55 protein-coding genes (2 of these 55 only partly in view) are annotated in these 55,639 nt (G+C 61.5%); 27 read left to right on the forward strand and 28 right to left on the reverse strand.

The features are described from left to right. Nucleotides 1–744, reverse strand: the 5' portion of a protein-coding gene (locus ACZ5C7_RS12050) for an N-acyl homoserine lactonase family protein (RefSeq protein WP_464376550.1). The gene continues 51 nt to the left of window position 1, outside the view; only the first 744 of its 795 coding nucleotides appear in the window; it begins with the start codon at nt 742–744; its stop codon lies beyond the left edge, outside the window. Between the two features lie 122 nt (nt 745–866). On the opposite strand from ACZ5C7_RS12050, the gene ACZ5C7_RS12055 reads away from it, so the two are divergent. The 3 genes from ACZ5C7_RS12055 (at nt 867) to ACZ5C7_RS12065 (ending at nt 2,661) form a co-directional block, all read left to right on the forward strand. Beyond that, nucleotides 867–1,010 carry a transporter gene (locus tag ACZ5C7_RS12055; RefSeq protein WP_464376551.1) on the forward strand — a complete coding sequence of 48 codons (144 nt, stop codon included), beginning with the start codon at nt 867–869 and terminating at the stop codon, nt 1,008–1,010. A 251-nt stretch (nt 1,011–1,261) separates the two neighbouring features. After that, nucleotides 1,262–1,987, forward strand: a complete 726-nt coding sequence (locus tag ACZ5C7_RS12060) for a hypothetical protein (RefSeq protein WP_464376552.1) — start codon at nt 1,262–1,264, stop codon at nt 1,985–1,987. Between the two features lie 131 nt (nt 1,988–2,118). Further along, a complete protein-coding gene (locus ACZ5C7_RS12065) occupies nt 2,119–2,661 on the forward strand; it encodes a halocyanin domain-containing protein (protein WP_464376553.1) in 543 nt (180 codons plus the stop codon). Nucleotides 2,662–2,758: 97 nt separating this feature from the next. Here ACZ5C7_RS12065 and ACZ5C7_RS12070 read toward each other — a convergent pair whose 3' ends face one another. Then, a complete protein-coding gene (locus tag ACZ5C7_RS12070; protein ID WP_464376554.1) occupies nt 2,759–3,460 on the reverse strand; it encodes a metallophosphoesterase in 702 nt (233 codons plus the stop codon). Then, a complete protein-coding gene (gene artA / locus ACZ5C7_RS12075) occupies nt 3,447–4,490 on the reverse strand; it encodes an archaeosortase A (protein ID WP_464376555.1) in 1,044 nt (347 codons plus the stop codon). Before artA ends, ACZ5C7_RS12070 begins: the two co-directional genes overlap by 14 nt. Before the next feature lie 197 nt (nt 4,491–4,687). Between artA and ACZ5C7_RS12080 the strand changes: the two genes are divergently transcribed. Next, entirely contained in the window at nt 4,688–5,470 is a 783-nt protein-coding gene (locus ACZ5C7_RS12080) for an SDR family NAD(P)-dependent oxidoreductase (RefSeq protein ID WP_464376556.1), read from the forward strand. 161 nt (nt 5,471–5,631) lie between these two features. On the opposite strand, the gene ACZ5C7_RS12085 is transcribed toward ACZ5C7_RS12080, so the two are convergent. The 5 genes from ACZ5C7_RS12085 to ACZ5C7_RS12105 form a co-directional block, all read right to left on the reverse strand. Then, nucleotides 5,632–6,132 carry a gamma carbonic anhydrase family protein gene (locus tag ACZ5C7_RS12085; RefSeq protein WP_464376557.1) on the reverse strand — a complete coding sequence of 167 codons (501 nt, stop codon included), beginning with the start codon at nt 6,130–6,132 and terminating at the stop codon, nt 5,632–5,634. A gap of 88 nt (nt 6,133–6,220) precedes the next feature. Continuing rightward, nucleotides 6,221–6,493 (reverse strand): DUF3006 family protein, encoded by a 273-nt coding sequence (locus ACZ5C7_RS12090; protein ID WP_464376558.1) that lies wholly within the window; start codon nt 6,491–6,493, stop codon nt 6,221–6,223. Nucleotides 6,494–6,587: 94 nt separating this feature from the next. Beyond that, nucleotides 6,588–7,550 carry a ComEC/Rec2 family competence protein gene (locus ACZ5C7_RS12095; protein WP_464376559.1) on the reverse strand — a complete coding sequence of 321 codons (963 nt, stop codon included), beginning with the start codon at nt 7,548–7,550 and terminating at the stop codon, nt 6,588–6,590. 160 nt (nt 7,551–7,710) lie between these two features. Further along, the gene (locus ACZ5C7_RS12100; RefSeq protein WP_464376560.1) at nt 7,711–8,106 is read right to left on the reverse strand and encodes an OsmC family protein; all 396 of its coding nucleotides are present in this window, start codon (nt 8,104–8,106) and stop codon (nt 7,711–7,713) included. Between the two features lie 237 nt (nt 8,107–8,343). Continuing rightward, nucleotides 8,344–9,114: a metal-dependent hydrolase gene (locus ACZ5C7_RS12105; RefSeq protein ID WP_464376561.1), complete on the reverse strand. Its 771-nt coding sequence runs from the start codon at nt 9,112–9,114 to the stop codon at nt 8,344–8,346. 164 nt (nt 9,115–9,278) lie between these two features. On the opposite strand from ACZ5C7_RS12105, the gene ACZ5C7_RS12110 reads away from it, so the two are divergent. The 3 genes from ACZ5C7_RS12110 to ACZ5C7_RS12120 all read left to right on the forward strand — a co-directional run bounded on the left by ACZ5C7_RS12110 (nt 9,279) and on the right by ACZ5C7_RS12120 (nt 12,624). After that, on the forward strand, nt 9,279–9,542 hold the full coding sequence (locus ACZ5C7_RS12110; RefSeq protein WP_464376562.1) for a hypothetical protein: 264 nt from the start codon (nt 9,279–9,281) through the stop codon (nt 9,540–9,542). 270 nt (nt 9,543–9,812) lie between these two features. Next, nucleotides 9,813–12,035 (forward strand): DHH family phosphoesterase, encoded by a 2,223-nt coding sequence (locus ACZ5C7_RS12115; RefSeq protein ID WP_464376563.1) that lies wholly within the window; start codon nt 9,813–9,815, stop codon nt 12,033–12,035. A gap of 76 nt (nt 12,036–12,111) precedes the next feature. After that, on the forward strand, nt 12,112–12,624 hold the full coding sequence (locus tag ACZ5C7_RS12120; protein WP_464376564.1) for an SHOCT domain-containing protein: 513 nt from the start codon (nt 12,112–12,114) through the stop codon (nt 12,622–12,624). A 162-nt stretch (nt 12,625–12,786) separates the two neighbouring features. Here the strand turns inward: ACZ5C7_RS12120 and mnhG are convergent, their stop codons facing one another. From mnhG to mbhE, 7 genes are read right to left on the reverse strand one after another with little or no spacing between them, the layout of a single operon-like run. Then, nucleotides 12,787–13,149 carry a monovalent cation/H(+) antiporter subunit G gene (gene mnhG, locus ACZ5C7_RS12125; RefSeq protein ID WP_464376565.1) on the reverse strand — a complete coding sequence of 121 codons (363 nt, stop codon included), beginning with the start codon at nt 13,147–13,149 and terminating at the stop codon, nt 12,787–12,789. Next, nucleotides 13,146–13,445, reverse strand: a complete 300-nt coding sequence (locus tag ACZ5C7_RS12130; protein ID WP_464376566.1) for an MrpF/PhaF family protein — start codon at nt 13,443–13,445, stop codon at nt 13,146–13,148. Before ACZ5C7_RS12130 ends, mnhG begins: the two co-directional genes overlap by 4 nt. After that, nucleotides 13,438–14,007, reverse strand: coding sequence for a Na+/H+ antiporter subunit E (locus ACZ5C7_RS12135; protein WP_464376567.1), 570 nt, complete (start codon nt 14,005–14,007; stop codon nt 13,438–13,440). The genes ACZ5C7_RS12130 and ACZ5C7_RS12135 overlap by 8 nt, the downstream gene beginning before the upstream one ends. Next, nucleotides 14,004–15,596, reverse strand: a complete 1,593-nt coding sequence (locus tag ACZ5C7_RS12140) for a complex I subunit 5 family protein (protein WP_464376568.1) — start codon at nt 15,594–15,596, stop codon at nt 14,004–14,006. The genes ACZ5C7_RS12135 and ACZ5C7_RS12140 overlap by 4 nt, the downstream gene beginning before the upstream one ends. Continuing rightward, on the reverse strand, nt 15,596–15,955 hold the full coding sequence (locus tag ACZ5C7_RS12145) for a sodium:proton antiporter (RefSeq protein WP_464376569.1): 360 nt from the start codon (nt 15,953–15,955) through the stop codon (nt 15,596–15,598). Before ACZ5C7_RS12145 ends, ACZ5C7_RS12140 begins: the two co-directional genes overlap by 1 nt. After that, entirely contained in the window at nt 15,952–16,416 is a 465-nt protein-coding gene (locus tag ACZ5C7_RS12150) for an MnhB domain-containing protein (RefSeq protein ID WP_464376570.1), read from the reverse strand. Before ACZ5C7_RS12150 ends, ACZ5C7_RS12145 begins: the two co-directional genes overlap by 4 nt. Next, complete coding sequence (gene mbhE / locus ACZ5C7_RS12155; RefSeq protein WP_464376571.1) at nt 16,413–18,761, reverse strand: hydrogen gas-evolving membrane-bound hydrogenase subunit E; 2,349 nt, start codon at nt 18,759–18,761, stop codon at nt 16,413–16,415. The genes ACZ5C7_RS12150 and mbhE overlap by 4 nt, the downstream gene beginning before the upstream one ends. Nucleotides 18,762–19,013: 252 nt before the next feature. Between mbhE and ACZ5C7_RS12160 the strand changes: the two genes are divergently transcribed. Further along, nucleotides 19,014–20,675 carry a tRNA uridine(34) 5-carboxymethylaminomethyl modification radical SAM/GNAT enzyme Elp3 gene (locus ACZ5C7_RS12160; protein WP_464376572.1) on the forward strand — a complete coding sequence of 554 codons (1,662 nt, stop codon included), beginning with the start codon at nt 19,014–19,016 and terminating at the stop codon, nt 20,673–20,675. 572 nt (nt 20,676–21,247) lie between these two features. On the opposite strand, the gene ACZ5C7_RS12165 is transcribed toward ACZ5C7_RS12160, so the two are convergent. Continuing rightward, on the reverse strand, nt 21,248–21,898 hold the full coding sequence (locus ACZ5C7_RS12165; RefSeq protein WP_464376573.1) for a hypothetical protein: 651 nt from the start codon (nt 21,896–21,898) through the stop codon (nt 21,248–21,250). A 365-nt stretch (nt 21,899–22,263) separates the two neighbouring features. Here ACZ5C7_RS12165 and ACZ5C7_RS12170 point away from each other — a divergent pair, with 365 nt between their 5' ends. The 6 genes from ACZ5C7_RS12170 (at nt 22,264) to ACZ5C7_RS12195 (ending at nt 28,262) form a co-directional block, all read left to right on the forward strand. After that, nucleotides 22,264–22,749: a hypothetical protein gene (locus ACZ5C7_RS12170; protein ID WP_464376574.1), complete on the forward strand. Its 486-nt coding sequence runs from the start codon at nt 22,264–22,266 to the stop codon at nt 22,747–22,749. Nucleotides 22,750–22,848: 99 nt separating this feature from the next. Continuing rightward, complete coding sequence (gene rqcH / locus ACZ5C7_RS12175) at nt 22,849–25,017, forward strand: ribosome rescue protein RqcH (RefSeq protein ID WP_464376575.1); 2,169 nt, start codon at nt 22,849–22,851, stop codon at nt 25,015–25,017. A gap of 119 nt (nt 25,018–25,136) precedes the next feature. Next, on the forward strand, nt 25,137–25,622 hold the full coding sequence (locus ACZ5C7_RS12180; RefSeq protein ID WP_464376576.1) for an Lrp/AsnC family transcriptional regulator: 486 nt from the start codon (nt 25,137–25,139) through the stop codon (nt 25,620–25,622). A gap of 157 nt (nt 25,623–25,779) precedes the next feature. After that, nucleotides 25,780–26,358, forward strand: coding sequence for a HalOD1 output domain-containing protein (locus ACZ5C7_RS12185; RefSeq protein WP_464376577.1), 579 nt, complete (start codon nt 25,780–25,782; stop codon nt 26,356–26,358). Nucleotides 26,359–26,542: 184 nt separating this feature from the next. Next, the gene (locus ACZ5C7_RS12190) at nt 26,543–27,808 is read left to right on the forward strand and encodes a CobW family GTP-binding protein (RefSeq protein WP_464376578.1); all 1,266 of its coding nucleotides are present in this window, start codon (nt 26,543–26,545) and stop codon (nt 27,806–27,808) included. A 220-nt stretch (nt 27,809–28,028) separates the two neighbouring features. After that, nucleotides 28,029–28,262, forward strand: coding sequence for a hypothetical protein (locus ACZ5C7_RS12195; RefSeq protein ID WP_464376579.1), 234 nt, complete (start codon nt 28,029–28,031; stop codon nt 28,260–28,262). A gap of 37 nt (nt 28,263–28,299) precedes the next feature. Here ACZ5C7_RS12195 and ACZ5C7_RS12200 read toward each other — a convergent pair whose 3' ends face one another. After that, nucleotides 28,300–28,926: a phosphoribosyltransferase gene (locus ACZ5C7_RS12200; protein WP_464376580.1), complete on the reverse strand. Its 627-nt coding sequence runs from the start codon at nt 28,924–28,926 to the stop codon at nt 28,300–28,302. Between the two features lie 193 nt (nt 28,927–29,119). Between ACZ5C7_RS12200 and ACZ5C7_RS12205 the strand changes: the two genes are divergently transcribed. After that, on the forward strand, nt 29,120–29,896 hold the full coding sequence (locus ACZ5C7_RS12205) for an NAD(P)H-hydrate dehydratase (RefSeq protein ID WP_464376581.1): 777 nt from the start codon (nt 29,120–29,122) through the stop codon (nt 29,894–29,896). A gap of 118 nt (nt 29,897–30,014) precedes the next feature. Beyond that, the gene (locus ACZ5C7_RS12210; RefSeq protein WP_464376582.1) at nt 30,015–31,187 is read left to right on the forward strand and encodes an enolase C-terminal domain-like protein; all 1,173 of its coding nucleotides are present in this window, start codon (nt 30,015–30,017) and stop codon (nt 31,185–31,187) included. Here ACZ5C7_RS12210 and ACZ5C7_RS12215 read toward each other — a convergent pair. Then, on the reverse strand, nt 31,184–32,131 hold the full coding sequence (locus ACZ5C7_RS12215) for a nucleoside hydrolase (RefSeq protein ID WP_464376583.1): 948 nt from the start codon (nt 32,129–32,131) through the stop codon (nt 31,184–31,186). The two genes, ACZ5C7_RS12210 and ACZ5C7_RS12215, sit on opposite strands and share 4 nt — an antisense overlap. 126 nt (nt 32,132–32,257) lie before the next feature. On the opposite strand from ACZ5C7_RS12215, the gene ACZ5C7_RS12220 reads away from it, so the two are divergent. Then, the gene (locus ACZ5C7_RS12220) at nt 32,258–33,037 is read left to right on the forward strand and encodes a DUF7839 domain-containing protein (RefSeq protein WP_464376584.1); all 780 of its coding nucleotides are present in this window, start codon (nt 32,258–32,260) and stop codon (nt 33,035–33,037) included. A 6-nt stretch (nt 33,038–33,043) separates the two neighbouring features. Here the strand turns inward: ACZ5C7_RS12220 and ACZ5C7_RS12225 are convergent, their stop codons facing one another. After that, nucleotides 33,044–33,469 (reverse strand): DUF5791 family protein, encoded by a 426-nt coding sequence (locus ACZ5C7_RS12225; RefSeq protein ID WP_464376585.1) that lies wholly within the window; start codon nt 33,467–33,469, stop codon nt 33,044–33,046. Nucleotides 33,470–33,655: 186 nt separating this feature from the next. Continuing rightward, the gene (locus ACZ5C7_RS12230) at nt 33,656–34,417 is read right to left on the reverse strand and encodes a DUF7310 family coiled-coil domain-containing protein (protein ID WP_464376586.1); all 762 of its coding nucleotides are present in this window, start codon (nt 34,415–34,417) and stop codon (nt 33,656–33,658) included. A gap of 94 nt (nt 34,418–34,511) precedes the next feature. On the opposite strand from ACZ5C7_RS12230, the gene ACZ5C7_RS12235 reads away from it, so the two are divergent. Beyond that, nucleotides 34,512–35,594 carry a tubulin/FtsZ family protein gene (locus ACZ5C7_RS12235; protein WP_464376587.1) on the forward strand — a complete coding sequence of 361 codons (1,083 nt, stop codon included), beginning with the start codon at nt 34,512–34,514 and terminating at the stop codon, nt 35,592–35,594. A gap of 104 nt (nt 35,595–35,698) precedes the next feature. Here the strand turns inward: ACZ5C7_RS12235 and ACZ5C7_RS12240 are convergent, their stop codons facing one another. Continuing rightward, nucleotides 35,699–35,878, reverse strand: a complete 180-nt coding sequence (locus tag ACZ5C7_RS12240; RefSeq protein ID WP_464376588.1) for a hypothetical protein — start codon at nt 35,876–35,878, stop codon at nt 35,699–35,701. 441 nt (nt 35,879–36,319) lie between these two features. Here ACZ5C7_RS12240 and ACZ5C7_RS12245 point away from each other — a divergent pair, with 441 nt between their 5' ends. The 5 genes from ACZ5C7_RS12245 (at nt 36,320) to ACZ5C7_RS12265 (ending at nt 43,152) form a co-directional block, all read left to right on the forward strand. Then, complete coding sequence (locus ACZ5C7_RS12245; RefSeq protein ID WP_283834525.1) at nt 36,320–37,201, forward strand: coiled-coil protein; 882 nt, start codon at nt 36,320–36,322, stop codon at nt 37,199–37,201. 249 nt (nt 37,202–37,450) lie between these two features. Further along, a complete protein-coding gene (locus ACZ5C7_RS12250; RefSeq protein ID WP_464376589.1) occupies nt 37,451–37,936 on the forward strand; it encodes a DUF2243 domain-containing protein in 486 nt (161 codons plus the stop codon). 171 nt (nt 37,937–38,107) lie between these two features. Continuing rightward, nucleotides 38,108–38,446, forward strand: coding sequence for a DUF7518 family protein (locus tag ACZ5C7_RS12255; protein ID WP_464376590.1), 339 nt, complete (start codon nt 38,108–38,110; stop codon nt 38,444–38,446). Between the two features lie 103 nt (nt 38,447–38,549). Beyond that, nucleotides 38,550–42,122: a chromosome segregation protein SMC gene (gene smc / locus ACZ5C7_RS12260; protein ID WP_464376591.1), complete on the forward strand. Its 3,573-nt coding sequence runs from the start codon at nt 38,550–38,552 to the stop codon at nt 42,120–42,122. Further along, the gene (locus ACZ5C7_RS12265) at nt 42,115–43,152 is read left to right on the forward strand and encodes a segregation/condensation protein A (RefSeq protein WP_464376592.1); all 1,038 of its coding nucleotides are present in this window, start codon (nt 42,115–42,117) and stop codon (nt 43,150–43,152) included. Before smc ends, ACZ5C7_RS12265 begins: the two co-directional genes overlap by 8 nt. Before the next feature lie 217 nt (nt 43,153–43,369). On the opposite strand, the gene ACZ5C7_RS12270 is transcribed toward ACZ5C7_RS12265, so the two are convergent. The 3 genes from ACZ5C7_RS12270 to ACZ5C7_RS12280 all read right to left on the reverse strand — a co-directional run bounded on the left by ACZ5C7_RS12270 (nt 43,370) and on the right by ACZ5C7_RS12280 (nt 44,657). Then, nucleotides 43,370–43,579 (reverse strand): helix-turn-helix transcriptional regulator, encoded by a 210-nt coding sequence (locus tag ACZ5C7_RS12270; RefSeq protein WP_464376593.1) that lies wholly within the window; start codon nt 43,577–43,579, stop codon nt 43,370–43,372. Between the two features lie 13 nt (nt 43,580–43,592). Then, nucleotides 43,593–44,030 (reverse strand): DUF2178 domain-containing protein, encoded by a 438-nt coding sequence (locus tag ACZ5C7_RS12275; RefSeq protein ID WP_464376594.1) that lies wholly within the window; start codon nt 44,028–44,030, stop codon nt 43,593–43,595. Nucleotides 44,031–44,318: 288 nt separating this feature from the next. Beyond that, a complete protein-coding gene (locus ACZ5C7_RS12280; RefSeq protein WP_464376595.1) occupies nt 44,319–44,657 on the reverse strand; it encodes a hypothetical protein in 339 nt (112 codons plus the stop codon). 570 nt (nt 44,658–45,227) lie between these two features. On the opposite strand from ACZ5C7_RS12280, the gene ACZ5C7_RS12285 reads away from it, so the two are divergent. After that, the gene (locus tag ACZ5C7_RS12285; protein WP_464376596.1) at nt 45,228–45,797 is read left to right on the forward strand and encodes a cupin domain-containing protein; all 570 of its coding nucleotides are present in this window, start codon (nt 45,228–45,230) and stop codon (nt 45,795–45,797) included. Nucleotides 45,798–45,977: 180 nt separating this feature from the next. Here ACZ5C7_RS12285 and ACZ5C7_RS12290 read toward each other — a convergent pair whose 3' ends face one another. Next, complete coding sequence (locus tag ACZ5C7_RS12290) at nt 45,978–46,745, reverse strand: hypothetical protein (RefSeq protein ID WP_464376597.1); 768 nt, start codon at nt 46,743–46,745, stop codon at nt 45,978–45,980. Nucleotides 46,746–46,879: 134 nt separating this feature from the next. Between ACZ5C7_RS12290 and ACZ5C7_RS12295 the strand changes: the two genes are divergently transcribed. After that, nucleotides 46,880–48,160 (forward strand): glycosyltransferase family 61 protein, encoded by a 1,281-nt coding sequence (locus ACZ5C7_RS12295; protein ID WP_464376598.1) that lies wholly within the window; start codon nt 46,880–46,882, stop codon nt 48,158–48,160. Between the two features lies 1 nt (nt 48,161). Here the strand turns inward: ACZ5C7_RS12295 and ACZ5C7_RS12300 are convergent, their stop codons facing one another. Beyond that, on the reverse strand, nt 48,162–49,571 hold the full coding sequence (locus tag ACZ5C7_RS12300) for a sulfatase (protein ID WP_464376599.1): 1,410 nt from the start codon (nt 49,569–49,571) through the stop codon (nt 48,162–48,164). Nucleotides 49,572–49,688: 117 nt separating this feature from the next. Here ACZ5C7_RS12300 and ACZ5C7_RS12305 point away from each other — a divergent pair, with 117 nt between their 5' ends. After that, on the forward strand, nt 49,689–51,134 hold the full coding sequence (locus ACZ5C7_RS12305) for a lipopolysaccharide biosynthesis protein (protein WP_464376600.1): 1,446 nt from the start codon (nt 49,689–49,691) through the stop codon (nt 51,132–51,134). A 45-nt stretch (nt 51,135–51,179) separates the two neighbouring features. Here the strand turns inward: ACZ5C7_RS12305 and ACZ5C7_RS12310 are convergent, their stop codons facing one another. Together ACZ5C7_RS12310 and aglG are read right to left on the reverse strand one after the other, a co-directional pair. Further along, on the reverse strand, nt 51,180–52,127 hold the full coding sequence (locus ACZ5C7_RS12310) for a glycosyltransferase (RefSeq protein ID WP_464376601.1): 948 nt from the start codon (nt 52,125–52,127) through the stop codon (nt 51,180–51,182). 6 nt (nt 52,128–52,133) lie between these two features. Beyond that, complete coding sequence (aglG, locus tag ACZ5C7_RS12315) at nt 52,134–53,075, reverse strand: glucosyl-dolichyl phosphate glucuronosyltransferase (RefSeq protein WP_464376602.1); 942 nt, start codon at nt 53,073–53,075, stop codon at nt 52,134–52,136. Between the two features lie 230 nt (nt 53,076–53,305). On the opposite strand from aglG, the gene ACZ5C7_RS12320 reads away from it, so the two are divergent. Then, on the forward strand, nt 53,306–55,639 hold the 5' portion of the coding sequence (locus ACZ5C7_RS12320; protein ID WP_464376603.1) for an oligosaccharyl transferase, archaeosortase A system-associated. Its footprint extends 726 nt past the window's final position; only the first 2,334 of its 3,060 coding nucleotides appear in the window; its start codon is at nt 53,306–53,308; its stop codon lies beyond the right edge, outside the window.

Below are 55,639 nucleotides of genomic sequence, written 5' to 3' on the forward strand. Positions count from 1 at the left end.
CACGATGGCGTCGCTCCGGCGTTGTTCGTCCTCGAGGAAGCGTCGACTCTCGGTCCACGCTCGTTTGCTCCAGAGGAGGTCGCCGCCCATCGGGTGGCCCTCGTCGTAGTTCTCCCGGGTATAGGCCTGATCGCCCGCGAGGATCACGGTTCCGACACCGTCGAGATCGAGTCGAACGCCAAGTAATCCGGGCGTATGGCCGGGAAGGTGGAGGAACTCGAGGTCGACAAAGTGCTGTTCACGGTCACCGTGGACGACCCGCCAATCGAGTTCCCTGTCGAAGTCAGCGGCGACGTACGCGTCGCTTCCCGCGTCCGTTTTCGCGCTGTAGTAGGCGAACTTGAGTTCGCGTTCGTGGACGAAAATCGGCGTCTCCGTTCCTTCGAAGGCGTAGAGCCCGCCGGCGTGGTCGAGGTGCAGGTGCGTCTGGATTACGTAGTCAATGTCCCCGACGGCGAATCCCGCAGTCTCGAGGTCGTCCTCGAGCGGTCGAAGCCCGGTGTGTTCGAACGCCGCGTACAGTTCGTCGGGCCAGTGGCCGGTATCCGCCTCGGGATGGGAGCCCGTATCCCAGAGGATCGTCCCCTCCGGGTGTTCGATGACGAGGTTGTACACCGGTCCGTCGGCCATCACCGTCTCGGGGTTCGGGTTCGCTTTCGAACCCACCGTGTGTCCCTCGAGAATGTTGTTGGCGTCGGTCGTTATCGTTCCGCGCTCGAGCAGGTGAACGTTCGCTTCGACCATACGTCGACAACGGACATCGTTCTGAAATACCTGTGGAGACCGGTATTGTGCGAAATCGACAGTGACTCAGGAAATTTCGGGGTTGCATACGCCGGCTTCAACCCTTTGTATCGCTTTCCTGAATGTATGATGTGATCAAAATTTCCACGCTCGTGATCCTTCTCGGGGTCGTCTTTTTGCTCGTTCCGATTCCGCCGATCGCGACGATTGCGGGAATTGTCACTATTCTCCTCGGACTCGTTCTCAGGTTCGTCGGCGGAATCTGAACCGAAATCGCTTCGAGTACGGACCTGATCGAACGGCGACTCGAAGACGTTCTCGGCACGCAGTCCGGTCTGAGGGCGTGTGATAACTCGGAAACACCTTATCGTTTCGCGCGGCGTGGACGGAATCACTCGTGGCGGCGCTTCCGCTAACGCAATCGAACACATGACTATTAACCGTTCGAGCGGTAAGTAGCGATAAGAGGTATTTCCTTCAATATGTCACGTAATTCCGGTCTTCGGGGTGGTGAACAGTGAACCCGTCTCGAGTCGATTTCCTGGTCGACCTCGCATACGGTGTGATGATTTTCGTCTCGATCGCGCTCATCAACTTCGTCGGAACCGAGGTCGGTATCGCGTTCGGGCTCGGCGTCTTGATCTCCTACGTCATCCACGTCGTCTGGAAGATGGCTCGGTTCGATCCGGAGTGGATGACCGCAGAGGTCACCCAGAACGTCGAGGAGACGCTCACTCGAGAAGTCGACGAAGTCATCGACAAACTCGAGTCGGTGAACGAACGTGTCGATAGACGACCCCGAACGGAAGAGGTCGAGGAGACTGTCGATCAGAAGGTCGACGAGACGGTAGACGAGACGGTCGAAGAAACCGTCGATGAGAAAGTCGACGAGACGGTCGAAGAGACGGTCGTCGAAACGGTAGACGAGACGGTCGAGGAGAAAGTAGAGAAGACGGTCGACGAGAAGGTCGTCGAAACGGTAGACGAGACGGTCGAAGAGAAGGTCGAACAAACCGTCGACGAAAAGGTGGACGAAACGGTAGACGAGACGGTCGAAGAGAAGGTCGAACAAACCGTCGACGAAAAGGTGGACGAAACGGTAGACGAGACGGTCGAAGAGACGGTCGACGAAAAGGTGGACGAGACCGTCGAAGAAAAGGTCGAGGAGAAAGTCGAGAAGATAGCGACCGAGGACGAGCCGCTGGCTGGCGACGACGACTCGGAATCGGATTCGACGAACTGACTCGAGCAACCGATTCGAACGAATCGAGGGGTGATCTGACCACCGTTCGTTCGACTGACTGTTGCCAACTCGTGGACGAGTCGCAGTATGCAGGCCATGCTGGTTTTACCGTCGTCGGCAGAGAAGCGGGTATGTCAGAACTCGACCGGCGAACGATCGTCAAAGCGCTCGGAATGAGTATTCCGCTCAGCGGACTCGTCAGTCCGTCCGTCTTCGCTCAGGACGACGAAAACGGAAACGAGAGCGACGACAACGGCGACGACACCGATAACGGCGACGAGCCGGATTACGGCGAGTGGTTCGACGACGTCGACAACTACGAGGAGACCGAAGACGAACTCGACGAGGACGAGGTGACCGTCGAGGTCGGAGCGGGGGACGACGGGTTCGCGTTCGAACCACCCGCGATTCGAATTTCCGAAGGGACGACCGTCGTCTGGGAGTGGACGGGAGAGGGCGGCCAGCACGATGTCGTCCACGATCCCGAAGCAGAGAACGACGAGGACATCGAGGATGCAAGCGACGCCGACGAACCCGAGTTCGAAAGCGAGCTTACGGACGAAGAGGGCCACACCTTCGAACACGAATTCGACGAGGCGGGGACGTACCTGTACGTCTGTACCCCCCACCAGACAGTCGGTATGAGAGGTGCGGTCGTCGTCGAAGAAGAGTGAGGAAAAGCCATTTCTCGGAGACTGCGGCCGATGCGGTTACGGTTCCACATTTATAGGCGATTCCGGACACTCGAGTCGTATTCGCTCGTTCGAGGCGTCAGAGCAAGTGTCGACACTCCTTGAGCGGCGGGAACCAGAGCGTCTCTCCGCTCCCTTCGTCTCGAACTGCAGGGTGAAAGGTGTCCCAGTCACGGACTAGCGGCGACTGGAAATCCCGCCCGCGCATCCCGTTTACCGTCGCCCCGCGAGCGAGTCGGGTGAACGCGGGACAGACGAGCACGTCCGCCCCGTCGTACACGCCGGGACCGTAGAGGAAACACGGCAGTTTTCGTCCGTCGACCGAGAGCGCGGGGTGGTCGTGGCCGACGATGTAGCGCTCGGCCGTCGACTCCGGTTCCTCGTGGCCGTGACAGACCACCGTCTCGTCGTCCTCGAGTCGATACTCCCCGGGAGCGGTTCCGTCGTAGACTTCCTCGAGCATCGTGTCGTGATTACCCGGCGTGACGACGAGCGACGCGCCGAACGCGTCGATCAGCTCCCGCATCTCGCCTAGGTCGGTTTCGACGCCGCGTGGAATCCGATCGAACGAGTGCAGGAGGTCGCCCGCGACCACGACCGTCGAGGGATCGTGGGACTCGAGCAGTCGCTCGAGACGGGAAATGCTGTCGCCCGAATCCTCGAGCGGTACCTCGACTCGCGAAGCCGCTCCTTTTCCCAGATGCAGATCGGCGATGACGAGCGCGCCCGCGCCCGGAACGAAAACCGAGCGCGTGGCAAGCGAAAACTCAGTCTCCACCATCGGTCGTCTTGTCCACGTTGACTGCCTCCTCGAGGTCGTACTCGTTCCCCGAGAGGATAAAGAGTACCTCCTCGAGGGGCCCGAGGATTTCGGGTAGGATCTTGATGAGGAGGTAGGTAATGCCCAGTAGTGCGATGACCGAACCAACCTGGGAGAGGTAGTTGTGCGCGACGAGATATGAGACACGATTGGCCTCCGCACCCATGTAAGTCGTCATAATGTGGACGATCGTATCCTGCTGGAACCAGCCCCACGGCGAGGCGAGGCCGATGAAGACGTTCCGGACGAGGTTGAGGAACCAGATGACGCCGATAGCGATGGCGAACGCGATCGCTTTCCGTTTGAGCGGCGCTTTCACGGCGGCGATGAGGCCGCCGAAGATGGCCATACTCCCGAGTCCGGTACAGGCCATGACGATGTAGGTCGTCCGACCCGTGACGGTTTCCTCCGAGTCGAAGTCAAAGCGGCTCTCGTAGCCGTTGCTCCCTTCGACGATTCCCGGACTGTGACCGAGCAGTTCCATGCCGTAGTGGGTCTGGGCCGCGGTCGTCTCGATCAACCAGGCGCGAACGAACGGGATCGTCTCCGCGGGCAGGTAGATTAGCCCCATGATCGCGACGGCTTTCGAGAGCAACAACAACGACTCTCGACCGCCGACGAGCAGATACGCCGTATACGCACACAGCGGGAGCGCAACGAGCGCAAGTATCGTTTGTAGCGGGCTCTGGATCTCGTAGTAGTAGTGGGGTGCCATCAACAGCCAGAAGAACCCGAACAACACCCACGCCGTCGCGGCGACGTGGCGAGCGGGGTCGATCGCGCCGCGCCACTGGAGGACAAAGGCCAGGACGAAAATTCCGATCGCCGCCCACGCGAGCAGATCCACGAGCGTGATCGAGCCGGCGATCGTCACCTGCGTCAATTCCGTAATTGCCGGAGTCACCGTCGCCGGATTCGCGGCCTCGAGGCCGGCGCTCGAGTCGAACGTACCGGCCGTCGAAGAGCCAGTCGTCGCGGGGAGAGACGACATATTCACGTCGAAGTGACGGACTCTCGCGCTATCAACTTGACGAAAGGGGAGCCGCGCTGTCGCCCGGTTGCCGAATTTGGGTATGGCGGTCGCTTCTCGAGTCGAGGGTAGCGACGGTTCTCGAGGAGCGAACGACTCGTTTTCTGAGTGCGAGGTGCGACACGGTGATTTATGCCCGCTGTGTGTCACTGTCTGGTATGGTTCGTCCAACCTACGACTACGGCGACTCGACGGTCGTCATCACGGGAGCGAGTTCGGGGATCGGTCGCGAGATCGCGCGTCGGTTCGGTGCCTGCGGGGCGACCGTTCTCAACGGCGATATCGAGCGCGACTCGAAAGATGGCGAGACCCCCACGGACGAACTGCTCGAGAACGGTCCCGGAACCGGCGTCTACGTTGAGACCGACGTGACCGAACGCGAGTCGCTCGAGTCGCTGGTCGAGGCGGCTCGAGAGCACGGCGGCGTCGACGTGATGATCAACAACGCCGGGCTCCAGATTCCGAAGCCGATGGCCGAGGTCACGCCCGAGGAGTTCGACCGCATTCACGGCGTCAACTCGAAGGGAGCGTTTTTCGGAACGCAGGTCGCCGCGGCGGACATGCTCGACCGGAACGACCCCGGAACGATCATCAATACGGCCTCGATCAGTTCGAATCACGCCCAGTTCGAGCAGGTCCCGTACGATTCGTCCAAGGGCTCGGTTCAGATGATTACTCGAGGAGCCGCCCTCGAGTACGCCGAGCACGGAATCAGGGTCAACGGCGTCGCGCCGGGCCAGATCGCGACCGAGTTTACCGACGGCTGGGCCGAACAGGCTCGAGAAAAGGCCGAAAACGACGAGTTGCTCAAACCGGTCCCGCTGGGTCGGGCCGGAACGCCCGAGGACGTCGCGGGAGCCTACCTCTTCCTCGCGAGCGACGACGCCGCCTACGTCGCGGGCGAACTGCTCCACGTCGACGGTGGTTGGCAGATCTGCTGAGCCTCGAGCGAGACGTTTAGGGCCCGTCTCTCGAGTCGTTGATTCTCCCTCGAGTTGGTCTGTCTCGGTTCGATTAGTCTGCACTCGGTTCGATTAGTCTGCACTCGGTTCGATTAGTCTGCACTCGGTTCGATTAGTCTGTTCTCCGCTCGGGTCCCGAATCAGTCCAGTTGCTCGCTGGTTTCGGCGTGCTCTTTCGAGAGCGAGACGTACCGTTCGGCCGTCTCCGCGAGTCTCGAGCCCTCGATTTCGGTTTTCGGTTCGGCGGGCGTTCCCGCGACGAGCGTCGACGGCGAGACGTCGGTTCCTTCCGTCACGACGCTTCCCGCCGCCACGACGGCCTTCTCGCCGACGTGCGAGCCGTCTAGCACGACCGCGTTCATCCCGACGAGCGCGCGTTCGGCGACCGTCGCGTTGTGGACGATCGCGCTGTGTCCGATCGTCGAGTAGGGCTCGAGTTCGGCGTCTTCGTGAAGGACAGCGTTGTCCTGAACGTTCGCGCCCTCCCCAACGACGATCGTCCCGTGATCGCCGCGCAAGGTCGTGTTCGGCCAGACGCTGGCGTCCGCTTCGATCACGACGTCGCCGATGACGACCGCGGCGTCGTCGACGTAGGCCGAGTCCGCGATCCGGGGCTCCGTGCCGTCGAACGAGCGTATCATACGTAGGGCTGTCTCGAGAACGGGCTTGAAAGTGCCCATTCCTGTCGCGTCGGTTGCGGATTTCGGCAGGCGAACTCCGCCCGCCCTGCTACTCGTCCGAAAGTCGTTCGGAGAGGTCGTCGAATCGGTTCTGGGCTTGCTCGCGGCGCTCCCGTTCGTCTTCGGCTCGATAGGTCGTCTCGAGGATCGAATCCTCGTTCGCGCGGACTTCGAAGACGGCACCCTCGTGTCGGCCGTCGTCGGGAAGCTCCTCGATCGGGACGGTCCGCTCCTCGGTTACGGATTCGCCTTCCTCGAGCAGGAGTACCGCCGTTTCGCCGTCGACGATCCGGTCGAGGACGGCCGTGTAGCTCGGAGACATTACTCGAGTAAAGCACCTCCAGCGACATCAATCGGTGGTCGTCCGTTCGCGGAGGCGCTTCCATCACCGACATCGACCATCGGGGATTTCACCCTCATCCCTCGCCCTCCGATTTCTTCTCGAGCAGATCCTCGGGGTCGCTCGAGCCCTCGTGCTCGGTCGAAACGGCGCTCGATTCGCCGTCGGTCGTCACGACCACGTCGCCGTGGACGCCGGTCCAGTACGTTTCGATTTCTCGGTCGCCGAACTCCTCGAGCACCTCGTCGTGCGGGTGGCCGTACTGGGATTCCGCCGCGCTCGAAATGATCGCAATCTCGGGTGCGCTGGCGTCGAGTTTCGGCTCCGTCGAGGAGGTCGACGAACCGTGGTGGCCCGCCTGGTAGACATCGCTCTCGAGGTGGTCGCCCCACTCCTCGGCCATCCGCTCTTCGGCGTCTTCCTCGGCATCGCCCGTCGTGAGATACGAGAACTCGCCGAATTCGATCGAGAGGGCGACGCTGTTGTAGTGGAGGTCGGTCCCCGAGTCTCCCTCGGGCGGGTTCAGGAACGAGGCCTCGAGCCCGTCGTCATCGACCGGAAGCTCGTCCCCTTCCGCGACCTCGAACAGTTGCACGTCGTATTCCTCTATCGCGTCGAGGTAGTTGTCGTAGGTTTGGCTCGTGTGTGCGACGCCGGAATCGTAGGCGGCACCGACGCCGCCGCCGTCTTCTTCGAAGTGTTCGATGACCGCCGCGTGGCCCCCGATGTGATCGGCGTGGCCGTGGGTCGCCACCAGGTGGTCGATACGATCGACGTCGCGATCTTCGAGGTACTCGATAACCTCGGAACCGTCGCTTCGCCAGTCGCCGGTATCGATCAGGATCGTCTCCTCGTCGGGCGTAAGCAAGAGCGTGGCGTCGGCCTGACCCACGTCGATGTGATGCAGTTCGAGCGTTCCCTCGGCATCGACCGACGACGGCGAGATCTCGTCGTCCGTCCCCGGAATGCTGGTACAGCCGGCAAGAACGAGCATCGCCGCCACGGCGAGAACGAGTAGCACGCGTCTCAGAGAGGTCATAGCGGGAGAACGGTGCGGGAAAGTAAGGTCGTTGTGGGCCCGGCCGCGAGCGCCGGGGTCGCTATCGATCAGCGGATGGCACTCGATCAGTTCTTCGGATCTGCCGGTAATCGCGTGAACGACCACGGACGGGTGACCCGTGGAACTCTCGCTGTTTGCTTTAGAACGCGCCGCCCTCGAGGCTCTTGTCGGCGTGTAACTCGCTTTTCAGGGCGTCGTGGACCTTGCACAGTTCGTCCGCGCGCTCGAGGACATTCTCGGCCGTTTCGTCGTCGACGTCGGCCGCAACTCGGATGTCGAACGAGATGGACTCGAGTTTGTCGTCGTCGTTTTGCTCGCCGGTCAGGTCGATCTCGATCTGGCCCATGTCTTCGACCCCGCGTTGTTCTCCGCCGACGCGGAGCGCCGGGACGTAACACGAGCCGTACGCGGCCAACAGGGCCTCGAGCGTATCCGGGGCGTCCTCTCCGGTCGCGTCGATCGTCGTCTCGAAGTCGCGGATTTCGTTCGTCGCACTGAATCCTTCCTCGGAGGTCGTGGTAACTGTTTTCGACATCTCACTGGGACGGACAACAGCCGAAGGTGTAAACGTTGGCCTCAGTCAGCTACCGCTTCACAAACGAGGCCGGAAAATCCAACGGTCGTCTCTCCCCGTTTCGTGGCGTTGTTCCGGCACTCGCGGATTCGAATTCGTCGCTCGATGGGTAAAATAGCGGGCCCACGAGTGACCGTCCAGCGAACGGGGGACAATTCAGGGGCGAGCGAAAACTCGGTAGCAGTTACGCTCCGTCTGTTACCCGTTCAATTCGAACGGTTCGTCCGCCTCGAGCGCGTGGACCTCGGCGTCGCTTCCGGTCGCCGCTACTTCGCTCGCGAAGTCTTCGGGATCCTGTTCGATCGGCGGGAACGTGTCGTAGTGCTGTGGGAACGCGTAATCGACGTCGAGCCAGTCGACCGCGATGGCGGCCTGCCACGGCCCCATCGTGAAGTGATCGCCGATCGGAACGGCGACGGCATCGGGCTCTAAGTGCGGGCCGATCACGTCGCGCATCTCGGTCATGAGTCCGGTATCGCCGGTGTGATAGAACGTGGTCGAATCCTCTCGCGGGCTCTGCCCGCTCGAACTTTCCGCGGAACTTCGTTCCGCGTCCACCTGCGTCGGCTTCGTATCGGAGATGATGAAGCCACCGGGCATCCCCACGTCGTACTCGTAGTCGGTCATCACGCCGTTCGTATGATCCGCTCGGTGCATCGTCACGGAGGCGTCGCCGCACTCGACGGTTCCGCCGATGTTCATTCCCATGCCGCCGACGGCGTCTTCGAAGCCGAACTCCTCCTCGGCGTAAGACACCAGTTCCGGCGTCGCCACGAGCGTCGCATCGGAGAACGCTCCCGCGTGGGCGATGTGGTCTGCGTGCCCGTGTGTCAACAGGACGTAATCCGGCGTCTCGAGGTCCGACGGCTCGAGATCGGTCTTCGGATTGTCGAAAAACGGGTCGATTAGCAACTCCGTCTCCCCGACGGTGACGTGCCACGTCGAATGGCCGTGCCAGGTGACTTGCATAACGTTCGGGCTATTGTCTGACGATGACTTAAATTTGGAGGCGATCAGGGCCGTCGACCGGCAGAAAACAGCGGGAGGTCATCGGAGTCACGATCAGGGCCCGACCGCCCGCACTTCTCTCTCGGGATGCGTGTCGTTTTTTACCCGGCGCTCGTAGCACGACCATGCTCACGCTGAATCTCGAGGAGTTCATGGTGGAGTTGAACGACGGATCGATCAAAAACGTCGGCGCGGCCAACAAGTCGGCGACCGTCAAACTGTTCGAAGTCGAGTCCGCCGAGGCCCGAGAGTTCGGCGACAAACGCGTCAAGCTCGTCCTCGAGGACGACGACGGCAACGAGGTGCAGGTGTCGCTGTTTCCGGAGCAAATCCGAAAGATCGTCAGCGACGTCGAGGAACTCGAAGCGGACTCGCCGGTCTTCGAGTAAGACATCCGAATAGCTGTCCGCCGAACGACCGGTGTCGAAACGTGATCGTCCCCGTTCGTTCCGAAGTTGGTACTGTCGTTGATCGGCGACCGTCCGGTCCAGCCACTCGTTCGAAGCGCCACTATCGGCGGGATGGAGCTGAAACACCAATATCCGCCGAAGAGCGTCTGATATGGGGACATTCTGGATATGAGTGCGAAAAACGCCCCCGCGACGATCGCGGACGCATTTCGACAACAGTTTTAGGCCGAACCTGCTTGATGCGAGTAGATGGGTAACTGTATCATCTGCGACAAGCCCGTAGACGGCTTGGTCTGTGAGGCCCACGAGGAGGACGTCGCCTTCGAGTTCGAAGGTACCTCTGCCTCACAGCTCTCGCCCGGTCGGTTTTACCGGGGCACCGTCGACGGGTACGCTGACTTCGGCGTCTTCGTCGATGTCGGCGATCACGTCACCGGACTGTTGCACAGAAGCGAACTCGATCAGCGACTCGAGAGTCTCGATTGGGAACCCGGGGACAGCGTCTACGTTCAGGTTCTCGACGTCAGAGACAACGGAAACATCGACCTCGGCTGGTCGATCAGACAGCAAGACCGCGATTTCCGCGGGAAACTGATCGAAACCGCCGACGACGAACTCCTCCCCGAGGAGTTCGAGGACGAGAGCTCGGACGAGGCCGCAACGGACGAATCTTCGACCGACGAGTCAACGGAGACGTCTTCGGTCGACGAACCAACGGAGACAACGGCGTCGCCGTCCGAAACGAGTTCCGAACCCGTCACGAACGGGAACGGCTCGGCGGCAACCGAAACCGGATCATCCGAAACCGAATCGTCCGAGACGACCACGAGTCCGACCGAAACGGCCGCGACAACCGAAGGGGCCGGAGCGGTCGATTCGGTCGCGGAATCTGCCGACGAAGTCGAAGCGGATGAGGAGGAGGACGACTCCGATTCCGACTTCGAATTCGGAACCGAACCGTCGCTGAACCGAACGACGGTCGACGCCATCGAGTCACAGGTCGGCAGTATCGTCCGACTCGAGGGCGAAATCACCGGCATCCGCCAGACGTCCGGCCCGACCGTCTTCGAGCTTAGCGACGAGGCTGGAACCGTCGAATGCGCCGCGTTCGAGGAGGCAGGCGTCCGCGCCTACCCCGACGTCGAACTCGATGACGTCGTCGCCCTCGAGGGCGAAGTCGAACGCCACCACGGCGACCTACAGGTCGAGACCGAGGCGCTCGAGATCCTCACGGACGAGGAACGGGAGACCATTCTCGAGCGACTCGAAGAAGCGATCGAACAGGAAGCGCGTCCGTCGGTACTCGAACTGGTCGACGACCACGAGGCCGTCTCGGTCGTCGAAGACGACCTCTTCGAGGCCGCAACGGAGATCCGCCGCGCGGTAATGGAATCGCGCCCGATCGTCGTTCGCCACCAAGCGACCGCGGATGGTTACATCGCCGGCGCGGCGATCGAACGCGCCGTCTTGCCGTTGATCCGCGAGAAACACACCCGCGACGACGCGGTCTATCACTACTTCGAGCGACGGCCGCTCGAGGGGCGCGTCTACGACATGGACGCGGCGACCGACGACGTTACCTCGATGCTCGAGGCGCGCGAGCGACACGGCGAACAGCTCCCGCTCGTCGTCCTCGTCGACGCCGGTTCGACCGCCGAATCGGCCGACGGCTACGACCTCCTCTCGCTGTACGATACCGAGTCGATCGTCATCGACGACAGTCGCGCCGACGAGGAGATCACCGACGCCGTTTCGCTGGCGGTCGCGCCGTCGCTCGCCGATGCTGACGTCTCCGACCTCACGTCGACGGCGCTCAGCGTGAACGTCGCCGCCGCGGTCAACGACGACGTTCGAGGCGACCTCGAGCACCTTCCTGCGGTGAGCTACTGGGAGGACGTTCCCGACTCGTATCTCGAGCTCGCGACCAACGCGGGTTACGACGAGGAGACCCTCGCCGAACGCCGCGAAGCCATCGCGCTCGAGGCGTTCTACCAGTCGTACAAGGACAAACGCGAACTCGTAATCGACCTGCTGTTCGACGACGACGGCGACCTCGCAGCACACGTCTCCGAACAGTTCCGCGACAAACTCGAGACCGAACTCGAGGCCGCCTCGGAGAACCTCTCCGCTCGCGGCGTCAACGGCGTCACGGTCTCGATTCTGGACACCGGCTCGTTCACTCACCGGTACAACTTCCCGACGACGAAGTTGTTGTTGGATGCGCTTCACCGACGCGAGCGAACGCGGACCGATCCGCCGTTCGTCACGCTCGGCGTCGGCGACGACGAACTCCACGTCCGGTCGACAGAAGCGTTGGACGTTCGGGAACTCGGCGACGAAATCGCCGAACGCGTTCCCGACGCAGGCGTTTCGGTCGTCGGCGGTCGCGACGGCCACGTCGAGTACCTCTCCGGCGAACGCGACGCCGTCAAAGAGGCCGCACTCGAGACGCTCGGCGAGACGCTCGCCTAAACTCGGATCACTCGTCCTGCCGTTCGGCAATGAATCGGAAGAAACATCTTTCGTCGTCGCCCGAGAAGTCTCATCCATGAGTGACGATCCGGCGATGCGAGTCCGTGAGAACATCACGGAGATCACTTCGATGATCGTCACTGGCCTGTGGCTGGGGCTATTGCTTGGGCAGATTGGCGGACAACTCTGGCTCCCCGTGATGCTGGTCGGCTACATCGTCGTCGTTCCGCTGGTCGCGCTGTTGTTCGGCGACGAAGCGGACAAAGCGGAGTGGTGGGACGACTGGTGGGGAGACGAATCGTGGGAGGAATGGTGGAGCGGCGAGTCGAACTCGAGCGACGACGTACCCGAAAAAGCGGATCGGCGCTCCGCGCGCGAACCGACTCCGAAGCCGGACAACCGCGAGGCCCTCGAGACTCTCCGCGCCCGATACGCGGCAGGTGAACTGACCGACGAGCAGTTCGAACAAAAACTCGAGCGGCTGCTCGAGACGGAGACGCTCGAGGACGTCGAGCAGTGGCGCGGATCCGAAGACGACGGTCGAAATCGTGATCGAGATCGCGACCGCGACCTCGAGTACGAGACGTAGCGGTGGATCAGTAAAACGGGAGACGGACAAATCGGGTTCGTTCGGGGGCCCGAGTCGAAACGAGGCTTCGATCGTTCCTCGATCGTTCTTCGAGTGGGTCATCGAATTGCGCGCTCGTCAGTCGCCACAGCGCGTGTCCGCCAGTCCGTCGCACGCGACTCGCTACTCGTCGGTCTCTTCTCCCGTCTCGTCGGTCCGTCTCGCCTGCGAGGGTTCGGCGGGCCAGGTCACGCCCTCGAGGAACGGAACCCCGATTCGTTGTGCCGAGCGAGCGATCATGTGTGCGCCCGTCGGCACGGTTATGAAGAGAAAGACGATTCCGATGAGCGACGTGAGTCCCTCACTCCCCGGTCCGAAAGAAACGAAGCCCGCGAGGAAGATCGCGGCGGTCCCGAGCGTCGTGGGCTTGCTCGTAGCGTGCATTCGGTTGTACACGTTCGGCAGCCGAAGCAGGCCGATCGTTCCGACCGTCAGGAAAAACGAGCCGACGAGGACCAGCGCGATCACGATCGCTTCGCTGATCACTCGATCACCTCCCCTTCGGTGACGAACTTCGCCACCGAAACGGTCGCGATGAACCCGATGATGGCGAGGACGAGACTCACCGTCACGAACAGCCCGCGCCCGGTCAGGAGTGCGAACAGGACGGCGATGGCGACCACGTTGGTGGCGATCGTGTCGAGCGCGACCACGCGGTCCGGCACGGTAGGTCCTCGGATAACTCGATAGCTACAGAGCACGCACAGCCCGCTGACGAGGATCAGTGCGCCTGCTACCGTCGTTTCGAGGAGCGCCGGCGCGCCCATCGTCGGATCACTCATTTTCGGTCCCTCCGTCGACGACGATCTCCGGTGCCGGATCGTCCGGCGATCGTTTCTCGGTGAACATCTCGAGTGCGTACGTTTCCCAGGTCCGAATCGGCTCGACGACCGACTCGAGGTCGCGGCCGTCGATCACGTGGACGTAGAGCGCGTTGGTCTCCGGATCGTGATCCAGCGTCACCGTCCCCGGGGTGATCGTGATGCTGTTCGCGATGATCGTCACTGCGACGTCCGATCGAACGCGGAGCGGAATCAAGATCACTTCCGGTTCGATCCGGGGATCGGGAGCGAGGACGCGATAGGCGACGTCGAAGTTCGCTCGGATGAGTTCGGCGACGAACGTCGCGGCGTAGCGCCCGGCGTAGGGGGCCGCGTGGACTCCCTGCCGAAGGTCGATCCGTTTGACGTACAGCCGCCGAAAGACGAACGCGACGGGAAGTCCGACGACGAGTCCGAAGAGGAACTGGCCGACGAGCGCCGCCGGCGCGAGTTCGACGCCGCGGATGAACACCCACAGCGCGGCGAAGACGAGACCAGCGACGGGCCACGTTCGAACGTTCACGGCTGCTCACCCCCGTCGACTGTCTGGGGGTCGACGGCCTCGACGTAGGACTCGGTATCGAGCGCGGCCGTCGCGGCGGCGTCGGCGAACCGGTAGACGGGTTCGAATCCGACGCCGACCGCGACTATCGCCGCGGCGAGTCCGACGAGGATGGCTACCTGCACCGGATCCGCGGCGGCGTCCTCGACTGCCTGCGTCCGCGCCCCCCAGAATCCGCGATTCCACGCTCGGCTCGTGTAGGCGATGGTCAGTAGCGATCCCACGAGCAAGAGCGCGAGGACCGAGGCCGCGCCCGCTCGGATCGCGGTATCGAACACGAGGAATTTTCCGAAAAAGCCCGATAACGGCGGGATTCCGACGAGCGCGAGCGTCCCGACGAAAACGGTACTCGAGAGCGCGGGCGAACGACCGGCCAGCCCGCCCAGTTCGTCGAGGTCGGTCGTCCCGGTCGCGCTCTCGATCGCACCGGCCGCCAGAAAGAGCAGTCCCTTCGCGAGCGTGTGATTCAGCGCGTACACCAGCGCCGCGAGGATCCCGACCCGTCGCAACGTCGGGCTCGAGGTCGTCGCGGCGATCGCGACCGGGATCGCGATGAACCCGATCTGGCCGATGCTCGAGTACGCGAGGACGCCCTCGATGGAGTCGCGACTGACCGCGCCGAGACCGCCGACGAGGATGCTTCCGGCGGCCATGACGAACAGAACGGGGCCGACGAACGCGAGGGGAGAGGGACCCGAAATCCACGGAAGCGATACCGGGACTTGCGCGCCGGCGAACACCGTAAACGAGAGGCGGATGATCGCGTAGATGCCGACCTTCTTCGAGGCTCCGGCCAGGAGGGCCGTAATCGGCGGCGGTGCAGCGCGGTAGGCGGTCGGAATCCAGAACTGGAACGGAACGAGCCCCGCTTTGATCGCGAAGACGGAGAGCAACAGCGCGAGGAGTCCGACGACCGGCGCGGGATCGATCCCGGCGGCCGCCGGGTCCGCCAACCGCTGGGCGATGTCGGCCATGTTGAGCGTTCCGGTCGTCGCGTAGATGCCGCCCACCGCGAGCAAGAAGACGGCGCTGGCGACGAGATTCAACGCGACGTACCAGAACGCCGCGCGAGTATGTTGGGGGCCGCCGTAGTACGCGACGAAGACGTAACTGGCCATCAACATCACCTCGAACCAGACGAACAGATTGAACAGGTCGCCGGTGAGGAACGCGCCGGTGACGCCGAGCAACAGGAAGTGAGAGAGCGGATAGTAGAAGGTCCGTCGATCGTACTCGGGAAGGTATCTCGCGGAGAACACCAGCGACGCCGGTCCGATCGTCGCGACCATCGACAGCATGAACACCGACAGACCGTCGGCCACGAGCGTAATGCCGAACGGCGCCGGCCAGTCCCCGACCTGATACGTCGCGATGCCGGGCGCGGCGGGAGCGATAACGACGTACCAGGCGAGCGCGGCGACCGCGACCGCGTACCCGACGGCCCCGGAGAGACTCACGGCCAGTCGAACGCGGGGCTGACGGCGAAAGAGCAGCGTTCCGACCGCCGCGACGAGGACGACGAGCATCGGCGCGATGACGAGTCCGTCCATCAGTCCCGATCACCCAGTTCGGAGAGGTCCAGCGTGTCGTGTTCCTCGTACACCCGGTAACTCAGGACGAGCGCGAACGCGGTCATCCCGAACGAGATGACGATGGCGGTCAGGACGAGCGCCTGAATCAGCGGGTCGGCGGTCTGTGCGTGGGACGCCTCCTCGCCGTGACCGGCGAGAACCGGAACCGCCTCGAACGACGCCGGGGCGATTTCCCCCATCGCGAGTAGGTACACGTTCGCGGCCTGTCCGATAATGGCCAACCCCCAGACGACTCGGATCAGATCGCGTCGAAGGAGGAGAAACGTTCCTAGCGCGAACAGCGAACCAACCACGGCGGCGAGCACGACCGCCGTCATTCTGCACCCACCACCGAGAGGATCGTCAACAGCCCGCCGACGACCACGCAGTAGACGCCGAAGTCGAACGCGAGCGCGCTGGCGAGCTCGAGGTGGCCGTACAACGGGACGTTCTCGAACTCGATGTAGGTCTGGGAGAGAAACGGGAGATCGAACAGGAGCGGGACCAGCCCGCTCGCGACGGCGATCGCCAGACCGAAGCTGAACACCCGACGGTAGGCGATGACGACGCGATCTCTCGAGGGGGTTTTCCCCGGTTCGACGTCGCGACCGAGGACGCCGCGCTCGAGGAAGTCGAGTCCGAACGCGATGTAGAGGAGTGCGAACGCGGTCGTCGTGAGGACGCCCGCGATGAAGCCGCCGCCAGGGAGGTTGTGGCCCTCGACGAACAGCGAGAGCGCGACGACGAGGATGATCGGGACGACCGCGCGGGCCGTCGTCCGCATGATGACCGTCGTCATTCGGCGTCACCTCCGGAGCGCATGACGAGCAGCGTGACCACCGAAATTGCGGCGATAGCGACGACGACGAGTTCTCCCAACGTGTCGAAGCTTCGGAAGTCGACGAGAACGACGTTGACGATATTCGTTCCCCCGCCTTCCGGAACGGCTCGTTCGGTGTAGTAGCGCGCGATGTCGCTGGTGCCCTCGGAGCGAGCGGATGTGGTGACGATGACCGTCAGAAAGGCGGTCACCCCGATGCCGATCGAGAGGACGGCATCCCGGGCGACCTTCCCGAGGCCGACTTCGTAGTACTCGGGGATCTCCTCGAGGACGAGCAGGAAGACGAGGAGGACGAGCGTCTCGACGACGAGCTGGGTCAACGCGAGGTCGGGCGCGCTGGCAAGAATGTAGAAGATAGCGATCATGAATCCGAGGATCGAGAGCGTGAGGATGCCCGCGACGTGGGAAGGAGAGAGCACCACCGCGACGCCGGCGACGACCGCGACGAGCAAGACGAGCCCTATTTCGGGCGACGCCTCGATCCCGACGGTCGTGCCGACGACGGCTCGAGTCGCGACGAAGCCGGAGATCGTGAGCACGCAGGTGGTGGCGAGCGTCCACGTCGCGTACGTCCGGAGCAGACCGTTGTGAACGGTCGACGCGAGCCTCGATCCCGTTTCGGTGAGGCCGTCGACCGCAACGTCGTACCACCAGTTCGCACCGACCGGCGGAATGGCCGCCGGAATCGAACGGATTCTCCCGTGAATGCGTCCGAAAGAGAAGTAAGAGACGGCGCCCAGACCGATCGCGATCGCGCTCATTCCGACGGCCGGCGAGTACGCCCTCGGGAGGCCGACGTGCACCGAATGCGGATCCGTGACCGTCACATCGACCGCCGACTGGACGATCGCGCGCACGGCGAGATCCGGATAGACGCTCACGACGGCCGTAAGCGCCGCGAGGAGCGCGGGAGGAGCGAGCAACAGCATCGGCGGCCGGTGGACGCGGCCGAGCCCGTCGGGTCGTCGTCCGAAAAAGAGGGCGAGAAAGCGGAGCGAGTAGAGGACGGTGAACACGCTGCCGATCGTCGCGACGACGGGATAGATCCAGCCGAGCGTCCCCAGCCCGTGGGTCGCCTCGACTGTCGCTTCGAAGAGGAGTTCCTTCGAGTAAAAGCCGCTAAAGGGCGGAATACCGGCCATACTGAGCCCGGCGACCGCGGTGACGGCCGCAGTTAGTGGAAGATCGCGGCGAAGACCGCCGAGTTCGTCGAGCCGCCGGGTTCCGGCCTCGTGCGCGACGATCCCTGCGACGAGAAACAGCGCCGCCTTGAACAGGGCGTGATTGAAGAGGTGGAAGACGCCCGCCTCCGCGCCGACGACCGACGTAAACCCGAACCCGGCGACCATCAACCCGAGGTGACTCGCCGTCGAGTAGGCGAGCAACTCCTTGATATCCCTCGAGGCGACCGCGAGTGCGGCGCACACGGTCATCGTGGCGAGTCCGATCGTCGCGAACAGGAACAGCCACTCGGTACTCGTCAGCAACGGTCGAAGCCGTCCGATCAGGTAAACCCCCACCTTCACCATCGTCGCGGAGTGGAGGAACGCCGAGACCGGCGTCGGCGCGGCCATCGCGTTCGGCAGCCAGAAGTGAAGCGGAACCTGGGCCGACTTCGCCCCCGCGCCGACGGCGATCAGGGCCAACGTCGGAACGAAGAGGTCGCGCTCGCGCAGCCCCGCCCGGATCGCCTCGGGTTCGGCGATAATCGCCGCGAGATCGAACGCGGAGCCGCCGAGGATGTCCCCGGCGACGAACGCGAGCAACAGCAGCCCCACAAGCAGGAACAACCCACCGCCGACGGTGACGAACATCGCCATTCGGGCGGCGTACTGCGAGGAACGATCCGCGGTGTGAAAGCCGATCAGGACGAACGAGCAGACGCTCGTCAGCTCCCAGAACAGGAAGAGCGCGATCAGATCCGCCGCGAGCGCGACGCCGATGATCGAACCCATGAACGCGAGCAGCGCCGCGTAGTACCGCGCGAGCCCCGACTCGCCGTGCATGTAGGCAGGCGAGTACGCGAACACGAGAACGCCGATGCCGCTCGCGAGCAAGGCGAACAGAAGCGCCCAGGCGTCGACGGTGAACCGGAGCGCGATCTCGAGCGACGGAATCCACGAGAGCGCGACCGTTCCGTCGGAGCCGTACTGGGACGCGAGCAGTCCGAAACACGCGAACGCGGCCGCCGCTCCGACGTATCCCGTTCGTTCGCCGAAGAGACGAAACAGTAGCGGCGTGAGTCCTGCGGCGACGAATGGTAACGCGACCGCGGCGATTATCACCGTCAGGTCCGGTGACATTAGATAGGGTATTTTCCTCGGGTCGATCCTTAAACAGCCACCCTGCGGAACTCGATCGGATCGAGAACGTGCTACGAACGGGGTGCATCCCGGAGAGTTTGCTTGTCTGTCGAGTTTTAAACAATACGCGTAATCGGAGGGGTTCCGTGATATCGACGGTACAGAAGCTCCTGGCCCGCTCGAGTCTCACTGCTCTCGGACCGGTCGTCGAGTCCGACACGCTTATTCGCCGACAGCCCCGAAAACGGGATAGTGAGTACCGACACGCCCGACCCGACCGAAACCGAAGCGTTCGAGCGGGTCTGTGAAACGCTCGTCGAGCGGATCATCAACGGCGAGGTCGAGCGCGACGAGGTCGAGAAGGCCAAACTCGAGGCCTGTTCGGAGCACTCGGCACCGAAAGTGCCGAAGAACTCCGAGCTACTGGATCACGCGCCACAGGAGTACCGCGAGGACCTAGAGCCCGTGCTCCAGCGCAAGCCGGTTCGAACGGCCTCCGGCGTCTCGCCGGTCGCGATCATGACCTCGCCCGAGCGATGTCCCCACGGAAAGTGTCTCTACTGTCCCGGCGGCCCGGATTCGGAGTTCTCGAGTTCCCAGAGTTACACGGGCGAAGAGCCCGCGGCCGCACGCGGCGTGCAAAACGATTACGACCCGTACGGACAGGTTACGCTCCGCCTCGAGCAGTTACGCGAGATTGGCCACCCCATCGACAAAGTCGAGTTGATCCTGATGGGCGGGACGATGACTGCACGGAGCCACGACTACCAGGAGTGGTTCGTCAAGCGAGCGCTCGAGGCGATGAACGATTACGATGTCGACAAGGAGCCCGAACCGGCACAGGGCGTGAGCTTCGCGGAGGATCCCGAGGAGTACGAGTGGAAGTATCTCGAGGACGTCATCGCCGAGAACGAGACGGGTGACATCCGAAACATCGGAACGACCTTCGAGACGAAGCCGGACTGGTGTGACCCCGAGCAGATCGATCGGATGCTCGATCTCGGCGGGACGAAAGTCGAGGTCGGCGTCCAGACGACCTACGAGCGGATCAATCGCGAGATGCACCGCGGCCACGGCGTACAGGCGTCGATCCAAGCCAACCAGCGACTCCGGGACGCGGCCTTTAAGGTTGGCTTCCACATGATGCCCGGCCAGCCCGGGATGAGCCACGAAATGTGTCTTGAGGACTTCCGGCGCATCTTCGAAGCCGACGCGTGGAAACCGGACTACCTCAAGATCTATCCGACGTTGATCGTCCGCGGGACGGCGACCTACGACTGGTGGCACAAGGGCGAGTACGACCCGCTCGACAACGAGGAAGCCGCCGATCTGGTCGCCGAAATCAAGGACATGATCCCGCGGTACACGCGGCTCCAGCGGGTCCAACGCGATATCCCCGCCGACTTCATCGACGCCGGCGTCTGGAAATCGAACCTCCGACAGCTCGCGCGCAAACGGATGGACGAACACGGCTGGGAGTGTGAGTGTATCCGCTGTCGCGAGGCCGGCATGAACGACGAGAAACCCGAAAACGTCGAACTCGACGTCATGACCTACGAGGCCAGCGGCGGAACGGAACACTTCATCAGCTTCGAGGACTTCGAGAAAGACCTCCTGATCGGCTTTTGCCGGCTCCGGTTCCCGAACGAGCCGGTCAGAGGCGAACTCGAGAACGCGGCACTTCTCAGGGAACTTCACGTCTACGGCTCCGAAGTCATCGTCGGCGAGGAAAGTGAGACGGATCAACACCAGCACCAGGGCTACGGTCGCCGCCTGATGGAGCGAGCCGAGGCGCTGGCCGCCGACGCGGGCTACGACAAACTCAGCGTCATTTCGGGTATCGGCGCTCGAGAGTACTATCGGAACAAACTGGGGTATCATCAGGACGGCCCGTACGTGAGCAAGCGACTGTAGCGCCCGCCGTTCGGTCCGTTCTCAATCATCGTCGATGAGCACCTGCAGATCTATTACATGAATCGACACTCTCGAGCCTCGGGTTCGTTACTTTCGCATCTATGTGTTTTCGAGCCGCCGTAAAATTCAACCAACCGATTCCATAAAATATATACGACGGAGATTAGTATTGAAAATTGCCGACAACCGTCGGCTACCATTGCCGATTCCCCACACTGGCAATGTAACCGAACCACCCCGTTCCAACCGTGGAACCACCCCGTTCCATCGCGTTGTCATCGTGTATGCCACGTCCGATCGTGGTGACGCGTATTCACCTATCTCGCTCGGGTCTCCCCCGACCCGAGCGGACCACCCTTGGCTCAGCAGCTACTCGCACGACGGTCACCGTTACGTGGGGAACCGCGTGCTGTCTCCGTTTGCGTTCCCCGATCCCGGAGAAACAGCAGTAGCAGGTTCGTCGAAGAGAGAAACGATCGCTACCTGGTTCCAGCGGACCAAAGGGCTGTTCCGGAAACCGAGAACGGCTGGTTCAAAAGACCCGGTGGAGAAGTCGTCGCGGTCGGCCGAGACTAGTCGTCGATCGTTACCTCGAGTTCGAGCAACCCGAGGTAGCCCGGCGCACCGCCTCCGCTATCCCGAAACTCCTCGGGCGAGGAATCGACGTACCTGTAGAACTCCGATTGGGTTTTGGGGTAGTACGTGGACCCGTCGTCGTGGTGGAGATACGCCGGCGAGTCAGTTTGCTCGAGTTCCTCGACTAACGAGTTCCATTCTGCGCTCTCGTAGAGAAAGACGCCGAACGAAAAGCGGCCCGCGCCGAGTGACGTATCCTTAGAGGTGAACTGCTTGGACTCGTCGAAAGTGAACTCGTCGTCGCTTACCCACGCAACCGCGGCGACGTCGTCGGCGGTGAGCAGGTAGGCGTCCCACTCCTTCGACGCGTCGAACACGCCCCAGGCGCTGCGGGGGCCGACGGTGCCGACTTCGACGCTGAAGGCGGGAACGCCCCTTCGCTCCTCCGATTCCTGGATGAACATCGCATCGTAGCCGGGAACGCGAATACCACGGTCGTGATAGACGATCCCTTCGATATCCATCTCGAGGTCGATTTCCAGTTCGTCGACTGCTTCTTTGATCGAGACCGCTTGCTGGTTCTCGAGTCTGTCGAAAAACTGCGGAAGGCGATAGACGTCCGACCAGCCGTCACTGTCGTCCGTCATCGGCCGCGAGAACCTCCGTGATTGGTACTGGGATGGGTACTCGTGGTCGTATGGAACGCTCCGTTCATGTGAGCATAGCGGAGACTGTAACGGATTAGGCTTTCTGAATGCGAGGCGAGTCCCCCTCGAGTACGTGCACTTTATCGCGGCAACCGGTGTTGTCGGGTAGCTGAGCGACGAATAGCGCTAGTCCGAAAGTATAAGATACTGAACGATAGTCGCGTCCACTCGTTCGTAGCGTCACCCCAAAGACGGTGAAGTGAGAAACAAACGTTCGACTAGTCGAGAGTGTTCGAATTGACAATACTGGGGTTTTACTCCCGCGTTCGATGGGAATCAGGTGCTCCCTGCGAGCAGTGATACTAATGGACGAAGATACTATGGACGAAACGAAGAGCGGCCCAGTACAGTCCCGGTACGACCGACGATCCGTGTTGCAAGCGACGGGCGTCGCCGTGGTGAGTGGCGCGCTATTTACCGGATCCGCGACGGCACAGCTGCCCGACGAGGTCTCGAATTCGACAACGGAGAGCTACGAGGAATCACTCGAGCAGGCAGAGGCGGCGGAAAACGTCGCCGACGAGTACGATTTCGAGTTACCTGACGAACCGGATACTCCAGCGGACGACTTTTCGGACGACGGAGCGACGGAATACGATTCAACGGAGGTCTCACAAGAGGTTACGAACGAATCGGTGCAAACGTCGAACGAATCGGTAGAGATCTCGGACGTTACGTCGGACGACGAAACGGCAGTGACAGAAGACGTCACGACTGAGCCGGCCGAAACCTCGAGCGTCGTTTCCGACGAACTGGAAGCGCTCTCGGATTTGGCGTTCGGCGACTGGTAGGACCCGCTTATCAGTATCTCATCCGATAGCAACACGCCGCTTCGGAGACACCTCGAGCGGAACGACACGCCTTTTGGGCCACACCAAGCAATTGTGGGTATGGATCCGAAGCGGGAACTCACCAGCGTCGACCTCGCCGCCTTCGTTCGTGAAATGGGCGCATACGAGGGTGCGAAAGTCGACAAGGCCTATCTCTACGGCGACGACCTCTTGCGGTTGAAGATGCGGGATTTCGATCGGGGTCGAACGGAACTCATCTGTGAAGTCGGCGAGACCAAGCGCGCCCACACGGTCGACCCGACGCGCGTTCCGGACGCACCCGGACGACCGCCGCAGTTCGCGATGATGCTCCGGAACCGACTCTCCGGGGCGGACTTCGCGGGCGTCGAGCAGTTCGAGTTCGACCGCATCCTCGAGTTCGTCTTCGAACGCGAGGACGGAACCACGCGAATCATCGTCGAACTGTTCGGCCAGGGCAATATCGCAGTCACCGACGGCGAGTACGAAGTGATCGACTGTCTGGAAACCGTTCGGCTCAAATCTCGGACCGTCGTTCCCGGCTCGAGATACGAGTTCCCCGATTCGCGGACGAATCCGCTGACGGTTTCTCGCGAGGCGTTCGACCTCGAGATGGAGGATTCGGATACGGACGTCGTGCGAACGCTGGCGACGCAGTTGAACTTCGGCGGCCTCTACGCCGAAGAAGTCTGCACTCGCGCGGGCGTCGAGAAGGCCCTCGACATCGAGGACGCGACCGAAGACGAGTACGACGCGATTTACGAGGCCATCGAGCGACTCGCACTCGACATCCGGAACGGGAATTTCGATCCGCGTATCTACCTGGACGCCGAGGAATCGGCCGCTGAGTCCGACGGGAACGGCGACGGCGATGACGACGACCGCTCGTCGAACAGCGTCGTCGACGTCACCCCGTTCCCGCTCGAGGAGCACGCGGAACTCGCCGGCGAGGCCTACGACAGCTTCGCGACGGCGCTCGACGACTACTTCTTCCGAATGGAACTCGAGGACGAGGAGTCCGATCCGACCGATCAACGGCCGGATTTCGAGGAAGAGGTCGCGAAATACGAACGGATCATCGAACAGCAGGAGGGAGCAATCGAGGGCTTCGAACAACAGGCAGAGGCCCAGCGCGAGCAGGCGGAGTTGCTGTACGCGAACTACGACCTCGTCGACGACATCCTCTCGACGGTGCGGGGAGCGCGAGAGCAGGACCGCCCGTGGGACGAAATCGAGGAGCGATTCGAGGAGGGGAAAGACCGCGGCATCGAAGCCGCCGAGGCCGTCGTCGGCGTCGACGGCAGCGACGGGACGGTGACCGTCGATATCGACGGCGAACGGATCGAATTGCTCGCTCGAGAAGGCCTCGAGCAAAACGCTGACAGGCTCTACACCGAAGCCAAACAGATCGCCGAAAAGAAAGAGGGGGCGCTCGCGGCCATCGAAGACACCCGCGAGGACTTAGCGGACGCGAAGCGTCGCAGAGACGAGTGGGAGGCTGACGACGGCGAGGACGACGATGGCAATGGGGACGCGGACGACAAGCGGACCGATCGCGACTGGCTCTCGCAAGCGTCGATCCCGATCCGCGAAAACGAGCCGTGGTTCGACCGGTTCCGGTGGTTCCACACGAGCGACGACTTTCTCGTCATCGGCGGCAGAAATGCGGATCAGAACGAGGAGTTGGTCAAGAAGTACTTAGAGCGCGGCGACAAGGTGCTTCACACGCAGGCCCACGGCGGACCCGTCACCGTGCTCAAAGCGACCGATCCGAGCGAGGCCTCCTCGGGCGACATCGAGATTCCCGACTCGAGCATCGAAGAGGCAGCCCAGTTCGCCGTCTCCTATTCGTCGGTCTGGAAGGACGGGCGCTACGCGGGCGACGTCTACGTCGTCGACTCGGACCAGGTGACGAAAACGCCCGAAAGCGGCGAGTACCTCGAGAAGGGAGGATTCGCGGTCCGCGGGGATCGAACGTATCACGAAAGCACGCCGGTCGGCGTCACGGTTGGAGTCCAGTGTGAGCCGTACACGCGCGTCATCGGCGGTCCGCCGTCGGCGATCGAAGAGCGGGCGGTGACGACGATCGATATCGAACCGGGACGGTACGCCCAAGCCGACGCGGCCAAACGGATCTACCGCCAACTCCGCGAGCGGTTCGAAGACGAATCGTTCATCCGAAAGATCGCCAGCCCGGACAAAATTCAACACTTCATGCCGCCCGGTGGCAGCCGGATCGCCGAGGAGTAAGTATCGGTTCCTTCGGAGAGTTCTTGCGAAATTCGGTTACGGCACAATTTCCCTGAGAATCGACGGTCGCTGATTCAGGCCAACCGTTTATACGTCCACACGACGGTTTCTGCGATAGCATGTCTGAGGACCTCGATGATGTCGATCGAGAGATCCTGTTCGCCCTCCAACAGGACGCGCGGAACAACTCGAACGCCGATATCAGCGAGCAAGTCGGCGTGTCGCCGAGCACGGTTGGAAAACGCATTACGGCGCTCGAGGAACGAGGAGTTATCCAGGGATACAGTCCGGAGATCGACTACGAACTGGCCGGCCTCCCGTTCGAAGTACTGTTTATTTGTACGGCTCCAGTCTCCGAGCGAGAAGCATTCGTCGAGTCCGCCCACGAGATCGACGGCGTCGTCAACGTTCGCGAAATGATGACCGGAACGGGAAACGTCCAGATCCTCGGCGTTGGATCATCGAACGACGATATAACCCGTATCGCAGCGACGATCGATACGCGTGGATACGACATCATCGACGAAATATTACTTCGGAACGAACGGGACTCCCCTGCCTCGGTTTTTCTCGAGTCGGCTTCGAAGGGATCAGACCCTATCTAACATGAATGATTGTTCTGTTTTGGATCGCTCGTTGAACGGATCTTTTCGGTCGGTCGTGGCTGAAATCCGGAATCGCTCGTTTTTCGGTTGGTTACGACAGATCCGGAAGTGATTATTCCCGAGTCTTTATACCGAATCGAGCCTTGAGAACAGAGCAATGGAAACAACACTCTCTGGGTCACTCGAAACACGGTCCGACTCACAGCCACTAAGTGTCCAGATAGTTCGAAAAATTGCTGAAAAGGAAGGAACCGATCCAACAGCCCTCGATACGCCGCTGTACGATGTCATCAATCCCGAGGCGCTCGACGAGCTTTTCGAACCGAGACGCAACGGTGAATCACGGTGTGGGGCCGTCGAATTCACGTACCACGGGTATCATATCGTCGTCGAGCAAGACGACAGCGGCGGTGATCCAACAATTACACTCGAGGAGTCCGGAAACCAATCTACTGATTCGGGCGGGGGAGCACAGCAGTCGAATAACGAATCAGTGCGAGATGCAAGCCACTACTGTCTCGACTGTGACTGGGAGCTTTCAGCGGACGAAGAGTACTCGACGAGCGAACGATCCGGTCTCGCGATTACCCACCACGTCGAAACGGGACACACGATCGAGGCCACCGATTCGGCAACCGACTCTCCGGCATCTACCAACGCGGTTGACGAGCTATCCACCGACTCGGACGAGAACGCCGCGTTGACCGCAACTGACGATTCGATCGTTACGAATTGACCGTTCGGTTGCTGTCCCTCGAGCGGATCGAACCGAACCGCGAACTGATCTAACTGCAGCACAAACAGCTTCAACTACGGCACAAACAGCTTCAACTGCGTGCCGAGCGGGTGAACTGCGTCCCGGACAGATCGACCGATTTCGATTCCAACCTTTGTAGTCGCGGGGGTACCTATCAGCGTCCATGCAACAGGATTCGATCCCCGTGACGGTCCTATCCGGGAATCTCGGTGCCGGAAAAACCACGTTACTCAACCACCTTCTTCGGAACGCTGGCGACCGCGATCTCGCCGTGCTGGTCAACGACATGGGCGAGGTCAACGTCGACGCCGAACTCGTCGCCGAGGACTCGGAACTCGAGGTCGACGGTGGCGTCGCCGAACTGTCGAACGGCTGCATCTGTTGTGAACTTCAGGACGACCTCGAGACTGCGGTCGTCAGGCTCGCTCGAGAGCGGGAGTTCGATCAGCTGATCGTCGAATCCTCGGGGGTTTCCGAACCCGAACCCGTCGCGCGATTGTTTACGACGACCTCTCGCGTCGCGGCTCGATACGAGATCGATTCGTTGGTCACCGTCCTCGATACGCGGCTCTTTCTCGACTCGTTCGAGGGGGACTCGATCCCGAAACGGCGGGGAGCAACCGACGAAGAGAGCCCCGAGGCGGATCAGAAGGAGGCTACCCGACCGCTCTCCGATCTCCTGATCGAACAGCTCGAGGTCGCCTCGGTCGTCCTGCTCAACAAGGCCGATCTGTGCGAGGAGGACGAACTCGAGCGTGCGGAGGCGCTCGTAAACGCACTCCAACCCAACGCGGGGTTATTTCGAACTGAGTTCAGCGCCGTCGATCCCGATCGACTCCTCGAGGCGGATCGATTCGATCCCGACGAACTCGGTGAGCTCGCGGGATGGCAACGCGCGCTCACTGCAGACGAACACCCCGAAGGTGGACAACACGCCGAAGATGAACGGGGACACGAATCACACAGCCACGACCACCGCCATCCCGACGAGATTTACGGCGTGAATTCGTTCGTCTACCGCGAGCGCCGTCCGTTCCATCCGGTGCGATTTCTCGAGTTCCTCCGATCGCTTCCCGAAAGCGTTGTCCGATCGAAGGGGACCGCGTGGATCGCGGGTCGAGACGTCAAAGTCGGAATCAGTCAGGCGGGACCCTCGATCCGGGCGACGGTGCGAGGGCCGTGGATCGCAGCGCTTCCCGAAGTCGACCGACAGCTGTACCGCTCGAACCGGCCGGACCTCGAGTGGGACGACGACCACGGAGACCGGCAGACGGAGCTCGTCTTCATCGGAATCGATCTCGAAGAGTCCGAACTTCGATCTCGACTCGAGTCCTCGCTGATCACCGACGACGAACGGGAGCAAGCCGAACCGCTCGAGAGTCAGTTCCCGAGCGAAGATGGAGAAGAACGCGTGCTTCGAGCGCCCTGAGGTCGCATCGAGTCGCTGACGATCCCTTCGGCTTCGACGGTCGTGACGTGGTCGAGCCGTGGTCGAAGCTTCGCTGGCGTCGCCCGAACGAATCGAGACGCGGTGATCGCGCAGTCGGTCGCAACTGAACGGAGCCACAAGAACGGAGTTGACACCAACGTCTGCCCTCTCGAGATCCGGCCACAGAAACGATTAAGTAACGACGGACGCCTGTTCAGCCATGAGCGACTCCGACGACGACCGACTCGGCTTTCGAGACGGCCTCGAGGCCTCGGAGGGAGACCCGCGGATTCTCGTCGTTTTGAACGCGATCTTGTCGGCGGCGTTCGCCTGGCTCCTCGTCTGGGGTGGCAGTATCATCGGAATGCTCGACTACGGCCTGACGAACGTCGCACTCGTCGCTGCCGGGCTGTTCCTCTTTACGTTTATTATGAGCCGATCGTCGACCACGTGATCCGCGGTAGATAGCGGCGGATTTTCGGGCCTCGCTGTTACTCGTGATCGAGGTACTCGATCGCCTCCTCGTCGGTTACCTGGCCGAACGTTCGGTAGTACTGACCGACGGCCCGGAAGTCGGCCGGCGTTCGGAGTGAGATGACCTCGTCGGCTTCGTCCTCGAGATCACCGAGCGAACCCGACGGCCCGACGGGAACGGCGAGGGTGACGTGGGCCGCGTTTGCCTCACGCACTTGTCTGAGACACGCGATCGCCGTCGCGCCCGTCGCCACGCCGTCGTCGACGACCACCACGCGCTTCCCCTCGAGATCGGGGAGCCCAGGCGTCTCTCGGTATCTGTCTGCCTTTTCGCGGGCGTTTTCGGCTTCGTCGGCCCGGATCGACTCGAGGTACGATTCTGAGACGTTCAACCGCTTGACGAGCGGGTCGTTGAGCCAGACGCTCCCCTCGCTCGCGACCGCTCCGAGGGCGAGTTCCGGGTTATTCGGCGCTCCCATTTTCCGCGCGACGACGATGTCGAGATCCGCCCCGAGAGCGTCCGCGACCGGTCTGGCGACCGGGAGCGCGCCGCGAGGGATGCCGAGGACGATATCGGCCGTCGTCCCGCGGCGCTCGAGTTCCGCTGCGAGTCGATCGCCGGCGTCGGTTCGATCCTCGAACATTACTCGGTTCTACGACGGCACCGTACTAGATTCTTGGGCCGGAACGTGGACTCCGGTTTCGACCCGACGGCGGAGTTCCGACTTGTTTTCGAGTGAGACGTTGAATAGAGATCTCGTCTTCCCGACCGATCGCCGCTCGAGTTCCCGGAGCACGCCTGCCTAACGCCTACCCGCGTCGACGAAAACAACCGCTATGGGTCGACTTCAGCAAACGCTCGCCGGCGTGATCAGCGAGGCGGATACCGAAAACGGACGCATCGGTATCATCGGCGGCACGGTCGAGTATCCCAACCAACCCGCGCTCGTGGCCCGGGCGGCACTCAGGACGGGCTCTGACCACGTCCGCGCGCTCGTTCCCGAGGAAATCTACGGCATCGTCGCCGGACACGCGCCGAACGCGCTCGTGAGCCAGTACGCGGACGAACGATTCACCGGGAACGCACTCGACCAGGCTCGGGAACTCGGCGACTGGGCCGACGCGCTCGTCATCGGTCCCGGGCTCGTCGAAGCGGAACCCGAGGCCGTGCAAACGACGATCACCGAAACCGACGTTCCAACGGTCATCGACGCGCTCGCGATCGAACCCGCACTCGAGGCCGACCTCTCCGAGACGGTCCTGACACCCAGCGAAGCCGAGGACGACCCGGTCAGAGAGGCCTACGGCTCGCTCGAGACGTTCTCGGCGGAAACCGGTGCCGTCATCACGTTAACGGGCGATATCGACGAAATCATCGCGAGCGGCGAACGAATCCAGAACGAGACCGGGACGTCGGCACTGACGGTCGCCGGAACGGGCGATACCCTCGCGGGTATTACCGCCTCCTTGCTCGGCCAGGGGATGGCTCGAGACGATGCCGCCGAGCTGGCCGCCTGGATTCTCGGGAAGACCGGCGAACTCGCGACCGCCGATAAGGGACCAGGAGTCGTCGCAACCGACGTTATCGAACGGATCCCGGATACGATCCGATGATTCTTCCGCTCGAGCGAGTGACTCCAGTTGGATCGGTCGGAGAACTGGATTAGCTCATCACGCGGACAATCGCCCCGCGTGACAGAAATTTATGTAGATGGCCGTTCCTCTTTTCGTCGTGCCACCACAGATTACCGAAATCGAGTCTATCGAGTTTTCCTACGAACTGTCCGATGTTGGGACCGACGAGAACGGGTTCAATCTGGTCTACGAGCCCGGATCCACATCGACGCGAAAACTATTCGCGCTCAGCATCGAGACTGACATCGGCATTACCGGCGAGTACATCGGCGGCAACTCGCCGGCGGCCGCACAGATCAACACGTTCGCCGACTATCTCATCGGCAAGAATCCGCTCGATCGCGAACGCCACTGGAGCGAGATCAAGCGGGGGCTGCGAAAGTACGACCGAATGGGCATCGGGCCGGTCGATATCGCGCTCTGGGACTTCGCCGGGAAGTACCACGACGTGCCGATTCACGAACTGCTCGGCACCTACACGACGCGACTCCCGACGTACGCCTCGACCTATCACGCCGACGATAACGGCGGTCTGGACTCGCCGGAGGCCTACGCGGACTTCGCCGAAGAGTGTCTCGAGCTCGGCTTCCCCGGCTTCAAGATCCACGGCTGGGGCGGAAGCGACGCTGCGAGAGATATCGACCGCGAAATCGAAACCGTCCACGCCGTCGGCGACCGGGTCGGCGACGAGATGGACCTCATGATCGATCCCGCCTGCGAGTACCAGACCTACGGTGACGCCCTCAAGGTCGGCCGGGCCTGCGACGAACAGGACTTCCTCTGGTACGAAGATCCCTACCGCGACGGCGGGATCTCACAGCACGCCCACCGAAAGCTCCGCGAATCCCTGCAGACGCCGATCCTCCAGACCGAACACGTCCGCGGACTCGAGCCGTTCACCGACTTCATCGCCAACGACGCGACCGACTTCGTTCGGGCGGATCCGGAGTACGACGGCGGGATCACCGGCGCGATAAAACGAGCCAGAATCGCCGAAGGGTTCGGCCTCGACGTCGAGTTTCACGCGCCCGGACCCGCACAGCGCCAGTGTATCGCCGCGATTCGGAACGCGAACTACTACGAACTCGCGCTGGTCCACCCCGACTGTGCGAACACCCAGCCGCCGGTGTACCTCGGCGACTACTCGGAAGCGCTCGATTCGATCGACGACGACGGAACGGTGCCGGTCCCGGACGACCCCGGCCTCGGCGTCGAGTACGATTGGGAGTTCATCGAGGAGAACGCGATCGGACGCCGGATTTACAACTAGTTTCCGCGTTCGGCGATCACTCGATCGACCGTCTCCGTGAACAGCTCCCGATACCGGTCGAAGTCGGCCTCAAGGGCGACGGATCCGTTTGGCTCCCCGTCCGTCACGTCGTTTACGTCACAGACGAGCGCTCCCTGATCGATGTCCGAGTCGGTGCCGACCGTCATGTGGTAGGATTCGGTCTCGAGGACCGCCTCGTCGACGATACCTGCAACCGCCAACGCGTCGTGAATCGCCGTCGTTTCGAAGTCGTACTGTGCGAGTTGGTCTCCGGAGTAGTAGGTGAGCCACTCGACGACGGATCGGCCGAGCCGGGTATCTTGCGGCAGCGAGTCGATCCAGTCGGCTGGAAGATTCGCGCTGTTCGTCACGTCGAGTCCCACGATCGTCGGCTCTGCGTCTCGAACCACTCGAGCCGCCGCCTCCGGATCGGAGTGGAAGTTCGCCTCCGCAAGCGGCGTCACGTTTCCGGGGACGAACGCCGCGCCGCCCATGATAACCAGTTCGTCCAGCAGATCAGGGAGAGCAGGCTCGATCGCGAGTGCGAGTGCGACGTTCGTCAGCGGACCGATCGCCGCGAGCGTTAGCTCACCCTCGTACTCCCGTGCGGTCTCGACGATGAACTGGGCGGCGTGTCGTTCGATGGGTTCCGTTTCTCCCGTCGGTTCCGGAAGCTCGCCGCGGATTCCACCCTCTCCGTGAATGTGTTCGGCCGTCTCGAGTTCAACCGTGAGCGGGAGCGTCGCTCCCTTCGCAAGGGGTATTTCGGTTCGGTCGAAGAACTCGAGGAGCGAGCGGGCGTTTCTCGTCGTGTCGGCGACGGGCGCGTTTCCGTGGACGGCACTGATTCCGACGACGTCGAGTTCGTCGCGCTCGAGCGCAAGCAAAAGTGCGAGTGCATCGTCACATCCGGGATCGGTATCGATCAATAACGGGCGAGACATGCACATACCGTCGAATTGACGGGAGTTAAAAGGTCGGAACCGCCCCCGGCTGACGGCGGTTGACGGCGTTCGGGCCGTTTCCGACGACCACACCCCTTTTTGGTATCCTCGCCTAACGGCCAGTGTATGGTCGATGTCCTCGATAACAAGCGGGCTGCGACGCGGTTTCGGATCCTCGTCCAAATCGCCGAGCGCCAGCCCGCGGTGAGCCAGGGAGAGATCGCAGACGACGTGGGGGTGACGAGTCAGGCGGTGAGCGAGTACATCCGCGAACTCGTCGACGACGGCCTCGTCGAAAAAGAGGGCCGGTCACGATACAGGGTCACCAACGAAGGTGTCGACTGGCTCTTTTCGACCGCCGACGACGTCCGCCGGTTCGCAGACCACGTCACCGGCGACGTTCTCGACGCGATGAGCGAGGCCGCCTACATCGCGACCGACGAGATCGAGGAAGGAGACACCGTTACGTTGTCCGTTCGGGACGGCCTGTTACACGCGAGCCCGGGAGGAGAAGGACCGGCAACCGGCGTCGCGACGACCGACGCCGATGCCGGAACCGACGTCGGCGTCACGAGTTTCGAGGGCGTCATGGAGTTAAATCCCGGCTCGGTTACCGTCTTGCAGGTTCCCGCGGTGCGCACTGGGGGGAGCCGAGCGATCGCCGACGAGTTCATCAGCGAGACCTGCGACGGCGTCGACCTCGTCGTCGCGACGGGCGTCGAAGCCGTCGTCGCCTGCCGACAGGCCGGAGCGGACCCGGCTGTAAACTTCGCAAGCGGCGAAGTCGCCGCCGACGCGGCAGAGCGCGGCCTCGAGGTGGTCGCCGTCGTGACGATCGACTCCGTCGGACGCGTCACGGACGCGCTTCGGGACGCCGGCGTGGCGTACGAAGTCCTCGAGGGATAGTTCTAGCTACGGCGCCTTGCCCGCGATAACGTGTTGCAGGTGAACGTACTCCTCGAACGACATCGGCGCGCGGCGCTCGATCTTCTGTTGGATCTCCTTTGCATCGAGATCTATCTCCAATTCGCTTTCGACGGCGTCGACGTCGAGGACGGCCGTCGACATGCCGAGCAAGAGGTGTTCACACGCCATGGTTTCGATCGTCTCCGGATCCGGGTCGTCCGTTCCCTGTGACTGGATCTGCGCGGCGTCCTCGAGCGACAGCGACGGGGTCTCACCTGTTCCGATCGCCTCGAGGGTTTCTTCGTCGACTCCCGTCAACAGCGAAACCTTGTCGACGCCGGTGGTTTCGATGATCTCCTCGAGGTCGTCTTCATACTCCGCTCGAAGTTCTGCCGGCGAATCGGGCACGGACATCCGTTGCTCGTAGAACATATCGGTCCGAACGGGAAACGGGCTCAAATGGGTTGCCATCGAAGACGAAGCGTCGAGGCGGAGGGCTACAGATCTGCCCCCCATTCACCCGACTCTCGGGATCGCCCGGCCCTCCGAATCGCGCCACCGTCGGAACCAAGCGGGCGATTCGTCCGACAGCTGTCGCTGCTCACCTGGGTACGCCCCTTACCGAACTATCCGACGGAGCCTCGCGAAAAGTGTGGTACCGGGAACGTGGTCGGCGGAAAATCCTCGCGTCGATTCGTTTCCTGTGCCTTCCCCACCATCGGGCGCTGTTCGTGGCTCCGACGCTGGTTCGTCGCGAACGGTCGGCGATCCCTCGAACGCCGCCGGGTCAGCTGCCGTGGAATCGCCGGTCGCCGAACCCCCCTTCTCCATCGCCAACCCTCCGTCGTCCATCGCCGACCCTCTGCCATCCATTGCCCGCCCTCCGTCCTCCATAGACAGTCCTGTGACGTCCGTTTCGACCCATTGGTGGTCGATCGCACTCGAATCACCGGGAGAACCGTGGCTTACGTAGGTCGTCGCCCGCTGTTCTCTCGTGTGCTTTAGGCGGGTTCTGGATCGTCCGTATTCATCGGAGACACGTACCGTCGTGTCCGGTTCCGCCGTCTCGGGTTCCATCGTCGATTCCTCGAGCGCCTCGACGCGACGCTCGAGTCGGTCGACGGTCGCGACTGCCGAATCAGCGCGTCGCTCGACGTCCTCGTTGACAGCGCGAACGTTTCCGACGTAGCCGCGCACCGCCTGTGTGCTCCCCTCGAGGTCTGCGATCCGATCGACCAGATCGCCGATTCGGTCCTCGAGACGATCGATATCGTCGGCTATGGCGGCTTTCTCCGGGACGTCGCGTACCGGCCGATCGCGTTCCGTCAGCGCTCGTTCGACGGCTGCGAGTCGTCGTTCGAAGCGTTCGAAATCGGTCATGAACATCCTGGCCGCGGCTTACTATTTAAACACGGAGTCGTCGGCGCCGATCGACCCCGCAACGTTCAACAGCCCTCCCCCTCATGTGAGTCGTATGAAGGTAGCCCTGATCGGAGTAGGTCAGGCTGGTGGGAAGGTAACCGAACGGCTCGTCCGTTTCGATGCCGAGATGGAGTTCGACGCGATTCAAGGTGGGTTCGTCGTCAACTCCGCGAAAGCAGACCTCCAGTCCCTCGAGTTCGTCGATACGCAACTCATTGGTGCAGACCGCGTCAACGGCCACGGCGTCGGCGGCGATAACGAACTCGGCGCAGAGATCATGCAAAGCGACATCGACCAGGTTATCGGCGGGATCGAAGGCCGGATCACCTCGAGTGCGGACGCCATCTTCGTCGTCGCCGGCCTCGGCGGCGGGACCGGCAGCGGCGGTGCGCCAGTCCTCGTCAACAACCTCCAGCGAATCTACGATATCCCGGTCTACGCGCTCGGAATCCTTCCGGGACAGAACGAGGGGGCGCTGTATCAGGCAAACGCCGGGCGCTCTCTGAAGACTCTCGTCCGCGAGGCGGATTCGACGCTGCTGGTCGACAACGATGCCTGGCACGAACAGGGCGAGAGCATCGAAGGGGCGTTCGAAACCATCAACGAGAACATCGCCCAGCGCATCGGTCTCCTCTTTGCATCCGGCGAAGGGATGGACGGGGTCGGCGAGAGCGTCGTCGACTCGAGCGAGGTCATCAACACGCTTCGAGAGGGCGGCGTCGCCGCGCTCGGCTACGCGAGCGAAGTCGCTGCCGAAGATAGCGAGGAGAACATTCGAACCGTGATGAACGTCTCGAGACAATCCCTGCTAACCGGAACGAGTCTCCCGGATGCGACAACCGCCGATTCGGCACTGCTTGTCATCGCCGGGAAACCCGACGTGATTCCGCGGAAAGGTGTCGAGAAGTCCCGGCGCTGGCTCGAGGACGAGACCGGAAGCATGCAGGTTCGAGGCGGCGACTTCCCGCTTCAGAGCGACCGGGTCGCCGCACTCGTCTTGCTCGGCGGCGTCGAACGCTCCGATCGGATCGACCAGTTCATGGAACGCGCCCGCGAAGCACAGAAACAGGAGGACGAACCGAAAGAAGATCCGGCCGAGCAGTTCGCCGACGATCGACTCGAGAACCTGTTCTAGACGGAACTGAACTGGTATCGGTGTTTCTTCTCTCCTTCGAGTGCAAACACTGCATGAGGCGACTCTCAGACTCCGGCAGAGTGTCCAATCGACTGTGGGTGCTGTTATCGAGTCGCCGGATAGCCGTCGGTTTCCTCGTCGCCGACGACGGTAATCGTCACTGCACCACAGTCACATTCGTAGGCTCGACGCGTGCCGTCGTCGGTTCCCATCGAGAGCATCAGCCGATCGTCCTCGAGTGACTGATCACAGTGTTCGCACGTGCATGCGAGTTCTTCCAACATAGCTACCGCTCGTTCCGGAACGCATGTCAATCCCCGCCAACAGGGGAGTGAAAGTGAAAGTGGAGCGGAGACCGATCGATCGTGCTGAAATCGAAGTTTGTCACACGCGATATGTCGTGAGCTGAACGAAAATCCGAACGATCGATCACAAACCGAACTTTGAACGACGACTGTGGCGCTCGAGGACGATGCTCATTTATATATAATCGCGCAATCTATGCTAATCCTCAACACACGATATGGACTCCCTGCTAACGGTTTTCAGGGGATTTTGTACCGGTACATTTAAATTACATGCGGCAGTAGTTACAGGTACCAGAACGCCATCGGGGCGCGTATCGCTCGACGAACGATGACAGGAAATCTTATTCACCGAGATTTCGCAGGTTCTGAGCGTATGCTGTCGCCGATGCGGGAATGGCACAGAGGGTTTACTAACACATGGTAGACGAATCCAAAAACATCGAACTCACAGAAGACGACCTCGAAAACAAATCGAAAGGCCAACTCATCAAGATGGCCGGCCAACTCCGAGATCGGCGGAACGATCTCAATCAGATGGCCTCCGAGCGGGCATCCAGCCGCGACGACTTGAACGCGAAAACGCGCGAGAAGGTCGACGAGGCACAGGAACACCGCGAAAAACGTGACGAGCTCAACGAACAGGTTCAAGAGCACAAAGAGAGCCGCAACGAGCTCAACGCGGAAGCGAACAAGCTCTTCGACCGCGTCGAGAAGCTCAAATCGGATATGGAACTCGACGAGGGAAAGGACCTCGAGAAACTCGAAGAAGAGATCGAGCAACTCGAGTTCAAACAGCAGACCGAAGTCCTCTCGAGTGAGGAAGAACAGGAGCTCATCGAGAAGATCGAGTCCAAACGCGAAGAGTACGCGGAGCGAAAGGACAAGCTCGACCAAAACGACGACCTCGAAGAGCTCGTCGAAGAGGCGGAGGAAGTGCGTTCGGAGGCCTCCCAGCACCACCAGAAGGTCACCGAACTCGCCGACAAGGCCCAGGAACACCACAACGAGATGATCGAGGCCTATCGAGAGGCCGACGACATCCGCGACGAGGCCGACGAGATGCACGAGTCCTTCGTCGAAGCTCAGGAAGCCGCCGACCAGCACCACGAGGACTTCGTCCGCGTCCAAAAGCGCCTGCGCGAACTCGACAAGAAAGAGGAGAAAGAGCGCAAGTCCCAGCGGGACAAGAAAAAAGAGGAGGCCAAGGAGGAAGCCGAGGAGATCTACCAGAAGTTCAAGGAAGGAGAAACCCTCGACACCGAGGACCTGATGAAACTCCAGAAGACCGGCCTGCTCTAACGACATCGCCTTCCCGCGTTTCGTTTTTGCGGATTTCGTTCATTTTGTCTTTCCGTCGACTCTCAGTCCTCGAGCCGCGGCTCCCGATTCGCTTCGCCGGGGTGGCGGTCTCGAGTCCAGTAAGCCACACTTGTTGGTCTCGAGTTTAGCAAGTCACGTTGCCGGCTTCGAATCGCTCTATTCGGCGTTCGGAACGAACGCGCAGTTGACGGGTGATGGTTTTTGCGTCTCGTTTCCGTCGGAGAATCCATGAGCGAAGCGAACGGTCCGCCGCGCCGTCGGCCGTTCTTTCTTGCCGGGATGACCGTGGGCATCGGGTTCGGTGCGATACTCGACGTGATTATCTTCCATCTCACCGTTCAGACCCATCACCTGTTTTCGGGCTTTTACGACCCGTACAGCTACGACGGATTGCGGACGAACGTCATGTTTGACGGCGTATTTTTGCTGGCGATGGTCGCGGTAACTGCACTCGGCCTCGGGATGTTGTGGCGGATCCTCAACCGAACCGACGAGGCGCTTTCAACGCTGTTTTTGTTCGGGGCGATCGTCGTCGGCATGGGGCTGTTCAATCTCGTCGACGGCGTGGTGAGCCACGAAGTACTGGATCTGCACAACGTCGTCCACGGCACGGAGGCCTGGAACCTTCCGTGGATCATCGTGAGCGTGCTCATGCTCGCCTTCGGGTTCGTCCTGCTCCGGGCAGCAGGTGGTCACCGCCGCCGCTCTGGATAACCGTATTGGGAGGGGAGAAACCATAGCCTTCGATACGATCGGATCTTTGGGAGCGACCCCACGGGGGCCGTCCTGATCTCGGAGATCCGATCGCCCACTACGGAAACACCTGCCAGAACGAGTATGATTGTCTGACGTACGTTTATGTGTCCGGACCAACCCCTAGTTGGTATGTCGAAAAACCGCGTCGAGAAGCTGGAATCGACGGTTGCGGAACTCGAGTCAACGGTCGAAGGACTCACCGAAGAACTCGTCGAATCGAAAGAGCGCATCCGCGTTCTCGAGGCCGAACTGGACACAGAAACGCCGACGCGAGCCGCCTCGAGACGGACGAGCCGAAAGACCGAAGCGGCCTCCGAGGAGTCGCCGTCGGACGAGATGATCGACGCCGAGGCGGCCGAAGCCGAGGCCACAAACGCCGAAGCCGACCCGGAAGCGGAATCGGACGACGCCGATTCCGGCGAGGACGAAGCGGAAGACTCAGGTACCGACGACATTATCGTCGCATAACAACAGATTCCTGCGACCGTTCGCGGGAAGTCGCCTCGACCGACGAGGTGGTCGCCGTAAATTGCTCGCGGGAGCGGTCAACTGATGGAGGTCTCGTAAGACGATGTATATCAAGGCACTCGTTCTGGACGGCTTCAAGAGCTTCGGCCGAAAGACGAAGATCCCGTTCTACGAGGATTTTACCGTTATTACCGGCCCAAACGGCTCCGGAAAATCGAACATCATCGACGCCGTGCTCTTCGCGCTCGGGCTCGCTCGGACCCGCGGTATCCGCGCCGAGAAACTGACCGATCTCATCTACAATCCGGGCCACGAAGACGACGACCGGAGCGGCGGTCCCCGCGAGGCCACCGTGGAGGTCATCCTCGACAACTCCGACGACACCCTCGAGCGCTCCCAAGTCGTTAACGCGGCGGGGAGCGACGATGTCGGTGACTGCGAGGAAATCCGCATTCGCAGGCGCGTCAAGGAAACCGAGGACAACTACTACTCGTATTACTACCTGAACGACCGCTCGGTCAACCTCTCCGATATTCAGGACCTGCTCGCACAGGCGGGCGTCACGCCGGAGGGGTACAACGTCGTCATGCAGGGCGACGTCACCGAGATCATCAACATGACCCCCTACAATCGACGGGGTATCATCGACGAAATCGCCGGCGTCGCCGAGTTCGACGCGAAAAAAGAGGACGCCTTCGAGGAACTCGAGATCGTTCAGGAGCGGATCGACGAAGCCGAACTCCGCATCGAGGAGAAACGCGAACGACTCTCCCAACTCGAGGACGAGCGCCAGACAGCCCTTCGCTACCGACGCCTCCGTCGCGAGAAAGAGGAGTACGAGGGCTATCGGAAAGCCAGCGAACTCGAGGAAAAACGCGAGGAACTCGAAACTGTCCAGGATCGGGTCGGCGGACTCGAAGACGATCTCGAGGACCTCCAGCGAGAACTCGACGAACGGCAGGGGAAAGTCGTCCGCCTGCAGGAAGATCTCGAGGATTTGAACGCCGAAATCGAGCGGAAGGGCGAGGACGAGCAGTTGCGCATCAAAAGTGAAATCGAGGAGGTCAAAGGCGACATCTCCAGACTCGAGGACAAGATCGAATCCAGCGAGGACCAGATCGAGTCGGCCGAATCCGATCGGCGCGAAGCGTTCGTCCAGATCGACCGCAAACAGGAGCAAGTCGAGGATCTTACGGGCGAGATGCGCGAACACAAACTCGAGAAGGCCTCGATCAAGTCCGAGGTTCAGGAACGCGAAGCCGAACGCGAGGAACTCCAAGCCGAGATCGACGCCGTCGACACGGAGTACGACGAAGTCAAAGCCGAACTGCAGGAACGAAAAGAGACACTCGAGGGCGCCAAAACCGAGAAAAACGACCTCCAACGCGAGCAAGATCGCCTGCTCGACGAAGCGCGCCGTCGTTCGAACGCGATCAGCGAGAAAGAGGAGACGATCGAGGAGACCGAAGCGGAGCTCCCCGAACTCGAGAGCCAGCGATCGGATCTCGAACGCGAACTCGAGAAGGCCGAAAAGAATCGCGAGAGCATCGAGGGCGTCGTCGAGGACCTCAAAGGCGAAAAACGCCGCCTACAGGACGACCTCGACGACCTCGACGACGACATTCAGGCCAAACAGGCCGAGTACGCCGAACTCGAGGCGAACGCGGGCGAGAGCGGCGACTCTTCGTTCGGCAGAGCCGTCACGACGATTCTCAATTCGGGGACCGACGGGTTGCACGGCGCGGTCGCCCAGTTGGGTACGGTTCCGGGCGAGTACGCCACGGCCTGTGAGACCGCAGCCGGCGGCCGACTCGCGAACGTCGTCGTCGACGACGACGTCATCGGTCAGCAGTGTATCGAGTACCTCAAATCTCGAAACGCCGGTCGGGCGACGTTCCTGCCGATCACGAAGATGCGCGAACGCAATCTATCGAGCGCGCCGTCGGATCCCGGCATCGTCGGCTTCGCGTACAACCTCGTCGACTTCGACGACCAGTACGCCGGCATCTTTTCCTACGTCCTCGGCGACACGCTCGTCGTCGAAGACATCGAGACGGCCCGTTCGTACATGGGCGACTACCGGATGGTCACCCTCGACGGTGACCTGGTCGAAAAAAGCGGCGCGATGACCGGCGGCTCCCGGAAGGGCTCGCGGTACTCCTTTTCGGGCGGCGGCAAGGGCCAACTCGAGCGGGTCGCCAAAGCAATCACCGAGTTGCAGGACGAACGCGAGTCGGTTCGCGAGGAGCTTCGGGGCGTCGAGGATCGACTCGACGACGCCCGAGACCGTCAGACGGACGCCAAAGACGAAGTTCGATCGATCGAGTCGAACCTCGAGGGAATCGACGACAGTCGGGAAGACCTCGAGGACGACATCGATCGCCTCGAGGACGAACTCGAAGAGCTACGAGAGGAACGCGAGTCCGTCGACGAGCGGATGACCGAGATCTCCGAAGAGATCGAGACACAACAGGCCGACATCGAGGAGATCGAAGCGGATATCGACGAGCTCGAATCCGAACTCGCCGACTCGAAGATTCCGGAACTCACCGCCCAGATCGAGGAACTCGACGGCGAGATCGACGAGCGCGAGGACAAGATCGACGAGCTCGACGGGAAACTCAACGAACTCGAACTCGAGAAGCAGTACGCCGAGGACGCGATCGAGGACCTCCACGACGACATCGAGGAGGCCCAGAACCGCAAGGCCGAACACGAGGAGAAAATCGAGGAGTTCGAGGCGTCGATCGAGGACAAACGCGACCTCCTCGAAGAGAAACGCGAAGCCGTCGAGGAACTCGAAGAAGAGCTCACCGAACTCAAGGAGGATCGCCGCGAGCTCAAAGACGAACTTGGGGACGCCAAGACGGCGCGCGATCAACAACAGGATCGGGTCAACACCGTCGAGAGCAAACTTGAGGACAACCGCGAGCGAGCCGAGGATCTCGAATGGGAACTCGAAGCGCTCGAGGAGGAAGTCGGCGACTACGATCCGGAGGACGTGCCCGACCACGAGACCGTTCTCGAGATGATCGAACTGCTCGAGACGGATATGGAAGCGCTCGAGCCGGTCAACATGCTCGCGATCGACGAGTACGACGAGGTACGAAGCGACCTCGAGGATATCGAGGAGGGCAGAGACACGCTGGTCGAGGAGGCCGAGGGCATCCGCGAGCGGATCGATCAGTACGAATCTCAAAAGAAACGGACGTTCATGGACGCCTACGAGTCGATTGCCGGACACTTCACCGACATTTTCGAAAAGCTTTCGGAGGGGACCGGAACGCTCCACCTCGAGAACGAAGCGGACCCGTTCGAGGAGGGACTAACGATGAAAGCTCAGCCGGGCGACAAGCCGATTCAACGCCTCGACGCGATGTCGGGCGGCGAAAAGTCCCTGACCGCGCTGGCGTTTATCTTCGCGATTCAGCGCCACAACCCGGCTCCGTTCTACGCGCTCGACGAGATCGACGCCTTCCTCGACGCGGTTAACGCAGAACGCGTCGGCCAGATGGTCGACGAACTCGCGGGAGACGCCCAGTTCGTCGTCGTCTCCCATCGCTCCGCGATGCTCGATCGCTCCGAGCGAGCGATCGGGGTGACGATGCAACAGGACAACGTGAGCGCGGTGACGGGAATCGATCTGAGCAGCGAGGAGGTACCGGCCGATGACTGACGGCGAGGGGAGTCGAGAGCCCGAACCTGAATCCGACGCTGACTCTCCACCCAACGGATCGTCCGACGACATCCCCCTCACCATCGCGGGCCACGAAGACCGCGAGCGCTCGAGTGGCTCCGCGGACGACGATGTCTTTTCGTTCAGCGAGGAAGCGGCCTCCGGAGGAGACGAGACGAAAGAGAACGACGGGCTCGGGGAGCCCGCATTGGGTGGCGAGGATCCGGACGGCGATGACGACGAAGTAGAGCCCGTCGAGTTGCTGGTCCAACTCGCCAAGGACGGCGAGATCGATCCGTGGGATATCGACATCGTCGCCGTGACCGACAAGTTCCTCGAGGTGCTCGACGAAGCGGACCTCCGGACGTCGGGTCGGGCGCTGTTCTACGCGAGCGTCCTTTTGCGGATGAAAAGCGACGAACTGTTCTCCCCCGACGAGCCAGAGGAAGAGGAACTGCCGCCGTGGGAGGCCCCCTTCGCGGACGATGGCCCCGCCGAAGACCGCGAACCCGGCTTCGATCCCATCGAGAGCCTCGAGGCCGAGATGGATCGACGCCTCGAGCGCAAGTCCGCCCGCGGGAAGCCGGAGACGCTCGACGAACTCGTTCGGGAACTTCGAGACGCCGAACGCGGCACCTGGTGGAAGGAATCCCGGAGCTACGACACGAGCGACTCGCCGAGCGGGTACGATCGCGGGATGCAGGAGTTGAGCTACCACTCGGGCGACGACTTCCGGGTCGACGACGAGCCGACCGCCGGCGACGTAACCCACACGACCCACGAGGAGGACATCGAGGATGTCATCGAGGACGTCGAAAGCGTCCTCGAGACGCAGTACGAGAACGGCCGGGAGGAAGTGTTGTACGCCGAAATCGACGAAACCGGCGGCTCTCGGGTCATGACGTACCTCGCACTGTTGTTTTTAGCACATCGAGGGAGCGTGGTTCTCGAGCAGGACGAACTGTTCGGCGACCTCTGGATCCAGCAAGCGGGCGTGGAAGCGGAGCCGAGCGAAGCGGTTGCGGACTAATCGTCTCGAGAGCGGTTATCCTGAAAGCGACGGTTCGGCTCGTATAGCGACGCTCTGAACGGTAAGTACAACTGCGTATGTACCGCTGGGATTCCTACCAGTTACAGATAATGCTCGGAGTGACGTGCAAGATGGAAGGCGCGAACAGAATGTTTAGAATCGTTCTATATTCCGTATGTTTTCAACATGAACCCGCTATCCCCTCATATCACATTGGTCACTTCTCGACCGGTTCAATATCGGGCTCGAACAGATCCTCAATCTGGCACTCGAAGTACGTGGCAAGTTTGAAAGCCAGCTCCAGTGACGGGTTGTAGCGGTCTCGCTCAACTGCGTTGATTGTCTGTCGTGAGACGCCGACGGCTGTGGCGAGTTCCCCTTGACTCATCCCGTTACGTTCGCGGTGGGTAGGAATATTGTTTCTCATAACCGTTCCACGCTTAGGCGTACTGCCGTTTCGCAACCCAGTGGGCAGCTCCGAAGATGAAAATTAACAAGAGATACCCCCAGATTGCACCTCGGACAGCGGCGGGAGCGGTATAGACACCGGTCGTGCTAAGGACGACTTCCGCTGGTAGCCCGATTATCCCCACTACTGCGACGAATGTAAGCGTTGTCTGGCTTGCCTCCTGCTCCATCCTCAGTTCGAGTTCATCTCTGACTGAAACCGGTGAGTACCAGTATCCGATACCCATCCCAAGACACCCAAGCCAGTATAGACCGAGGCCGGCAAAGAGTACCAACGGTTCTTCCGTAACCATCCACGCCGCAGTCGCAACAAAGAAGCTAGCGACGCCGAATCCAACTGACCAGTTTGTCCACTTCTTGTACTGTTCACGCTTCTCGACTCGCTGCGTTGCGGTGAGTTCCTCATTCATCCTAATCGCAGGTGTAAAACACCCTTTACAGTAAAATGTACTTTACACCACCTAATAAATCTGTCGTCCCAAATTATACCCAAGCACAGATTGACCATATTCGGCTGAACGGCGAAGTCTGTTGAACAGGGTCATTGTATTGACACACAGTTTGTGATAGAGTATTTGTGAATTAGTGCCTGCTACGTTACACAGTCCGCCTGTACGTACCGCCGATTTCACTCACAGAACAAAATAACAAAACCGTGTTACTTTCTGTCAGTACCGACGACGGTCTGGGACGCAAATCTACTCGAGCAGATCCGCTCTAACCCGACACCCGCATGGATACGCGTTGTGGTGAGTTGGAACGAGCTGAACGACCGCGGTGACCGGGAGTCCACACTGGGGACACTCGGGTTGAGCCAACGGATCCTCGTCAGTCACCCACACACCCTGAGTCGTCACGACGAGCGAGACGCCGCGAACCTCGAGGCGCACTTGGACCGCTTTGCCGCCGGATTCGACCAGTCGGGCGAGCGCTTCGGGATCGAACTCGCTCGCGAGTTGGTAGGCATCTCGAGGAACGCCCTGTTTCTCGAGGGTTCGGACGATGTCGACGACCAGGTCGTCCGTCCCCGCGGTCATCGTTCCCAGTCACCCCCGAGCACGTGACCCGCCGCTGGTGGCGCGTCATCGACGGCTAGCTGTACTCGACTTCGATTCGTCTGTCGGACGGGATGTTTAAGCCCGCGGAGAAGATATCCAATCATGGCAACTGACCCTTGGCGGGTTAGGAAGCCACGTCTCGGGTGTCTTCAGCACCCGGGGCATTTCAATATAAACGCCCCCTTCCGTGGAGTTTTGACTTCCATTTGCCGTTACGTCCTGTAGTGTCATATAACTACTGTTTCCGGGGAGGAATAATGTTGTCTCGAGAAGGGTATGGACGTGCGTATTGACCAGCGAGCGTTCTGTCAGGTTCGAGTGAGGCTCGTCGCAACGTGCTGATTATAGAGGATGAGTTCAGCAGACGGCTTCGTTTGTTCCAATCGCATTGCGCTAAATCATCCGACCCACAGATATGCGAACTGGCCGATGACCGTCCACAATGCGCCGCCCCATCTGACAGTCAATAATTCTCCCAAATTGACATCTATATATGCTATCTGAACGTGCATAGTGGTACCTCTGAGCAGTCAGGAGGCACGAGAGATCATGAGCACGAAACTCAATCCAGCGGATGGCATCCTGCGGAGAACAGTCCTGAAAGCCAGCGCCGCAGCGGCGGGGGCGCTCGCCCTGAGCGGGACGACGGCTGCCGACGAGCACGACGAGGAGGACGACTACGACGACGAGAACGACGACGAGGTTGAGGTAGACGAACCTGATGGCTTCGAGGTCGATGTCCTCCAGGAGCACGCATCCTTCACCGACGGCGTGGCCGCGACGTTCGAAGTAACCTACGACGACGCTGACGAACCGATCGTCGTCGACCTCGACGACGCCTCGACCGTCATCCTCGCCGAGGCGACGTGGGAGGAGGGCTCGGAGTCCGGATGGCACCGCCACCCCGGGATGTCCATCGTCCGTATGATCGAGGGCGAAATCGAGCACACGATGGAAGACGACTGCGTCCCGCGGACGTACTCGGCGGGTGACGCGTGGATCGACCCCGGCCACGTCCACAAGGCGGACAGCGAGGGCGGCGCGCTCGCACACGTTACCTTCCTCGGGATCCCCGACGGAGAGCCAGCGACGGAGTGGGTCGAGCCGGTCGAGTGCTGATAGCCATTCCTCCGCTCACCCCCCTTCGTAGATCGAACCCAGTTCGTGCCACATTTGCGCCCTGTATTCAGCAGGTAACTTTCGGCGGATCTCGGATAGATGGATAGCCGCTTCGGTACTGCTTGTCGTGTATTGACCGATAACGGCAGTCCGCTCGTGACTGGTTTCGTTCACCCTCTCTTACCTTCGCTCTGCCTCGAGCAGATCGGCGAGATCCGGATGCTCCGGTTTCTCGAGCGCGACCTCACCGGACGCGATTCGGTCCCGGTGGCACTGCCACTCGGCGTGGCGAACGACGACGCGGACCGGGATCGACTCGAGGTCGAGGACTTTTGCGATCGAAAACCGGTGGTTTCCGCCGCCACAGAAGAGTAATTCGCCGTCGCGTCCGACGCTGATACAGACCTGATCGAGCGAGTTAGAAATGCGCGAATTGTTGGTCTCGTAGCTTCGAGTCGGGTCGTAGCCGTCGGTTTCGATGCTCTCGTACAGTCGGTCGATCCGATCGTACCGCCGCTCGAGATCGGCGATCGAATAGCAGCCGTCGGCTTCGCCGGTGTCCTCGATCCGACGGCGCAGCACCTCGTGGATCGCCGTTTCGTTCCAGTCTCGTCCCTCGAGAAAGCGCTGTTCCACGGATCGGTACTTGAGCGACTCCTTGTAGGGTGATGTGTTCCGGTCCCAGTCACCGCTTCGGATCGCGCCCGTCGCGAGGTACTTGTCGATATCTCGGTTCGATGCGGTGATCGAGTTCGGATCGACCTCGACGAACGCGAAGGGGGCGGCGAGTGCGCGATAACCCTCGATGCGTCGGTAGTACTGGTACCGGCCACTCACCAGCGCTCGAACGAGTGCCGGGTGGTGGGCGACGTGTGCTCGCGTCGCGGACGCGAGTCCGCGAACCCCCCCGGAGGACCAGATTGCCCGAGCCCTGGCGATCAGCGACATGGCGTGGTGGTACGGACACCCGCTGTAAATACGACGTGATATTCGGTCGAACGGTCCGAACGGTCGCTCCGGACCACTGGGGCCCCCTAGCGCGAACCGTCAGTGACTTGCCCGTCGGTTCTGGAGTGAGTGATATGTCACTTCGACGCGCCCAGCGAAAGGTTCGAGACGTCGGCGCGCTCGAACTCCTTCGCCGGGGCGTCGAAACCGGAGCCGCTCCCCGGCTTCTCGCGGCGAAGATTGCGACGGAGACGCGAATCCGATATCTCGACCGGACGGAACTCGCGTCACGGCCGGGCACCGAGGTACTCGAGTTCGGTGCCGAGGAGACGATTTCGCTCACCGCAGGGGCGGAGACTCCCTCGGAGATTGAGCGGATGGCGGGTTCGACCACGATCGGACCCCCGTTCGTCTGTCGGCTCCCCGCGGCTCGTCTCGTCGGAGACGACGCCCTTGCGGTCGCTCCCGACGGATCCTTCCTCCTCGAGACCTCCCTCGGTCGCCGCGATCGACTCGAGGAGTCGCTGTTGTCCGAACCCAGTCTGCTCTCGACAGCCGTCCGGTCCCCGTCGTCGCTCGGTCGACCAACGGACGGCGACCGTCACCTCGAGACAGTCTGCTCGCTCGTCGACGGCTGTCTCGGCGGCTACTCCCACTGGCTGCTCAAAGCGCTCCCGCGGCTCGAAGGCGTTCGGCGTTGGGAGCGAAAAACCGGCGATCAGATCGGTATTCTCGTGCCAGCGGACGCGCCGGGATGGGTGCTCGAGTCGCTCGAGTACTTCGGGTTCGGGGACGACCGCGTCCTCGAGTGGAACGGCGGCCCGGCCACCGTGGAAAATCTAATCGTCCCCTCGGGTCGTTCCCCCGAACTGCTTCGATCGGCGTACATGCACCGGTTCACGTACGACCTGACGTACAAGCTCACGTCGCCCGACGCGTGCGAGTGGCTTCGCTCGAACGCTCGAGACCGCCAGACTGCGGCAAGCACCACTGGGGCTGGTGAGAGTCACCACTCGGAGATCGGTTCCCCGCCGTTGGATCGCGGCCGTCGGCTCTACATCTCGAGAGCGGACGCGGAGCGACGGCGAGTCACCAACCGGAACGAACTGGTCGACACCCTTTCGGCGGACGGATTCGAGTGGTACACGCTCTCGGAGCTCTCGTTCGCGGAACAGGTCCGGCTCTTTCTCGAGGCCGATATCGTCGTTTCCCCCCACGGCGCGGGGCTGGCAAATCTCGCGTTCGCGAGCGACTGTGCCGTTCTCGAACTGTTCGGGTCGAAAATCAAGCCGACCTATTGGATGCTCTCGAACGCGCTCGGGCTCGAGTACGACTACCTCGAGTGTGAGGCGGTCGGATCGGATCTTCGGGTCGATCCACGAACCGTCTCCGATCGCGCTGTCGAATTGCTGTGATCTATAGGTATCCCATACTTCGGAGGTTCTCCTCGGTATCCGCACTGATCGTTTCGGCTCCGGCGAGTGGGACCTCCTCAAGGGAGGCGTAGTGGTCTCGAAGCTGTTCGCGAAGCTCCGCATCGGCGGCGGCGGGGCCGTCGTACTCGTCTTCGTTCGGGTACCAGATCGTCTTCTCCTCGGGTGACTTCCAGACCGCGTACTGGCGCTGCGGTGGGAGTTGCTCCCGTGAGACGTCACACTCGTCCTCGACGCTTTCGACCTGCGTGTCCGAACAGCGGTAGTAGACGTAGGCCGCGTCTCGGTGCTCGCTCGTCAGGTCGACGCTTCTCGTTTCCGGCGGCTGGAATCCCAGCAGCGATAGCAACGTCGGGTAGATGTCGTTCAACTGCGCGAGTTCGTCCGTTCGTCCCGACTCGATCGTCCCCGTCGGATCGCGGATCAAAAGCGGCACGCGGATGAGTTCGTCCGCGACCGAGAACTGGTGGCTCGTCAGCCCGTTCCAGCCGAGGTGGTCCCCGTGGTCGCCGAAGAGGATGAGGATCGTGTCGTCGTAAACGCCCTCGGCTTTGAGTTGATCCACCAGCCGCTTCACGAGGAAATCGGCCTGTGAGATACAGCCCCTGTAGAGATCCGCCGCGATTTCGACCTGGTCCGTGTCCGGCTCCATCTCGCCCGCGTAGACGTACCCCTGATTCTCCCGGATGTGCTTCTGGTAGCGGACGTTTCGCCGGCGCTCGATCAGCGAGTGGTCGCCGAACTTGTCGTGATACGGTGCACTCGGGTTGTAGAGAATGTGGACGTCGTTTAAGTGCGTGAGATAACAGAACGGCTCGTCCGTCGTTGCTCCCGACCGCGCCGCCTCGGCGATCCGTTCTCGAGTGGCGTCGACTGCCAACGAATCCTTCATCGTGTGCCGAAACGCGAGGCTGCTGACTTTTTCCATGCCGGCTCGGAGGAATCGGCGAGTTCCCCGCACAGTTTCGCTCGGCGAGAGTTCCGTGAGCCCGTCGGTCATCGCGTCGAACCCGTTCCGGACGTGCGAGGGATCCTCGAAGTAGTGGTGGTCGAACCCGCGGGTAATTTCGGCCGTATTGAGCCACCCGTTTCGACCGAACGATTGCGTATCGTATCCGTCGTCACTGAGAATATCCGCGAACGTCGGATGGTCGCCGATTACCTGTCCTTTGTCGTAGAGCCCGTGTTCGGGCGGGTAGAGTCCGGAAAAGATCGATCCGTGCACCTGAAGCGTCCAGACCGACGGCGAGATAGCGTTCGTGTAGACCGTCGACTCCTCGGCCAACCGGTCGAGAAACGGCGTCGTCGGCTTCTCGCCGGAGACGAACGAACAGTAGTCGGGGCGGAGACTATCGATCGAGACGAGAAGCACGTTCGGACGATCTGACGACATACACTAGTCGCCCGAGTAGTTCCACAAGTACTTTTCTATCACGGGAATCAGTCCTACGTACGTGATACCGACCGAATCGCCCCGAAGACAGCCCTCCCTCATCGTCTCGAGACTGCCATGAGGATCGGGCAGACCTCGTTTCTCCAGTTCGTCGCCGAAATCGCCGCCTCCGCGATCGGATTCGTCGCGACGATCTACTTCGCCCGCGTACTCGGCGCGGAAGTGCTCGGCTACTACGCCGTCGCACTGGCCGTCGTCACGTGGCTCGGCATCGGCGGGAAGATCGGCCTCTCGAGCGCCGTGACAAAGCGGATGAGCGAGGGCGAAGAGCCCTACGCCTACTTCTGGGCCGGTGTCACCATCGTCGGATCGATGTTCCTCGTCCTCGCGACGGGCGTCTTCGTCTTTCAGGACCAACTCAACGCCTACGTCGGCGAGGAAGTACACCTCATCGTCGTTCTCATGCTGTTGTCGGTCCTCTGTTATTCCCTGTTCAACGCCGCGCTCAAAGGACAGCACAAGGTCCACATCTACGCCGTCCTCAAGCCGCTGAAGATCGGCGGTCGCGCAGTTGTTCAGATCGCCCTCGTCTACGTCGGCTTCGAGTTGACCGGAATGCTCGTCGGCTACACCACGGGCTGGATCATGGCCGCGGTCATCGCCATCGCCGTTCTCACGCCAAAATTCGAGATGCCCGCCCGGCGTCATTACGAACGACTCGTCGAGTTCGCAAAGTACGCCTGGGTCGGAAAAGTACAGGGAAAGACCTTCAGCGAGGTCGACATCCTCGTTCTGGGTGCGCTCGTCTCGAGCGCCCTCGTCGGCGTCTACTCCATCGTCTGGGCGCTGTGTTCGTTCTTCATGATCTTCGGCACCGCCATCAGTACGGCGATGTTCCCGGAAATCAGCAAGCAAGACGCTGACGGGGAGGAAAGTCGGGTCTCGAGTTTGACGACCGACGCGCTCGCGTTCGCGGGCTTCGTCCTTATCCCGGGAATCGTCGGCGGAGTGCTCGTCGGCGACCGTGTGCTGGCGATCTACGGACTGGAGTTCGTCGAGGGCCACCACCTTCTCCCGATCTTGTTGGTGGGAACGCTGCTTTACTCGTATCTCGATCAACTCCTCAATACGCTCAACGGAATCGACCGCCCCGACATCGCTTTCCGCGTCAACAGCCTGTTTATCTGCTCGAACGTCGTCGCCAACGTTGGCCTCGTCTACGCGATCGGATGGACTGGCGCGGCGATCGGGACCGCGCTGTCGGCGGGGTTTGGCCTCGTGGCCGCGTTTTACGCGGCTCGAGCGCAGTTCTCCTTCGAGTTTCCCCTGACCGAAATCGGTCGACAGTGGGCCGCCGCGATCGCGATGGGCGCTGTCGTGTACCCGCTGACGACGCTCACCGGCCCGCTCTCGGAGAGTCTCGTGGCGACGCTCGTTACCGCCGGAATCGTCGGAATCGGCGCGACGGTCTACGTCGGCGTACTGTTCGCGATGTCGCCCAAGTTTCGGACCGTCGTTCGGAACAATGCGCCGGTCGACATTCCGCGCGTTGCTGGTCGCTAATATCGACACCTGACCACCCCAACGGTTTCCAGGCCGACGTCTCGCTCAGAGCACGTCGGCGTAAATATCGAGAATTCGATCTCCGATCCGATCCCAGCTGACTTCTCGAACTTCCTCGCGACCGTTCGAGCGCGCTTCTGCCTCGAGAACTGAGACGAGGTGATCGATCAGTTCATCCTCGGTTTCGCCGACGCCCGAGGGCGAAACGTCCTCGAGTCGCGTGCGCACGTCGCCGACGGCGGTCGAGACGACCGGCAGATCGCAGGCCATCGCCTCTTTGACCGTGTTCGGCGAGCCCTCGTGTTTCGAGGTGAGCAATAGGGCGTCGGCGGCGTTCATGTAGACGGGGACTTCCTCGTGATCGACCCCGGAGATAGTCTGCAGTTCGATATCGTCTTCGAGGCGCGCTCGAGCGCCCTCGACGACGCGCTCGGCCAGGGGATAGTTTTTGCGCTCGTACGCGGGGGAGTACGGAAACAGAACTTGCCTTTTGTCCGGCTCCCAGCCGACTCGCTCGCGGGCTTGGGCTCGATCCATCGGTTCGAAGCGCTCGAGGTCGATGCCGCTCGGGAGGATGTGAGCAGCGCGGCCCAGCAGTTCGCGCATCTCCTCGCTTCGAACGGTGATCGCGTCACAGCGCCAGGCGCAGGCCTTCGTTACCCGGCCGTCGAAGCCGACGACGTCGGATCCCCACAGCGTGAGGACGACGGGAAGCGACAGCTGGGTGATCGCGTAGGGGGCGGTAAGTCCGTAATTCGCGTGAATCACGTCGTAGTCGCCGTCCCGAAGCGCTCGCCGCACGCGCGGGAGAAATTCGATGTACTCCCACGCCCCCCGACCGCTTCCCATGTCGCCGTCGATCTGGTCTTCGCCCGGAACCACGACGACCGTCGTGTCGACGCCCTTGGCCTCGAGGGTCTCGATCTGCTGGTCGAAAAACACCTCCCGCGAGGTCGTTAGGTGGAGGACTCGAAGCGGACGATTTGAGGGCATCGTCGATCAGGACTCCTCGCCGATCAGCGACGAGTTCGATTTCGAGAGTCCGTACAGGTAGCCAAAGCCGACGGCCGCGGTGAAGACGAAAATCGCGACGAGCTGTTTGACCTTCGGAAGCGACGGGCCAGCGAGGAGGCTCTTGAGTCGTGCTGGCACGAACCCGAGCATGAGCTGTTTCAGGTAGTCGTTTTTATCGCCCGACGCCTCGGGGAGGAGCAGGTCCATGATTCGTTTCGAGTACCCCTGCCAGAACGAGCGGAAGACGAGCCAGCGAAACTCGCCGCGGTAGTCGAAGAGCTTGTGGTGGACGACGGCGTCCGTGTTGTAGATCACGCCGGTTCCGTACTTGTTTGCGATTCGGATGCAAACTGGGGCTTCGTGGGCCTGAATGTGCCTGTCGCCTTTCCGGCCGGTGTTCTGGTCGTAGCCGCCGACGTTCAAGAAGATGTCCCGTCGATAGGAAATGTTCGAACCGTACGTGTTTCGCAACTCCTCCATGTGCTCGCCCATTCCGCGCTCGTCACAGCCGACGAGCCAGTAGAACTCCGCGGGGAAGAAATCGGGCTTTTCGGTCACCCAGTCGGCCGCAACGTGGCCGCCGACGGCGTTTGCGTCGGTTTCCTCGTAAACTCGAGTGAGTTCGTCGATCCAGTCGGGTTCGGCGACGGCGTCGTCGTCGATGAACGCGACGACCTCGCCGTCGGAGAGTTCGGCACCTTTCGTTCGGCTGTAGGAGATGCCCTGGTTCTCGTCGTTACAGTGCAGGGTAACGCCCTCGTGTCCCCCGTAATCGTTCTCGACGCGCTCGAAGACATCCTCGTTTCCGTCGACGACGATCACGGTCTCGAGGGGGTCGTACGTCTGTGCGAGGACGCTGTCGACGCATTCGGAAAAGACGTCGTAGCGCTCCATCGCGTACGTGCAAATGACGACGGAGACCTTCATCGCTGGTCGGTTGCGGTGAACGGCGAATAAGCCTTTTCGTTCGGCTGCCGTGAGTGTCGGTTCCGCCGAAACGGGGAGTCGACGCGTACCGTACTGATTGCGTGATTTGCCGTCCAACTGATAACACAGCGTATCCGCCGGAGATACTCCTCAATAGATCGAATAATCCGATAGTTGAGTCGACGAGTAGATGACAAAGCTTATTCTTGGCTTGGGACAGTTCCAAGTGAATGAGTACCGACACCGAACGCGTCGGAGAGGAAACGGAGTCCTCCTTCCTCGAGACGTTGAAGCAGTGGTATCATCTTCCCGTTATCGGGATTGTGATGCTGTTTATGTACTGGGTCCGGGTTCGGCCCCAGGATAACTTCACGTACGAAGACGGCACGCCGATGCTTGGTGGTATCGACTCGTATTATCACTGGCGGACGATCGAGTGGACATCGGAAAATTATCCGAATACGATGCCGTTCGACGTATTTACCGGGTTTCCGTCCGGACGGTACGTCGGCCAGTTCGGCACCTTGTTCGACCAGATCATCGTTACGGCGGCGATGATCGTCGGCCTCGGTGACCCTTCTTCTGAGACGCTCTTTACCGTCGCCATACTGTCCGTTCCAGTGATGGCCGCGCTCGTCGCGATCCCCGTTTTCTTCATGGGACGACGGCTCGGCGGGACGTTCGGCGGCATCGTCTCGATCGTTATTCTCGCGCTCGTCCCCGGCCAGTTCCTCAGCCGAACCACGGTCGGCCAACTGCAACACCACGTCGCCGAAGTGTTGTTCATGGCGATCGCCGTGCTGGCGATGATGGTCGCGCTTCGGGCCAGCGAACGAGAGCAACCGATCTACGAACTGTTGCTCGACAAGGACTGGGAGACGCTCAAAGCGCCGACGATCTACAGCGCGCTCGCGGGGCTCGCACTCGCACTCTACATTTGGGTCTGGCCGCCGGGCGTCGTCCTCGTCGGTATCCTCGCAATTTTCTTTACCGTTCAGCTCTGTCTCGATTACGTTCGCGGCGTTTCGCCCGATCACGTCGCCTACGTCGGCGCCGTGAGCATGGGCGTCACCGCACTGATTACGGCGTTGCTCATCGAAGAGTGGAGCTCCAGCGCGACGAGTTTCGGCTACGTCCAGCCGACCGCCGCGCTGTTGGTCGGAGTCGGCTGTGTGTTCATGGCCTGGCTAGCACGCCAGTGGAACAACCGAAATATCGAACGAATGTATTACCCGGCGGCGATCGGCGGGTTGATTCTGGTCGCGTTCCTCACCATGGCAGTGGCGCTTCCGGAACTCTTCGATACGATCTACGACAACCTCGTTCGACGGCTATTCCCGTTCGGCGGCGTCGACACAGATGCGACGATTCAGGAAGCCCAACGGCCGGACGACTTCCTCTCGACGCACGTCTTCAACGAGTTCGGAGCGGCCTTCTACACGATGTTGCTCGGCATCGCGTTCCTCATCGCGAGGCCGTACTTCGGTCGCGAGTTCCGCGCCGAACACACGCTCGTGATCGTCTGGGCGATATTCCTGACGAGTATGGCCGCGACGCAGGTTCGATTCTCTTACTATCTCGTTCTCGCAGTTGCCGTGCTCAACGCGGTGTTCATCGCGGATATCGGCCGGATCATTAATCTCGATCTCGAGGCAGGCCTCGAGAGCGTCAGACAGATCGAAACCTACCAGGTGATCGCTATCGGAATGGTCGTACTGGTCGTCTTCGCGTCGATTCCACTCGCCGCAGGCGGCGGCGTCTGGACGCTCACCGCGAGCGAACCGGAGAACCCGGGCCCACAGCCCCATTCCGATTCGATGATCTGGCAGCCGTCGAACGAGTGGCTCGCAGAGAACACGCCCGAACCGGGTAACTACGGCGGTGCGGACAACGCCAGCGAACTCGACTACTACGGCACCTACGATTATCCCGAGGGCGGTGACTATCAGTACCCCGAGGGAGCGTACGGGGTTATGTCGTGGTGGGACTACGGCCACCTGATAACGACCCAGGCCGAGCGGATTCCACACTCGAACCCGTTCCAGCAAAACGCTCGTTCTTCCTCGGCGTACCTTACCGCCGACTCGGAAGAACGCGGCGAGATGATCCTCGACGCGATTAGAGACGACGCGGACGTCGACTGGGAAGACGTCTCCGACGAGGAACTCGAGGCCGCCCTCGAGGAAGTCGACGCGGGCGACGAGGAGATGCGCTACGTGATGATCGACGGCTCGATGGCTGGCGGCAAGTTCGGTGCGATCACGCAGTGGACCGGCCCCGACCAACAGGCGTACTCGCTCCCGGCGGACTACGAGGAGGGCGAGACCATCACCGCCGACGACCTCGAGGACGACGACTTCATCGACGAGACGCTCTACGGCCAGACGATGCTCTCGCAGCTGTACTTCGACGACGCCCACGGGTTAGAGAACTACCGGCTCGTCCACGAGAACAACATCGATACGACGACGTTCATCAGTTACGCCATCATGGACGGCGACGAGGTCCTCATGGATGACGGCCAGCCACAGATGGGCGTCAACCTGGAGTATACAGAGGCGCTC

The sequence above is a fragment of the Halostagnicola alkaliphila genome, assembly GCF_055379965.1.

Excerpts from the sequence above, each read along its gene's own strand:
- rqcH (WP_464376575.1), top strand. The coding sequence starts at position 22,849 with ATGGATCCGAAGCGGGAACTCACCAGCGTCGACCTCGCCGCCTTCGTT.
- ACZ5C7_RS12240 (WP_464376588.1), bottom strand. The coding sequence starts at position 35,878 with ATGTTGGAAGAACTCGCATGCACGTGCGAACACTGTGATCAGTCACTC.
- artA (WP_464376555.1), bottom strand. The coding sequence starts at position 4,490 with ATGTCGTCTCTCCCCGCGACGACTGGCTCTTCGACGGCCGGTACGTTC.
- ACZ5C7_RS12195 (WP_464376579.1), top strand. The coding sequence starts at position 28,029 with ATGAGCGACTCCGACGACGACCGACTCGGCTTTCGAGACGGCCTCGAG.
- ACZ5C7_RS12235 (WP_464376587.1), top strand. The coding sequence starts at position 34,512 with ATGAAGGTAGCCCTGATCGGAGTAGGTCAGGCTGGTGGGAAGGTAACC.
- ACZ5C7_RS12130 (WP_464376566.1), bottom strand. The coding sequence starts at position 13,445 with ATGAGTGATCCGACGATGGGCGCGCCGGCGCTCCTCGAAACGACGGTA.
- ACZ5C7_RS12090 (WP_464376558.1), bottom strand. The coding sequence starts at position 6,493 with ATGTCTCCGAGCTACACGGCCGTCCTCGACCGGATCGTCGACGGCGAA.
- ACZ5C7_RS12225 (WP_464376585.1), bottom strand. The coding sequence starts at position 33,469 with ATGTTCTACGAGCAACGGATGTCCGTGCCCGATTCGCCGGCAGAACTT.
- ACZ5C7_RS12300 (WP_464376599.1), bottom strand. The coding sequence starts at position 49,571 with ATGTCGTCAGATCGTCCGAACGTGCTTCTCGTCTCGATCGATAGTCTC.
- ACZ5C7_RS12055 (WP_464376551.1), top strand. The coding sequence starts at position 867 with ATGTATGATGTGATCAAAATTTCCACGCTCGTGATCCTTCTCGGGGTC.
- ACZ5C7_RS12185 (WP_464376577.1), top strand. The coding sequence starts at position 25,780 with ATGGAAACAACACTCTCTGGGTCACTCGAAACACGGTCCGACTCACAG.
- ACZ5C7_RS12170 (WP_464376574.1), top strand. The coding sequence starts at position 22,264 with ATGGACGAAGATACTATGGACGAAACGAAGAGCGGCCCAGTACAGTCC.
- ACZ5C7_RS12105 (WP_464376561.1), bottom strand. The coding sequence starts at position 9,114 with ATGCAAGTCACCTGGCACGGCCATTCGACGTGGCACGTCACCGTCGGG.
- ACZ5C7_RS12275 (WP_464376594.1), bottom strand. The coding sequence starts at position 44,030 with ATGAATGAGGAACTCACCGCAACGCAGCGAGTCGAGAAGCGTGAACAG.
- ACZ5C7_RS12065 (WP_464376553.1), top strand. The coding sequence starts at position 2,119 with ATGTCAGAACTCGACCGGCGAACGATCGTCAAAGCGCTCGGAATGAGT.
- ACZ5C7_RS12245 (WP_283834525.1), top strand. The coding sequence starts at position 36,320 with ATGGTAGACGAATCCAAAAACATCGAACTCACAGAAGACGACCTCGAA.
- ACZ5C7_RS12095 (WP_464376559.1), bottom strand. The coding sequence starts at position 7,550 with ATGACCTCTCTGAGACGCGTGCTACTCGTTCTCGCCGTGGCGGCGATG.
- ACZ5C7_RS12200 (WP_464376580.1), bottom strand. The coding sequence starts at position 28,926 with ATGTTCGAGGATCGAACCGACGCCGGCGATCGACTCGCAGCGGAACTC.
- ACZ5C7_RS12110 (WP_464376562.1), top strand. The coding sequence starts at position 9,279 with ATGCTCACGCTGAATCTCGAGGAGTTCATGGTGGAGTTGAACGACGGA.
- ACZ5C7_RS12085 (WP_464376557.1), bottom strand. The coding sequence starts at position 6,132 with ATGATACGCTCGTTCGACGGCACGGAGCCCCGGATCGCGGACTCGGCC.
- ACZ5C7_RS12140 (WP_464376568.1), bottom strand. The coding sequence starts at position 15,596 with ATGGACGGACTCGTCATCGCGCCGATGCTCGTCGTCCTCGTCGCGGCG.
- ACZ5C7_RS12265 (WP_464376592.1), top strand. The coding sequence starts at position 42,115 with ATGACTGACGGCGAGGGGAGTCGAGAGCCCGAACCTGAATCCGACGCT.
- ACZ5C7_RS12290 (WP_464376597.1), bottom strand. The coding sequence starts at position 46,745 with ATGTCGCTGATCGCCAGGGCTCGGGCAATCTGGTCCTCCGGGGGGGTT.
- ACZ5C7_RS12145 (WP_464376569.1), bottom strand. The coding sequence starts at position 15,955 with ATGACGGCGGTCGTGCTCGCCGCCGTGGTTGGTTCGCTGTTCGCGCTA.
- ACZ5C7_RS12295 (WP_464376598.1), top strand. The coding sequence starts at position 46,880 with ATGTCACTTCGACGCGCCCAGCGAAAGGTTCGAGACGTCGGCGCGCTC.
- ACZ5C7_RS12230 (WP_464376586.1), bottom strand. The coding sequence starts at position 34,417 with ATGACCGATTTCGAACGCTTCGAACGACGACTCGCAGCCGTCGAACGA.
- ACZ5C7_RS12305 (WP_464376600.1), top strand. The coding sequence starts at position 49,689 with ATGAGGATCGGGCAGACCTCGTTTCTCCAGTTCGTCGCCGAAATCGCC.
- ACZ5C7_RS12150 (WP_464376570.1), bottom strand. The coding sequence starts at position 16,416 with ATGACGACGGTCATCATGCGGACGACGGCCCGCGCGGTCGTCCCGATC.
- ACZ5C7_RS12205 (WP_464376581.1), top strand. The coding sequence starts at position 29,120 with ATGGGTCGACTTCAGCAAACGCTCGCCGGCGTGATCAGCGAGGCGGAT.
- ACZ5C7_RS12190 (WP_464376578.1), top strand. The coding sequence starts at position 26,543 with ATGCAACAGGATTCGATCCCCGTGACGGTCCTATCCGGGAATCTCGGT.
- ACZ5C7_RS12115 (WP_464376563.1), top strand. The coding sequence starts at position 9,813 with ATGGGTAACTGTATCATCTGCGACAAGCCCGTAGACGGCTTGGTCTGT.
- ACZ5C7_RS12080 (WP_464376556.1), top strand. The coding sequence starts at position 4,688 with ATGGTTCGTCCAACCTACGACTACGGCGACTCGACGGTCGTCATCACG.
- ACZ5C7_RS12250 (WP_464376589.1), top strand. The coding sequence starts at position 37,451 with ATGAGCGAAGCGAACGGTCCGCCGCGCCGTCGGCCGTTCTTTCTTGCC.
- ACZ5C7_RS12255 (WP_464376590.1), top strand. The coding sequence starts at position 38,108 with ATGTCGAAAAACCGCGTCGAGAAGCTGGAATCGACGGTTGCGGAACTC.
- aglG (WP_464376602.1), bottom strand. The coding sequence starts at position 53,075 with ATGAAGGTCTCCGTCGTCATTTGCACGTACGCGATGGAGCGCTACGAC.
- ACZ5C7_RS12165 (WP_464376573.1), bottom strand. The coding sequence starts at position 21,898 with ATGACGGACGACAGTGACGGCTGGTCGGACGTCTATCGCCTTCCGCAG.
- ACZ5C7_RS12220 (WP_464376584.1), top strand. The coding sequence starts at position 32,258 with ATGGTCGATGTCCTCGATAACAAGCGGGCTGCGACGCGGTTTCGGATC.
- ACZ5C7_RS12070 (WP_464376554.1), bottom strand. The coding sequence starts at position 3,460 with ATGGTGGAGACTGAGTTTTCGCTTGCCACGCGCTCGGTTTTCGTTCCG.
- smc (WP_464376591.1), top strand. The coding sequence starts at position 38,550 with ATGTATATCAAGGCACTCGTTCTGGACGGCTTCAAGAGCTTCGGCCGA.
- ACZ5C7_RS12120 (WP_464376564.1), top strand. The coding sequence starts at position 12,112 with ATGAGTGACGATCCGGCGATGCGAGTCCGTGAGAACATCACGGAGATC.
- ACZ5C7_RS12310 (WP_464376601.1), bottom strand. The coding sequence starts at position 52,127 with ATGCCCTCAAATCGTCCGCTTCGAGTCCTCCACCTAACGACCTCGCGG.
- ACZ5C7_RS12280 (WP_464376595.1), bottom strand. The coding sequence starts at position 44,657 with ATGACCGCGGGGACGGACGACCTGGTCGTCGACATCGTCCGAACCCTC.
- mbhE (WP_464376571.1), bottom strand. The coding sequence starts at position 18,761 with ATGTCACCGGACCTGACGGTGATAATCGCCGCGGTCGCGTTACCATTC.
- ACZ5C7_RS12285 (WP_464376596.1), top strand. The coding sequence starts at position 45,228 with ATGAGCACGAAACTCAATCCAGCGGATGGCATCCTGCGGAGAACAGTC.
- ACZ5C7_RS12180 (WP_464376576.1), top strand. The coding sequence starts at position 25,137 with ATGTCTGAGGACCTCGATGATGTCGATCGAGAGATCCTGTTCGCCCTC.
- ACZ5C7_RS12215 (WP_464376583.1), bottom strand. The coding sequence starts at position 32,131 with ATGTCTCGCCCGTTATTGATCGATACCGATCCCGGATGTGACGATGCA.
- ACZ5C7_RS12270 (WP_464376593.1), bottom strand. The coding sequence starts at position 43,579 with ATGAGAAACAATATTCCTACCCACCGCGAACGTAACGGGATGAGTCAA.
- ACZ5C7_RS12100 (WP_464376560.1), bottom strand. The coding sequence starts at position 8,106 with ATGTCGAAAACAGTTACCACGACCTCCGAGGAAGGATTCAGTGCGACG.